The 53,616-nt window shown below is 70.2% G+C and carries 61 protein-coding genes (2 of these 61 cut by a window edge); 24 read left to right on the top strand and 37 right to left on the bottom strand.

Annotated elements, in window-relative coordinates; genetic code table 11:
• A protein-coding gene (locus ACFPCY_RS29895; RefSeq protein WP_378260561.1) for a WS/DGAT/MGAT family O-acyltransferase crosses the window boundary here: on the bottom strand, positions 1-505 show its 5' end (the start). 950 nt of this gene lie to the left of the window's left edge; the window shows 505 of its 1,455 coding nt (coding positions 1-505); it begins with the start codon at positions 503-505; the stop codon falls past the left edge of the window.
• A 277-nt stretch (positions 506-782) separates the two neighbouring features.
• Here ACFPCY_RS29895 and ACFPCY_RS29900 point away from each other — a divergent pair, with 277 nt between their 5' ends.
• Positions 783-1,460 (top strand): uracil-DNA glycosylase, encoded by a 678-nt coding sequence (locus tag ACFPCY_RS29900; RefSeq protein ID WP_378260563.1) that lies wholly within the window; start codon positions 783-785, stop codon positions 1,458-1,460.
• Between the two features lie 158 nt (positions 1,461-1,618).
• Here the strand turns inward: ACFPCY_RS29900 and ACFPCY_RS29905 are convergent, their stop codons facing one another.
• Positions 1,619-2,632 (bottom strand): hypothetical protein, encoded by a 1,014-nt coding sequence (locus tag ACFPCY_RS29905; protein ID WP_378260565.1) that lies wholly within the window; start codon positions 2,630-2,632, stop codon positions 1,619-1,621.
• A gap of 123 nt (positions 2,633-2,755) precedes the next feature.
• Between ACFPCY_RS29905 and ACFPCY_RS29910 the strand changes: the two genes are divergently transcribed.
• Positions 2,756-3,670, top strand: a complete 915-nt coding sequence (locus ACFPCY_RS29910; RefSeq protein ID WP_378260567.1) for a lysophospholipid acyltransferase family protein — start codon at positions 2,756-2,758, stop codon at positions 3,668-3,670.
• 42 nt (positions 3,671-3,712) lie between these two features.
• A complete protein-coding gene (locus ACFPCY_RS29915) occupies positions 3,713-4,885 on the top strand; it encodes a DUF5925 domain-containing protein (RefSeq protein ID WP_378260569.1) in 1,173 nt (390 codons plus the stop codon).
• A gap of 1,042 nt (positions 4,886-5,927) precedes the next feature.
• Here ACFPCY_RS29915 and ACFPCY_RS29920 read toward each other — a convergent pair.
• Complete coding sequence (locus ACFPCY_RS29920; RefSeq protein ID WP_378260571.1) at positions 5,928-6,803, bottom strand: DUF2470 domain-containing protein; 876 nt, start codon at positions 6,801-6,803, stop codon at positions 5,928-5,930.
• Positions 6,804-6,871: 68 nt separating this feature from the next.
• Between ACFPCY_RS29920 and rpsD the strand changes: the two genes are divergently transcribed.
• The 3 genes from rpsD to ACFPCY_RS29935 all read left to right on the top strand — a co-directional run bounded on the left by rpsD (position 6,872) and on the right by ACFPCY_RS29935 (position 9,108).
• Positions 6,872-7,480, top strand: a complete 609-nt coding sequence (gene rpsD, locus ACFPCY_RS29925; RefSeq protein ID WP_378260573.1) for a 30S ribosomal protein S4 — start codon at positions 6,872-6,874, stop codon at positions 7,478-7,480.
• Between the two features lie 190 nt (positions 7,481-7,670).
• Entirely contained in the window at positions 7,671-8,558 is an 888-nt protein-coding gene (locus ACFPCY_RS29930) for a TauD/TfdA dioxygenase family protein (protein WP_378260575.1), read from the top strand.
• A gap of 139 nt (positions 8,559-8,697) precedes the next feature.
• Entirely contained in the window at positions 8,698-9,108 is a 411-nt protein-coding gene (locus ACFPCY_RS29935; RefSeq protein WP_378260577.1) for a hypothetical protein, read from the top strand.
• 46 nt (positions 9,109-9,154) lie between these two features.
• On the opposite strand, the gene ACFPCY_RS29940 is transcribed toward ACFPCY_RS29935, so the two are convergent.
• From ACFPCY_RS29940 to ACFPCY_RS29980, 9 genes are read right to left on the bottom strand one after another with little or no spacing between them, the layout of a single operon-like run.
• Complete coding sequence (locus tag ACFPCY_RS29940; protein WP_378260579.1) at positions 9,155-10,243, bottom strand: hypothetical protein; 1,089 nt, start codon at positions 10,241-10,243, stop codon at positions 9,155-9,157.
• A gap of 30 nt (positions 10,244-10,273) precedes the next feature.
• A complete protein-coding gene (locus ACFPCY_RS29945; RefSeq protein ID WP_378260581.1) occupies positions 10,274-11,587 on the bottom strand; it encodes an MlaD family protein in 1,314 nt (437 codons plus the stop codon).
• The gene (locus tag ACFPCY_RS29950; protein WP_378260583.1) at positions 11,584-12,684 is read right to left on the bottom strand and encodes an MCE family protein; all 1,101 of its coding nucleotides are present in this window, start codon (positions 12,682-12,684) and stop codon (positions 11,584-11,586) included. The genes ACFPCY_RS29945 and ACFPCY_RS29950 overlap by 4 nt, the downstream gene beginning before the upstream one ends.
• Positions 12,684-13,730, bottom strand: coding sequence for an MCE family protein (locus ACFPCY_RS29955; RefSeq protein WP_378260584.1), 1,047 nt, complete (start codon positions 13,728-13,730; stop codon positions 12,684-12,686). The genes ACFPCY_RS29950 and ACFPCY_RS29955 overlap by 1 nt, the downstream gene beginning before the upstream one ends.
• Positions 13,730-14,791 carry an MCE family protein gene (locus tag ACFPCY_RS29960; protein ID WP_378260585.1) on the bottom strand — a complete coding sequence of 354 codons (1,062 nt, stop codon included), beginning with the start codon at positions 14,789-14,791 and terminating at the stop codon, positions 13,730-13,732. The genes ACFPCY_RS29955 and ACFPCY_RS29960 overlap by 1 nt, the downstream gene beginning before the upstream one ends.
• 3 nt (positions 14,792-14,794) lie before the next feature.
• Positions 14,795-15,877: an MCE family protein gene (locus ACFPCY_RS29965; RefSeq protein ID WP_378260587.1), complete on the bottom strand. Its 1,083-nt coding sequence runs from the start codon at positions 15,875-15,877 to the stop codon at positions 14,795-14,797.
• A complete protein-coding gene (locus tag ACFPCY_RS29970; RefSeq protein ID WP_378260589.1) occupies positions 15,874-16,965 on the bottom strand; it encodes an MlaD family protein in 1,092 nt (363 codons plus the stop codon). The genes ACFPCY_RS29965 and ACFPCY_RS29970 overlap by 4 nt, the downstream gene beginning before the upstream one ends.
• Positions 16,962-17,816: an ABC transporter permease gene (locus ACFPCY_RS29975; RefSeq protein WP_378260591.1), complete on the bottom strand. Its 855-nt coding sequence runs from the start codon at positions 17,814-17,816 to the stop codon at positions 16,962-16,964. Before ACFPCY_RS29975 ends, ACFPCY_RS29970 begins: the two co-directional genes overlap by 4 nt.
• A complete protein-coding gene (locus ACFPCY_RS29980) occupies positions 17,817-18,620 on the bottom strand; it encodes an MlaE family ABC transporter permease (protein ID WP_378260593.1) in 804 nt (267 codons plus the stop codon).
• A 294-nt stretch (positions 18,621-18,914) separates the two neighbouring features.
• Between ACFPCY_RS29980 and ACFPCY_RS29985 the strand changes: the two genes are divergently transcribed.
• The 6 genes from ACFPCY_RS29985 to ACFPCY_RS30010 all read left to right on the top strand — a co-directional run bounded on the left by ACFPCY_RS29985 (position 18,915) and on the right by ACFPCY_RS30010 (position 23,185).
• Entirely contained in the window at positions 18,915-19,439 is a 525-nt protein-coding gene (locus tag ACFPCY_RS29985; protein ID WP_378260595.1) for a MarR family winged helix-turn-helix transcriptional regulator, read from the top strand.
• Between the two features lie 126 nt (positions 19,440-19,565).
• Positions 19,566-20,396 (top strand): aggregation-promoting factor C-terminal-like domain-containing protein, encoded by an 831-nt coding sequence (locus tag ACFPCY_RS29990; protein WP_378260597.1) that lies wholly within the window; start codon positions 19,566-19,568, stop codon positions 20,394-20,396.
• 12 nt (positions 20,397-20,408) lie between these two features.
• On the top strand, positions 20,409-21,017 hold the full coding sequence (locus ACFPCY_RS29995) for a TetR/AcrR family transcriptional regulator (protein ID WP_378260599.1): 609 nt from the start codon (positions 20,409-20,411) through the stop codon (positions 21,015-21,017).
• Positions 21,018-21,141: 124 nt separating this feature from the next.
• A complete protein-coding gene (locus tag ACFPCY_RS30000; protein WP_378260601.1) occupies positions 21,142-21,786 on the top strand; it encodes a TetR/AcrR family transcriptional regulator in 645 nt (214 codons plus the stop codon).
• A gap of 72 nt (positions 21,787-21,858) precedes the next feature.
• A complete protein-coding gene (locus tag ACFPCY_RS30005; RefSeq protein WP_378260603.1) occupies positions 21,859-22,827 on the top strand; it encodes a TIGR03557 family F420-dependent LLM class oxidoreductase in 969 nt (322 codons plus the stop codon).
• A 163-nt stretch (positions 22,828-22,990) separates the two neighbouring features.
• Entirely contained in the window at positions 22,991-23,185 is a 195-nt protein-coding gene (locus ACFPCY_RS30010; protein ID WP_378260605.1) for a hypothetical protein, read from the top strand.
• A 36-nt stretch (positions 23,186-23,221) separates the two neighbouring features.
• Here ACFPCY_RS30010 and ACFPCY_RS30015 read toward each other — a convergent pair whose 3' ends face one another.
• Entirely contained in the window at positions 23,222-24,430 is a 1,209-nt protein-coding gene (locus ACFPCY_RS30015; RefSeq protein WP_378260607.1) for an MFS transporter, read from the bottom strand.
• Between the two features lie 81 nt (positions 24,431-24,511).
• On the opposite strand from ACFPCY_RS30015, the gene ACFPCY_RS30020 reads away from it, so the two are divergent.
• Complete coding sequence (locus ACFPCY_RS30020) at positions 24,512-25,384, top strand: LysR family transcriptional regulator (RefSeq protein WP_378260609.1); 873 nt, start codon at positions 24,512-24,514, stop codon at positions 25,382-25,384.
• A gap of 16 nt (positions 25,385-25,400) precedes the next feature.
• Here ACFPCY_RS30020 and ACFPCY_RS30025 read toward each other — a convergent pair whose 3' ends face one another.
• The 3 genes from ACFPCY_RS30025 to ACFPCY_RS30035 all read right to left on the bottom strand — a co-directional run bounded on the left by ACFPCY_RS30025 (position 25,401) and on the right by ACFPCY_RS30035 (position 28,503).
• Positions 25,401-26,570: a serine hydrolase domain-containing protein gene (locus tag ACFPCY_RS30025; RefSeq protein WP_378260611.1), complete on the bottom strand. Its 1,170-nt coding sequence runs from the start codon at positions 26,568-26,570 to the stop codon at positions 25,401-25,403.
• A gap of 176 nt (positions 26,571-26,746) precedes the next feature.
• Complete coding sequence (locus ACFPCY_RS30030) at positions 26,747-27,412, bottom strand: response regulator (protein ID WP_378260613.1); 666 nt, start codon at positions 27,410-27,412, stop codon at positions 26,747-26,749.
• A complete protein-coding gene (locus ACFPCY_RS30035) occupies positions 27,409-28,503 on the bottom strand; it encodes a sensor histidine kinase (protein WP_378260615.1) in 1,095 nt (364 codons plus the stop codon). The genes ACFPCY_RS30030 and ACFPCY_RS30035 overlap by 4 nt, the downstream gene beginning before the upstream one ends.
• Positions 28,504-28,655: 152 nt before the next feature.
• On the opposite strand from ACFPCY_RS30035, the gene ACFPCY_RS30040 reads away from it, so the two are divergent.
• The 3 genes from ACFPCY_RS30040 (at position 28,656) to ACFPCY_RS30050 (ending at position 31,991) form a co-directional block, all read left to right on the top strand.
• A complete protein-coding gene (locus ACFPCY_RS30040) occupies positions 28,656-29,603 on the top strand; it encodes an ABC transporter ATP-binding protein (RefSeq protein ID WP_378260617.1) in 948 nt (315 codons plus the stop codon).
• Complete coding sequence (locus tag ACFPCY_RS30045; protein WP_378260619.1) at positions 29,600-31,126, top strand: hypothetical protein; 1,527 nt, start codon at positions 29,600-29,602, stop codon at positions 31,124-31,126. The genes ACFPCY_RS30040 and ACFPCY_RS30045 overlap by 4 nt, the downstream gene beginning before the upstream one ends.
• A gap of 130 nt (positions 31,127-31,256) precedes the next feature.
• Positions 31,257-31,991: an ABC transporter permease gene (locus tag ACFPCY_RS30050; protein ID WP_378260621.1), complete on the top strand. Its 735-nt coding sequence runs from the start codon at positions 31,257-31,259 to the stop codon at positions 31,989-31,991.
• Positions 31,992-32,062: 71 nt separating this feature from the next.
• Here ACFPCY_RS30050 and ACFPCY_RS30055 read toward each other — a convergent pair whose 3' ends face one another.
• Positions 32,063-32,431, bottom strand: a complete 369-nt coding sequence (locus ACFPCY_RS30055; protein ID WP_378260623.1) for a hypothetical protein — start codon at positions 32,429-32,431, stop codon at positions 32,063-32,065.
• A gap of 130 nt (positions 32,432-32,561) precedes the next feature.
• Between ACFPCY_RS30055 and ACFPCY_RS30060 the strand changes: the two genes are divergently transcribed.
• A complete protein-coding gene (locus ACFPCY_RS30060) occupies positions 32,562-33,509 on the top strand; it encodes a hypothetical protein (RefSeq protein WP_378260625.1) in 948 nt (315 codons plus the stop codon).
• Here ACFPCY_RS30060 and ACFPCY_RS30065 read toward each other — a convergent pair.
• Complete coding sequence (locus tag ACFPCY_RS30065) at positions 33,489-34,412, bottom strand: aminoglycoside phosphotransferase family protein (protein ID WP_378260627.1); 924 nt, start codon at positions 34,410-34,412, stop codon at positions 33,489-33,491. The genes ACFPCY_RS30060 and ACFPCY_RS30065 overlap by 21 nt on opposite strands.
• A gap of 18 nt (positions 34,413-34,430) precedes the next feature.
• Entirely contained in the window at positions 34,431-34,931 is a 501-nt protein-coding gene (locus ACFPCY_RS30070; protein ID WP_378260629.1) for a hypothetical protein, read from the bottom strand.
• Between the two features lie 76 nt (positions 34,932-35,007).
• Between ACFPCY_RS30070 and ACFPCY_RS30075 the strand changes: the two genes are divergently transcribed.
• A complete protein-coding gene (locus tag ACFPCY_RS30075; RefSeq protein ID WP_378260631.1) occupies positions 35,008-35,448 on the top strand; it encodes a hypothetical protein in 441 nt (146 codons plus the stop codon).
• Between the two features lie 44 nt (positions 35,449-35,492).
• On the opposite strand, the gene ACFPCY_RS30080 is transcribed toward ACFPCY_RS30075, so the two are convergent.
• Positions 35,493-35,768 carry a hypothetical protein gene (locus ACFPCY_RS30080; RefSeq protein WP_378260633.1) on the bottom strand — a complete coding sequence of 92 codons (276 nt, stop codon included), beginning with the start codon at positions 35,766-35,768 and terminating at the stop codon, positions 35,493-35,495.
• Complete coding sequence (locus ACFPCY_RS30085; RefSeq protein ID WP_378260635.1) at positions 35,765-36,034, bottom strand: hypothetical protein; 270 nt, start codon at positions 36,032-36,034, stop codon at positions 35,765-35,767. The genes ACFPCY_RS30080 and ACFPCY_RS30085 overlap by 4 nt, the downstream gene beginning before the upstream one ends.
• Before the next feature lie 208 nt (positions 36,035-36,242).
• Between ACFPCY_RS30085 and ACFPCY_RS30090 the strand changes: the two genes are divergently transcribed.
• Both ACFPCY_RS30090 and ACFPCY_RS30095 read left to right on the top strand, forming a co-directional pair.
• Positions 36,243-36,386 (top strand): hypothetical protein, encoded by a 144-nt coding sequence (locus tag ACFPCY_RS30090; protein ID WP_378260637.1) that lies wholly within the window; start codon positions 36,243-36,245, stop codon positions 36,384-36,386.
• A gap of 8 nt (positions 36,387-36,394) precedes the next feature.
• Positions 36,395-36,715 carry a hypothetical protein gene (locus tag ACFPCY_RS30095; RefSeq protein ID WP_378260639.1) on the top strand — a complete coding sequence of 107 codons (321 nt, stop codon included), beginning with the start codon at positions 36,395-36,397 and terminating at the stop codon, positions 36,713-36,715.
• Positions 36,716-36,782: 67 nt separating this feature from the next.
• Here ACFPCY_RS30095 and ACFPCY_RS30100 read toward each other — a convergent pair whose 3' ends face one another.
• Positions 36,783-37,454 (bottom strand): SgcJ/EcaC family oxidoreductase, encoded by a 672-nt coding sequence (locus ACFPCY_RS30100; protein WP_378260641.1) that lies wholly within the window; start codon positions 37,452-37,454, stop codon positions 36,783-36,785.
• A gap of 296 nt (positions 37,455-37,750) precedes the next feature.
• Between ACFPCY_RS30100 and ACFPCY_RS30105 the strand changes: the two genes are divergently transcribed.
• Positions 37,751-38,305: a cysteine hydrolase family protein gene (locus ACFPCY_RS30105; protein ID WP_378260643.1), complete on the top strand. Its 555-nt coding sequence runs from the start codon at positions 37,751-37,753 to the stop codon at positions 38,303-38,305.
• Between the two features lie 387 nt (positions 38,306-38,692).
• Here the strand turns inward: ACFPCY_RS30105 and ACFPCY_RS30110 are convergent, their stop codons facing one another.
• From ACFPCY_RS30110 to ACFPCY_RS30125, 4 genes are all read right to left on the bottom strand, one after another.
• Positions 38,693-39,070 carry a hypothetical protein gene (locus tag ACFPCY_RS30110; RefSeq protein ID WP_378260645.1) on the bottom strand — a complete coding sequence of 126 codons (378 nt, stop codon included), beginning with the start codon at positions 39,068-39,070 and terminating at the stop codon, positions 38,693-38,695.
• A 402-nt stretch (positions 39,071-39,472) separates the two neighbouring features.
• Complete coding sequence (locus ACFPCY_RS30115; protein WP_378260647.1) at positions 39,473-39,652, bottom strand: DUF397 domain-containing protein; 180 nt, start codon at positions 39,650-39,652, stop codon at positions 39,473-39,475.
• Between the two features lie 25 nt (positions 39,653-39,677).
• On the bottom strand, positions 39,678-39,872 hold the full coding sequence (locus ACFPCY_RS30120; RefSeq protein ID WP_378260649.1) for a DUF397 domain-containing protein: 195 nt from the start codon (positions 39,870-39,872) through the stop codon (positions 39,678-39,680).
• Complete coding sequence (locus tag ACFPCY_RS30125) at positions 39,863-40,645, bottom strand: helix-turn-helix domain-containing protein (RefSeq protein ID WP_378260651.1); 783 nt, start codon at positions 40,643-40,645, stop codon at positions 39,863-39,865. The genes ACFPCY_RS30120 and ACFPCY_RS30125 overlap by 10 nt, the downstream gene beginning before the upstream one ends.
• A 147-nt stretch (positions 40,646-40,792) precedes the next feature.
• Between ACFPCY_RS30125 and ACFPCY_RS30130 the strand changes: the two genes are divergently transcribed.
• The 3 genes from ACFPCY_RS30130 to ACFPCY_RS30140 all read left to right on the top strand — a co-directional run bounded on the left by ACFPCY_RS30130 (position 40,793) and on the right by ACFPCY_RS30140 (position 41,876).
• The gene (locus ACFPCY_RS30130; RefSeq protein WP_378260653.1) at positions 40,793-41,221 is read left to right on the top strand and encodes an ATP-binding protein; all 429 of its coding nucleotides are present in this window, start codon (positions 40,793-40,795) and stop codon (positions 41,219-41,221) included.
• Positions 41,218-41,421 (top strand): hypothetical protein, encoded by a 204-nt coding sequence (locus tag ACFPCY_RS30135; RefSeq protein ID WP_378260655.1) that lies wholly within the window; start codon positions 41,218-41,220, stop codon positions 41,419-41,421. Before ACFPCY_RS30130 ends, ACFPCY_RS30135 begins: the two co-directional genes overlap by 4 nt.
• A gap of 98 nt (positions 41,422-41,519) precedes the next feature.
• The gene (locus tag ACFPCY_RS30140) at positions 41,520-41,876 is read left to right on the top strand and encodes a hypothetical protein (RefSeq protein WP_378260657.1); all 357 of its coding nucleotides are present in this window, start codon (positions 41,520-41,522) and stop codon (positions 41,874-41,876) included.
• Between the two features lie 99 nt (positions 41,877-41,975).
• Here ACFPCY_RS30140 and ACFPCY_RS30145 read toward each other — a convergent pair whose 3' ends face one another.
• The 11 genes from ACFPCY_RS30145 to ACFPCY_RS30195 all read right to left on the bottom strand — a co-directional run.
• Entirely contained in the window at positions 41,976-44,015 is a 2,040-nt protein-coding gene (locus ACFPCY_RS30145) for a hypothetical protein (protein ID WP_378260659.1), read from the bottom strand.
• Positions 44,016-44,123: 108 nt separating this feature from the next.
• Positions 44,124-44,891, bottom strand: a complete 768-nt coding sequence (locus tag ACFPCY_RS30150; RefSeq protein ID WP_378260661.1) for a hypothetical protein — start codon at positions 44,889-44,891, stop codon at positions 44,124-44,126.
• 105 nt (positions 44,892-44,996) lie between these two features.
• Complete coding sequence (locus ACFPCY_RS30155) at positions 44,997-45,791, bottom strand: hypothetical protein (RefSeq protein WP_378260663.1); 795 nt, start codon at positions 45,789-45,791, stop codon at positions 44,997-44,999.
• A gap of 263 nt (positions 45,792-46,054) precedes the next feature.
• Positions 46,055-46,846: a hypothetical protein gene (locus ACFPCY_RS30160; protein WP_378260665.1), complete on the bottom strand. Its 792-nt coding sequence runs from the start codon at positions 46,844-46,846 to the stop codon at positions 46,055-46,057.
• A gap of 79 nt (positions 46,847-46,925) precedes the next feature.
• Entirely contained in the window at positions 46,926-48,956 is a 2,031-nt protein-coding gene (locus ACFPCY_RS30165; protein ID WP_378260667.1) for a DUF6801 domain-containing protein, read from the bottom strand.
• Between the two features lie 179 nt (positions 48,957-49,135).
• Positions 49,136-49,774, bottom strand: coding sequence for a hypothetical protein (locus tag ACFPCY_RS30170; RefSeq protein ID WP_378260669.1), 639 nt, complete (start codon positions 49,772-49,774; stop codon positions 49,136-49,138).
• Between the two features lie 326 nt (positions 49,775-50,100).
• A complete protein-coding gene (locus tag ACFPCY_RS30175; RefSeq protein ID WP_378260671.1) occupies positions 50,101-50,571 on the bottom strand; it encodes a hypothetical protein in 471 nt (156 codons plus the stop codon).
• A gap of 68 nt (positions 50,572-50,639) precedes the next feature.
• Positions 50,640-51,371, bottom strand: a complete 732-nt coding sequence (locus ACFPCY_RS30180) for a hypothetical protein (protein ID WP_378260673.1) — start codon at positions 51,369-51,371, stop codon at positions 50,640-50,642.
• A 19-nt stretch (positions 51,372-51,390) separates the two neighbouring features.
• Positions 51,391-51,960: a hypothetical protein gene (locus ACFPCY_RS30185; RefSeq protein WP_378260675.1), complete on the bottom strand. Its 570-nt coding sequence runs from the start codon at positions 51,958-51,960 to the stop codon at positions 51,391-51,393.
• Complete coding sequence (locus tag ACFPCY_RS30190; protein ID WP_378260677.1) at positions 51,957-52,466, bottom strand: hypothetical protein; 510 nt, start codon at positions 52,464-52,466, stop codon at positions 51,957-51,959. Before ACFPCY_RS30190 ends, ACFPCY_RS30185 begins: the two co-directional genes overlap by 4 nt.
• Positions 52,463-53,616 carry the 3' portion of an MlaD family protein gene (locus ACFPCY_RS30195; protein ID WP_378260679.1) on the bottom strand. Its footprint extends 94 nt past the window's final position, so the window shows 1,154 of its 1,248 coding nt (coding positions 95-1,248); the start codon falls outside the window, past its right edge; its stop codon occupies positions 52,463-52,465. The genes ACFPCY_RS30190 and ACFPCY_RS30195 overlap by 4 nt, the downstream gene beginning before the upstream one ends.

The raw sequence follows: 53,616 nt of genomic DNA on the forward strand, positions 1-53,616 counted from the left end.
CGGCGGGCAGCTCGCGCGGCTCGGGCGACAGGTCCAGCAGGGCGGCGAGCGTCTCGGCGGCCATCACGCCGTCGATCGCGGCGTGGTGCGCCTTGACGTACACCGCCGCCCGGCCGCCCGACAGCCCGTGGACGACCGCGATCTCCCAGAGCGGGCGGGACCGGTCGAGCGGACGCTCGTGCAGCGCGGCGACGGCCTCGGCGAGCTGCTCGTCGGTGCCGGGGGCGGGCAGCGTCACCTCCGAGACGTGCCGCACCGGGTCGAAGTCCGGGTCGTCCTCCCAGTAGGGGCGGTCGAGACCGAAGGGGACCTCGACCAGCCGCTGCCGCAGCGGCCTGGCGGCCAGGTGCGCGCGCTCGCGGATGAGTTCCGCGACCGCCGCCACCGTGAGCCGGCCACCCGGCAGGCCGCTCGGGTCGAGGATGCCCAGTCCCGCGATGTGCGCTTGCGTGCTGCCGCTCTCGGCGTGGAGGAAGGTGGCGTCCAGGGTGGTCAGCTGAGTCATCTGAGTGGTGTCCCGCTCTCGTCGCTGGATCGTGCGTTCGCTGGATCGTGCGCCGGGCCCGGCTGAGGTGGTTCGGGCCGCCCGTCGGCGGATGCCCTGTCTCAAGGAGTTATGCGGTACGGCACGGTAGGTCAATGCGGGTGGTCAATAAGTAACACCGACTTAACGGGACGTTTCCCCCATTTCACTTGGGCGGCTCCCGATGGACCGTTGGAAAGTTACCGATTTCTGTCGTCCGCATGTGGTCACTTTTCCCCACTCGCTAGGCTGGGGCGCCATGACCGCACGACCACTCGCGGAGATCGTCGAGGCGGGCTGGGCCGAGGCCCTCGCACCCGTCGCCCCCCGCATCGCCGCCATGGGCGAGTTCCTGCGCGCCGAGGTCGCGGCGGGCCGCCGCTACCTGCCCGCCGGGAACCACATCCTGCGCGCCTTCCAGCAGCCCTTCGCCGAGGTGCGGGTGCTGATCGTCGGGCAGGACCCGTACCCCACGCCGGGGCACCCGGTCGGCCTGTCCTTCTCGGTCGCCCCGGACGTCCGGCCGCTGCCCGGCTCGCTCGTCAACATCTACCGCGAGCTCGGCAACGACCTCGGGCTGCCGCCCCCGTCCACCGGCGACCTCACGCCCTGGACGCACCAGGGCGTCCTCCTCCTCAACCGGGCCCTCACCGTGATGCCGGGCAAGCCCGCCTCGCACCGCGGCAAGGGCTGGGAGGAGGTGACCGAGCAGGCCATCCGCGCGCTCGCCGCCCGCGGCCGGCCGCTGGTCGCCATCCTCTGGGGGCGGGACGCGCGCAACCTGCGTCCGCTGCTGGGCGGCGTGCCCTGCATCGAGTCGGCGCACCCGTCCCCCATGTCCGCCGACCGCGGGTTCTTCGGCTCCCGGCCGTTCAGCCGCGCCAACCAGCTCCTCGCCGAGCAGGGCGCCTCCCCCGTCGACTGGAAGCTTCCGTAGCGCGACCACGCCTCTGAAGGCCTCAGAGACCCTGAAGCCCTCGGAGACCCTGAAGCCTTCGGAGACCCTGAAGCCTCGGAGCCCTCGGAGACCCGCGGTCACCTCCTACCCGTTCGGGTGACACTTCAGTCACCCACGGTGGGCGAGGGCTCCGTCCCTCACTCCTCCGGGAGGCGGCTCAGCAGATCGCCGAACTCGGCGTTGACCGGGCCGCCGGGCGCGTGCATGACGGGCGTCAGGCGGCGTTCGCCGTGCGACCAGTAGACGCCGGGCGCGCAGGGGTCGTCGGCGTTCGCGTGCATCTCGGCGACGACGTCCGCGAAGACGGGGATGACCTCCTCGACCGCGCGGTCGGCGATCGGGTAGAGGAGCAGCGTGCTGTGGCTCGGCGCGCCGACCAGCGCGCCGTGCTCGTTCGGGGACGGCAGGAACTGGTGCACCTCGGACAGCAGCGCCGAGACGTACGGGCTGCCGGGCTTGGTGATGACGCGGACGTCGCGGCCCGGCAGCAGCGGCTGGTCGCGGACCTCCACGTCGGCCAGCTCCCGGTCGTGGGTGTTCGTCATCACGTAGCCGAGGCGGCGCAGGCCGAGCAGCCCGGCCCGGTCGCGGGTCAGCGGCCCGCCGTAGCGCGGGTGGTCGATCACGACGACGGCGTCGAAGTGGTCGCCCGCCGGGACGACGACGAGCCCCTCGCGGTCGCGCGGCGCGAGCTTCGGGACGATCCGCAGCCGCAGCCGCTCCCGGACGTCGCCGAACAGCTCCATCTCGCCGACGGCGCGGAAGGCGCGGTCGCCGACCTCGCGGACCCACTCGTCCACCAGCCGGGGCCAGCGGGTGCGGGGCTGGTCGGCGCAGCGCTCCAGGACGGTCGCGGTCGAGGCGCGCGCCTGCGAGTGCCCGATCGGCAGGACCATCTCGGAGGTCGCGGCGTCCAGCCAGGCGCTGGGCGCGAGCACCGGAAGCAGGTCGCGGATCAGGGCGTGCACGTCGGACGCCGCGTCCAGCGATCCGCCACTCTGCCGTCCGCCCGCCGGCAGTCCGCCGTCCTGGCGCGCGCCGTCCCGGCGTCCACCGCTCTGAGGTCCGCCGCTCTGACGTCCGCCGTCCTGACGCCCGTCCACCGGCCGTCCACCGCGCTGCCGTCCGCCGCCACTCGCCTCTGGTTCCATTCCGCAACCTCCCTTCACCGGAGCCCGTCGCTGTCCCGGACAGCTTCTCAGAGTCGGCCCCTCCCGCGCGATCCATCCGGCAGGCCGGTCGCTGATCTTGGTCCGCGCAGGTAGGTTGCAAGCATGTCGGAATACGTGTACCCGCCGGTGATCAAGACGGCGCTCGGCCTGTTCAGAGCGCTGAACCTGAAGATCCGTCTTGAGGGGACCGAGCACATCCCGCCCACCGGGGGCGCGGTTCTGGTCAGCAACCACATCAGCTACCTCGACTTCATCTTCGCGGGTCTCGCGGTCCACCCGGCCGGGCGACTCGCCCGGTTCATGGCGAAAAGCGAGATTTTCGAGAACCGGATCGCCGGGCCGCTCATGCGCGGCATGCACCACATCCCCGTCGACCGGGAGGCGGGCGCCGCGTCCTTCAAGGCCGCGCTCACCGCGCTCAAGAGCGGCGAGATCGTCGGCGTGTTCGCCGAGGCGACCATCAGCCGCTCGTTCACCGTCAAGGACATCAAGAGCGGCGCGGTGCGGATGGCCGTCGCCGGCAAGGTGCCGCTGATCCCGATCGCGATCTGGGGCCCGCAGCGGATGTGGACCAAGGGCCGCAAGCGGCGGCTGTTCCAGCGCAACATCCCGGTCACCGTCCTCATCGGCGAGCCGATGTACCCCAAGCGCGGCGACGACTACGACCAGGTCACCAAGGACCTGCGCGCCCGCATGTCCGAGCTGCTGGAGAAGGCGCAGCGCGAGTACCCCGACATCCCGGCCAAGGGCGAGTCCTGGTGGCAGCCCGCCTACCTCGGCGGCTCCGCGCCGACGCCCGAGGAGGCCGAGGCCCTGGACGCCAAGGAGGCCGAGGAGCGCCGCGCCCGCCGCGAGGCCCGCGCCGCCGCCGCTGCCGCCGCGTCCGAGACCCCCGCCGCGTCCGAGCCCCCCGCCGCGTCCGAGACCCCCGCCGCGTCGCGGAACGCCGCCACTGCCGGGACCACCGAGGCCACCGAGTCGGTGAAGCCCTCCGATGACACGGCGGAAGGGAAGTAATTCGCTGGACGTGGACGGCCTCCGCTACCGATCATCGAAGACATGACGGCGTCACGAGAGGGAGGCGGGGAGTTCCTGCATCTGGTCGAGGCCCCGGAGGTCGCCACGGCCTCCGGTGACGACCTCACGCTGCCCGTGGTGCTCAACCTGAGCGACAGCAACTCGCCCGCCGACGTGATGGACGTGCTGTCCCTGCGTCCGTTCGCGTCCGGGGAGCAGCCGTGGTCGCGGTCGACGCGGCTGGACGACGTCCGCAAGGACGCGCCGCTGCTGCCGGCGGGCGCGCGGCTGCTGCGGGTGGCGAACGAGAAGGACAAGAAGTCCGTCCTCGCCGAGGGCGACGGCTGGACGCTGCTGGTGAACCGGTGGTCGCACGGCACCGCGTACGTCGCGGTGTCGGCGGTGAGCGAGGAGCTCGCCGGGACCGTCCTGGACGAGACCGTCAAGGACGCGACCGAGCCGCCGAAGCCGGTGGAGACGCACGTCGAGATGGGGTTCTGGCACCACGGCCGGCACGGGCCGCAGCGCACCGAGCGGTCGATCACCGCCGACCCGTGGTCGGAGGTCCGGCGCAACTACAGCGAGGGCGTGGCGACCGCGCTCGACCGGGTGATGGCCCTCACGCCGGGCGAGGTGGACGGCCGGATCCTGCTGCTGCACGGTCCGCCGGGCACCGGCAAGACGACCGCGCTGCGGGCGCTGGCCCGCGCGTGGAAGCAGTGGTGCCGGTCGGACTGCGTCCTCGACCCCGAGGCGCTGTTCGGCTCGCCGAGCTACCTGATCCAGGCGACGATGGGCGAGGAGGACGACGAGGAGCGCGACTGGCGGCTGCTCATCCTGGAGGACTGCGACGAGCTGATCCGCGGCGAGGCCAAGCAGTCGGCCGGGCAGGGCCTGTCCCGGCTGCTGAACCTCACCGACGGGATGCTCGGCCAGGGCCGGGACGTGCTGGTCGCGATCACCACCAACGAGGACCTGGCGCGGCTGCACCCGGCGGTCGTCCGGCCGGGGCGCTGCCTGGCGCAGATCGAGGTCGGACGGCTCGGCCGCGCGGAGGCGCTCGCCTGGCTCGGCGACGACGCCGACGACGCGGCGCGCGCGGCGGTCGGCCCGGACGGGGCGACGCTGGCGGAGCTGGCGGCTCTCCGCAAGGGAGAGCCGCGCCCCGCCGACGGCCCGGATGCCCCCGGCACCGCGACCGGCTTCTACCTCTGACGACCCGGCGGGGGAACCGGACCGGGGACGCCCCGACAGGGACGTCCCTCGGGAAGGGGCCCTCGCCGGGCCGCCTCGCGGCGGCTCGCCGGCCCGCCTCCCGGCAGAAGGCTTCGGCAGGACCGCCCTCGGAACGTGGGGCCGCACCGTAGGACCGCCGCCGCGCGGCTCCGGGACTCCCCACCCTTCGCCGCGCCCCCCGTGCGGCACCCGGCCGCGACCCGCCGGACGCAACGCCCGCCGCACCGCACCCGAGTGCCCCGCGCCCCGGAGCCCCCCGGCCCCGGCACGCAGCCTCGAACCCCCGCACCGGACCGGCACGCGAGCGACCCGCGCACCTCTCAGCGCGCGAGCGACCCGCGCACCTCTCGGCGCGCGGACGTGAAGACGCGCCGCTCCGGAGGTCCGGTGCGGCGCTCGACCGCGGGTCGGCGCACCCGGTCCCCCGGCCGGGTGCGTCCGTTCCCGCGCCGGTTCCGGATCCCCCGATCCGGAGCTCGGCTCCCCCGTCCGTGCCGGTCCCCCGACCGGCACGAGGCGTGCGGGGCGTCCCGGTCCCCACCGGGACGCCTCCCCCGCGAACGCCCCGGCCCCCGACCGGCGCGCTCTCTCCGCCCGACGCCCCGCCTCCCCCGAAGCGGCGCGTCAGTAGGTGGGACGCCCCGAACCCCCGATCGGTTCGTCCCGATTTCGCCGCACCGGAACCCCCGTTCCCGGTGCGGCGGCAACCCCGCCGGGATGCGACCGCCGAACCCCACTCGTCGGCGGCCGCACGTCCGGTCGGGATCGCCCGTCGTACGGCCGGCCGGAGCGCCCGCCCGTCCGGGGAGGAGGAGAGGGTCCGCCCGCCGGAACTCCCACCCCGCGAAGGAGCTCCGGCGACCGGGGCCTGTTCCGCCCGGTTGGGCGGGGCGCTCTCGGCCGGTGAAAGAACTATCGCGCGTCCCGGGTCATACCTACATCCGGGATTCCACGGTCATCGGACACGTATCCCTGCGCGGCACCACTACGTACCGATGCCGCGGCGACGGCACGTAGGTGGTCACGCGCCCCTGACGCGTCCGGACGCCGCCGCCGCGAACAGCCGCCGGTACGCGCAGCGCAGACCGTGGACATCCCTGACCGGAGCGCCGAAGCCGACGCGGAGGTCGCCGTCCGGGGTGCGCAGCCACAGGCCGTGCCGGTCCAGCGCCAGCGGACGGACCTCCCCGGGCCCCGCGCCGGGGACGAGCCGGGCCAGCTCGGCGCGGTGCGCGCCGTCCAGGTGGCCCAGCATGGACGGCTCGACCGCGACGAACGGGTCGGGCCGGGCGTCCCGGTACTCCTCGGGTTCGAGGTCGGCGGTGCCCCAGGAGTCGGAGATCTCGATCTCGGCGAGGTCCATGGTCAGGATCGTCCAGGCGCCGGCGGCCGGGCCGTCCTCGGCGGCGAGGTCGAGCAGTTCGGGACGGGGGTGCAGGCGGGCGAGGCGGTCGGCCGCGTCGCGCCGCCGGTCGGACGGCAGTTCCGACACCCAGCCGTGCAGCCAGGCGCGTCCGCGCACCCGGTCGGGGAACGGGACGGGCGCGACGTCGCTGATCCGGAGCGTCGCGGGCAGGTCGGGGACGCCCGCGAGGGCCACCACGACCGGGGACTGCCGGGGCATGAGCAGGAGCGGGGCGCCGTCCTCGTGGGTGGTGTGCGCGGGCACGGGGTCGTACGGGACGCCCGGGGCGACCAGCACTCCGCCCGCGATGCCGTAGGCCGCCGTCCGGGCCCGTTCGGCGGCCTCCGGCCCGCCGCCCCACGCCAGGTCGTCGCGCGCCGCCCGGTCGCGCTGCGCGGCGGCACGCGGCCGGCCGTCGTGCGCGGCCCCGTCGCGCCGGGCGGCGTCATGCGTCGGGCCGTCGTACGGGGCGCCGGTGCTCGGCTCGTGCATCCCAGCCTCCTTGACTATGTAGGTTAGGCTTACCTAAGTAAGCACGCCGCACGTCAGGAGGTCAATCCGTGAACAACACCGGGCCGAAGGTCCGTCTGTCCCGCGCCCTCGGCCTGCCGCTCACGCCGAAGGCCGTGAAGTACTTCGAGGCGCGCCCGTACCCGCCCGGTGAGCACGGACGGTCGCGCAAGAACGAGTCCGACTACAAGGTCCGGCTGCGCGAGAAGCAGCGGCTGCGCGCGCAGTACAACATCCGCGAGACCCAGCTCCGCAACGCCTTCGCCAAGGCGGCCAGGGTCAAGGACGCCAAGACCGGCGAGGCCCTGATCGTCGACCTGGAGCGCCGGCTGGACGCGCTGGTCCTGCGCGCCGGCTTCGCCCGGACGATCTACCAGGCCCGGCAGTTCGTCGTGCACCGGCACGTGCTGGTGAACGGCCGCCGGGTGGACCGGCCGTCGTTCCGGGTGCGTCCCGGCGACGTGATCCAGATCGCCGAGCGCAGCCGCTCGATGGAGCCGTTCCAGGTCGCGGCGGCGGGCGCGCACGCCGAGAACGTCCCGCCCTACCTGGAGGTCCTGACCGACGCGCTGACGGCGCGGCTGTCCCGCCTCCCCGAGCGCCGCGAGATCCCGATCGTTTGCGACGAGCAGCTCGTCGTGGAGCACTACTCGCGCTGACGTGGAGCACTCCCCACGCCGACGCGGAGCACTTCTCGCGCTGACGCGGGATCGTTCCTCGCGCCGACGCGCCCGCTTCCCCCTGGACAGGTGTCCGCCTCCATCGGTTAGAGTCAACCTAGCGATTGCTTGGCACGCGCGCCGCCGCCACACCGGCCGCCGTCCCCACCCCCGATGGAGGCACCAGGACATGATCGAGTTCCAGCCCGTGACCGCGAACATCGGCGCCGAGGTGACCGGCGTCGACATCGGAAAGCCCCTGGACCCCGAGCAGGTCCAGACCCTGCGGGACGGCCTGCTCAAGCACATGGTGCTGTTCTTCCGCGAGCAGCACATCACCGACGACGAGCACGTCGCGTTCGCCAAGCAGTTCGGCACCGCGAACCTCCCGCCCATGGACACCTCGGGCAGCGCCGTCCACGTGCTGGACCAGACCGACCCCAAGGGCGAGGGCGGCGACTCCTGGCACAGCGACAACACGTTCATGAAGACCCCGCCGATGGGGTCGCTGCTGCGCGCGGTGATCCTGCCCGAGGTCGGCGGGGACACCCTGTGGGCGAACATGTACATGGCCTACGACTCGCTCGCGCCGTGGCTTCAGCGCCTGTGCGACGACCTGTACGCCGAGCACGACCTCACGATGTCGGTCACCAAGGCCATCGACAAGGGCCACCGCATGGACCTGCGCGCCATGCAGGAGAAGAACCCGCCGGTCGTCCACCCGGTCGTGCGCGTCCACCCGGAGACCGGGCGCAAGGCCCTGTACGTCAACCGGTCGTCGGTGACCCGCCTGATCGGGCTGTCCCGGCGGGAGAACGAGGCGCTGCTGCCGCTGCTGTTCGACGCCGTCCGGGACCCGCAGTTCCAGGTCCGGCTGAAGTGGCGGGTCGGCACGCTCGCGTTCTGGGACAACCGGCCCACCCAGCACTACGCGGTCGCCGACTACACCCAGCGGCGCAAGATGCACCGCGTCACGATCAACTGCCCCGAGGGCATCGACGACGGCGTCCCGAAGGGCCCGAACGGCGTCACCGGCGCGGACGCCCCGGCCGAGAAGGCCGCCGCCCGCTACCTCTGACCGAACGCGCGCGATCGGACAGGTGGCCTCGCCGCCACCTGTCCGATTCGCACAGGTTTTGGACGGACGTCTTGATCGGCCCGCTCGGGGCTCCCTAGGCTCGTGCTCCCCGTAGTCCGCCAACCAGTCCGGGAGCACCATGCGCGCCTGGGGTAAGCCCGCCGTCCTCGCCCTGGCCGCCGCCGCGTCGGTCGGGCTCTCCGCCTCGCCGGCCTCGGCCGCCGCCAAGGTCAGCAGTTTCAGCGTCCCGTACGGCACGTCGTCGGTGAAGGGCACCGTCACCTGGTACGCCGACCGCGCGGTGTTCGCGTCCACGGAGGTGGCCGGGGACGGCTGCCACGTGTTCGCCTACGTCGTCGGCGGCTCGTCGCCGGAGCAGACCGTCCGGAACATCTCCTGCAACTCGACCACCAAGCGGTCCATCACCGTGAAGGTGACCTCGCCGAACGTCGCGCTCGTCGAACTGTTCAGCTTCGACCTGAGCGGGGTCAGCTCGTCCTGCTACCCGAGCCGGACGGCCTGCGACAAGCCCGTCGTCGTCAAGCCGTGACGAGTGCGGGCCCGGTGCGCGCCGGGCCCGCGTCCGCCGGTCCCGGTCAGTTGCTCGGCTTCGCCGAGGGCGTGCCGGACGGCTTGCCCCCGTTGCCGGTCTGACCGTTCTGGCCGTTCTGGCCGTTCGGGCTGACCGGGATCGAGCTGGAGCCGGAGCAGTCGGTGCTCTGCTGGCTCACCCCGGACGGGAACTGCTGCGTCACCTTCCACGAGCCGCCGCTCTTCGCCAGCGACAGCCGGATCAGGCTCGCGGGCGCGGCGGTCGAGCCCTGGCTGCTCTGCACGGTGATGTCGGTCGCGATCGTCGCGGTCGCGAACTTCCCGTCCACGTCGCCGACGAACACCTTGCTCGTCTGCGACTTCAGCGACAGCCCCGGGTTGGTCTTGAAGTTGTCGCCCAGGTTCGGCACAGTGCAGCGCTTGTACAGCTCCAGCAGGTCGCCCGCGAGCATCCCCTGGACCTTGTTCATCTGCTGCTGGTAGTTGGACGCGTTGTAGTTGAACACCGCGTCCCCGTACGCGGTGGCGACCTTCTCCACCGCGTCCCGGTCGTGCTCCTTGCCCGAGAGCTTCGAGGCGGACGTCCACTGCCAGATGCCGAGGGACGCCAGCAGCGCGACGACCACCACGGTCGCGATCGCGGCGTTGCGGCTCATCGAGAACCCGCCGGGGCCGGAGCGCGAGTCGAGGTTCACCGCCCCGCCGCCGTCCCCGGACGCCCGCCTGGTCTCCGCCTTCTCGGGAGCACCGTCCTCTTCGGCCTCGTCTTCCGCCTCGGCCTCGTCCTCGACGATGGTCGGCTTGGCCTTCTTCGCAGCGGGTGCGGCCGTCTTCGCGGCTGGCGCGGCCTTCTTCGCGGCGGGTGCGGGCTTCTTCGCGGCCGGCTTCGGGGCGGGTTCCGCTTCCTCGGCCTCTTCCGCTTCGAGGGCCTCCAGGACGTCGTCGAGGTCGTCGTCGTCCTCGATGACCTCGATGACGCGGACGCGGCGCTTGCGCTTCGCCGGAGCCTTCGGGGCCGCGCGCTCGGCGGTCTCCTCCGGCTGCTCCTCGGCGGCCACCTCCGCGGATCCGGACTCGGCCGCCTCCTCCGCGGCCTCGTCCTTGCCGGCGTTCCTGGTGGTCTTCGCAGTCACTTCGGGCACTCCTCGCGGGGGCTATGACTCTCACTCCCTGCGGCGGCGGCGCGGCCGGGGCAGGCGGGACAGGCGGGACATCACGGGCACCGAGCCCATCATCACCCTGATCAGTACCATCAGGGCGACTACCGGGGGGACGTACACTAGCCAAGCGGGCGGCCCGGATGAAGAGTCGCCACTGTTCCCGGCGGCATTCCTCGCGTTGATATTGGACGGCTTGTCCAGCGCCGGATCGTGCGTCGGGATCGTGTCCCCGGTGCTCTTGCCCTTGTAGGGCTTCTGCGGGACGGCTCCCGGCACCCGTCCGCCCGGGCAGGTCGGCGGCGTCGTCACCTTCGGCTGCGGCAGCGGGTACTTGTACTCCAGCGCGGCCTGCGTCTTGAGCGTGAACATGAACGCCACGTTCAGCACCGTCTGGCCCTGGTTCTGGCCGATGACGCCGTTCAGCACGTTCCGCAGGGCGGGCGCCTTCGCGAAGACCTGCCCCAGGTGCGTGAGGATCGCCGGGTCGTACTGCTTGAGGTGCAGCGTCCCGAGGTTGTCCACCATGCAGTCGAAGTCGTCGCCGCTCTTGTCGAGCAGCGTGTTGAACGAGGTGAGCAGTCCCGGCCCGCGGTCGCGCAGCTCGGCGAGCTGGCCGCGCATCTGGCTGAGCGCGCCGGTCAGCGTCGCGAGGTTGTCGACGCCCTCGCCGAGCGCGCTCCGGTTCTGGTTGAGCACGGTCGAGATGCGGCTCAGGTCCTTGACGAGGCCGTCGAGCAGCTCGGTGTTCTGCGCGAACGTCGTGGTGAGCTGGTCGCCGCCCTGGATGATCTGGCGCAGCGAGTCCTGCCGTCCGGACCAGCCCGCCGCCAGCTCGTGCGTGATGATCTTCGCGTCCGCGGGCTTGATCGCCTTGAGCGTGCTCAGCACGGCGGCGAACAGGTCCCCGTACTTGGGCGGGACGCTGGTCTTCTCCTTCGGGATCACCGTGCCCGGACGCATCGGCGGCGCGTGCCCACCGCCCGGCGCGGGCGTCAGCTCGACCACCGGCTCGCCGACCGCCGACTTGCGCGCCGCCGCCGCCGTCGAGCCCTGCGGGATCTTCACCCCGCGGTCGATGCCGAGCCGCACCACGACCCGGTCCTTCGCGAGCTTCACCTGCTGGATGTGCCCGACCCGGACGCCGAGGTAGTCCACCTCGAAGTTCGGGTGCAGGCCGGGCGACGACTCGAACTCGACGGTCAGGTGGTACGGCCGCTCGATCGCGTCGAACCGGACGACGTTGGTGAACGCCCAGACCGTCATGACCACCGCGAGGCCGGCGAACACCCCGAGGTTGATCGCGATTCGCCTGTTCATCGCGGCCGCTCCAGGAGGGAGTCGAGGTTGGGGAAGGCGTCGCGGACCTTGGGCGGCAGGGCGTCGGTGGCCTTCGAGCCCTTCTTCCCGCCCGTCCCGCCGCCTGAGCCGGAGCCGGACCCGGAGCCGCCCAGACCGGGGATGACGGGCGTGCCGTCCGGCCAGACGAGGCGGAGCACCGGATACATCATCAGCGCGCCGTCGTAGCTGGCCAGAGGCAGTTTCTGCTCGAAGGCGACCAGCCCGTCGACCAGGTTCGTGAGCCGCGTCCGGTCGTTGCCGAGCTCGGCGATGATCGGGTCGACGTCGTTCAGCAGGCGCCGGAAGGTCGCCACGCGGCCCGCGAGGACCTTGTCGTTGAGCTCGGCGGCGGCGTAGGTCAGCCGGTCGATCGTCTTGAGGATCTTGTCCTTGTCCTCGTTGAGCAGGTCGGTCGTCTTCGCGATCTCGCCGGGCGCCCGGCTCAGCTCGTCCTTGCCGTTGGCGAGCGAGCGGCCGAGGCGGGCGAACTCGTCGATCGACTCGCCGAGCTCCTCGCGCTGGTCGGCGAACAGCTTCACCAGGTCGGACGTCTGCCGGACGGTCTTGTTGAGCTTGTGGCCCTGGCCGTCCAGCGCCTGCGCGCCCGCGTTGACGATCGTCGCGACGTCGTTGCCCGCCAGCGACTTCAGCAGCGGGCCGGTCTGCCCGACGACCTGCTCGAACGCGGGCTGGACGGTCGCGTCCTCGATGCGCGCGCCGTTGGCGAGGTACGGGCCGTGGTCCATGCTGCCGCCGGGCGGCAGGATCATGTCCACGTAGTTCTCGCCGAGCAGCGAGGTCACCTTGATCTCGGCGCGGGTGCCCTGCGGCAGGTGGTACTTGTCGAGGATGGCCATGGTGACCTTGGCCTTGTAGCCGTCGCGCTTGACCGACAGCACCGTGCCGATCTTCACGTCCGACATCTGCACGCTGTGCCCGGCGACCAGGCCCTGCGCGTCGTCGAACACCGCGACCAGGTGCACCTTGCCCTTGGGCGCGCCGAACGTCTGGAAGGAGCAGCCGGTCAGCGCCAGCGTCAGGGCCAGCAGCAGCGCCGCCGTCGACCGTCCGCGCATCAGTGGCCTCCGGTGATGTCGCCCGAGCCCGGCCACGGGCAGTTCGAGTTCGGTTTCGGCAGCGGGCAGCCGACGTTGTCGTCCCGGAGGATGGACTTCAGCCAGGTCCGCAGGAACGCGTCGGTCGCCACCCGGATCTGCAGCGACTTGTTCTTCGGGTTGTAGCCGTTGATGAGCGCGCCACTCAGCGCGGGCAGCGCCTTGACGAGCTGCGCGAGCCGGGCCGCGTTGCCCTTGAGGATCAGCGCGACGCGGGTGAGGACGGCCAGGTCGGACGGCAGCTGCCCCTGGTACTTGTCCAGCAGCCTCTTGCCGTTGCGCGACAGCTCGACCAGGCCGTCCACGAGGTCCTGGATCTCGCCGCGCTCCCCGGCGAGGACGCGGCTGGCGGTGCTGAAGTCCTGGATCATCTCGCCGAGCACCTGCTCGCGGCCCCGCACGACCCCGGCGAGCCGGTGCAGGTTGGTCGCGACGGCGATGAGGTTCTTGTCCTGCCCGGCGACGTTCTGGACGAGCCGGGCGCTCTCCTCCAGCGTCGCGTTGAACGTCCTGCCGTTGCCGTTGAAGGAGTTCGCGGCCTGGTCGAGCGCGGGCTGCACCTTGGTCGGGTCCAGCGCCTTGGCGAGGTTGGTGAAGGAGTTCAGCGCGTCGTCCACCTCGACCGGGACGCTCGTCCGCTCGATCGGGATGACGTCGGAGGTCTCCTTCGGCTCGCCCGGCTTCCACGCGGGGTGCAGCACGAGGTTGCGCTCCCCGACCAGGTTCAGCGGGACGATCGACGCCTGCACGCCCTGCGGCAGCGGGACGTCCCGGGCGATGTGGAAGCGGACCCTGATGCGGTCCCCCTCGGACTCGACCGAGTCGACCGACCCGACGTCCGCGCCCATGACCTTGACCTTGGACTGCTTGTAGAACGAGCGGGCCTTCGGCAGGTAGACGGTCATCTCGCGGTTTCCACCGCCCCCGGTCGGGGACAGCGAGCAGCCGCCGAGGACGGCCACGAGCGTCACCGTGAGCCCGATCAGTGCGCGCCTGCCGCGGGTCATCAGTTGCCCCCCTGCGCGCCGGTGCGGTCGGCGGTCCCGCCGCCGGGCGGTGTGATCCTGGTGGAGATCGGGCCGTCCGGCTGGAGCGGGCCGAGACCGGTCAGCACGCCCTCGATCCACTTGCCGTTGCCCTGCACGTTCGCGACGCCCGCGAAGGTCGGCCCGAGCAGCGAGAAGTCGGTGTTCAGGACGTCCATGTTCGGCGCGAGCCGGGTCGTCAGCAGGTGCAGGTTGTCCAGCAGCGTGTCGAGCTGCCGCTGGTTGCGGGAGATCGTGTTCGACAGCGTCCGGACGGTCCGGCTGCCCTGCCCGATCGTCGAGGCGAGCTGGTCGCGGCGCTCGACGAGGACGCGCAGCAGGATCCGGCTGTTGTCGATGATCTCCTTGAGCTGCCCCTCCTTCGCGGCGAGCGTCGCGGTGATCGTCTTGGAGCCCTCGATCAGCTTCTCGACCTCGGGATAGGAGTCGTTCAGCGCCCGGGAGAGCGACTGGACGTTGCGCAGCATCTCGTTCAGCTTCGCCGCGTTCGGCGAGTGGATCTTCGACATCTCGACCAGGAGCTTGTCGATGGACTTCTGGTCGAGCTTGCCGATGATGTTCTGCGCGCCCTGCAGGGCGTCCGGGACGGTGAAGGGCACCTGGGTGCGTTCCAGCGGGATGCGCCGCCGCGACTCCGGCAGGCTCGCCAGGTAGGGGTGCGCGACCGGGCCGCTGAGGCGCAGGTACCGGCCGCCGAGCAGGGTCGTCGTCTCGATCGCGGCGCGGGTGTCCGGTCCGAGGTCGATCCCCTTGTTGACGTGCCAGGTGATGACGACGGTCCCGTTGTGGAAGTTCGGCCGGACGCCGGTGACGCGCCCGGCCTTGACGCCCGCGACCCGGACGTCCTGCCCCTTCTTGATCCCGGCGGTGTCGGAGAACACGCCGCTCATCGTGTAGCCCTGGTCGAACAGGTGGAGCTGGCCGACCGCGAACGCGAACACGCAGCCCGCGCCGATCACGGCGAGCGTGCCGACGGCGACGAGCTTCTGGTTGACATCGCGCAGCGAGGGGAACAGCGGCATCGGTCACCGCCCCCCGTTGAGGATCGACTTGAGCTTGGCGAGGTCCTGCTGGGACGGCCCGGTGTTGCCCGGTTCGTTCGGCAGCCGCATCGGGAACGGGCACGGCCCCTCGACGAGGTTCAGGCACATGACGTTCGTGCGGAGGAAGTGGCCGCCGTTGGTGGAGGCGAACAGCTGCCGCAGCGGGATCGGCAGGTTCCGGACCATCTTCTCCAGGTTGTCGACGTTGATCCGGAACGTGTCGCTGAACTTGCCGAGGTTGTCGATGATCCGCGCGAGTTGCGCGTCGTTGCCGCCGAGCACCGCGTTGAGGTTGGTGGTCACCCCGGACACCTGGACGACCGCGTTGTCGAGCACCTGCTTGTTGTCGGCGAAGACCTTGGCGAGGTCGCGCAGGTTGTCCACGCTCGTCGCGATCTGCCGGTCCCGGACGGCCACCGCGTCGGTGACGGCCGAGTAGTCCTTGATCATCTGCTGGATGGTCTGCTTGCGCGTGCCGAACGTCCGCAGCAGGCCGTCCAGGTTGGTGATCATCGTGTTGATCGCGGTCTCGTTGCCGTCGAGGGCCTGCGACAGCGCGAACAGGATCCGGTTCAGCTGGTTCGGGTCGAGGTTGTTGGTGAGCGGCTGGAGCGCGTTGACGATCTCGCCGAGGTCCACCACCGAGCGGGTGTGCGGGACGCGCGCGCCGCCGCGCAGCATCGTGCGGCTCTGCCCCGGCTCCAGGTACACCACCCGCTGGCCGAGGACGTTGCGCCAGCGGATCGCGGCGGTCGAGTCGTCGGGGAGCCTGACGTCCTTGTCGACCGCCATCCCCACCACGGCCCGGCCCTGCACGACCCTGATGCTCCTGACCTGGCCGACCGGCGTGCCCGCGATCTTCACCTGGTCGCCGGTGAGCAGGCCGGTGACGTCGTCGAACTGCGCGGTCAGCTTGTAGCGGTCGTTGAAGCTGGTGCCGAGGATCTGCTGCCCGATGAAGAAGGTCAGCAGCCCGGTCACCACGACGAACGCCAGGAACTTCGCGGTGGTCACGTAGTCGGGGCCGCGGGCGGCCTTGCGGCGGGGGCTCTGCCGAGGACTCACTGTCGCATCACCCGCTCGAGCCCGTCGTTCGGCTGGTTCACGTTGGCCTTCTGGTCGAACATCGTGGTCTTCGGCGGGGACGGGCAGACGTCCACGAACAGCTTGCACAGGTCGAGCGGCAGCGGCCCGACCACGTTGGCGATCATCGTCCCGTGCGGGCCGGGCACCTTGATGACCTTCACCAGCAGGGTGAAGAAGCCGTTCAGGTCGTCCAGCAGGACGGGGAGGTTCCGCTGCTGCCCGTGCACGACGCGGGCGGCGTCGCCCGCGCCGTCCACGAAGTTGCCGATGTTGCCGCCGTGGTCGCGCAGCGAGTTCCCGACGCGGTCGGTGAGCCTGCTCGCGCCGTCGAGGATCTGGTCAATCTTGTCGGGCTTGTCGTAGATGACCGGGGAGATCCGGTTCACGTCGCCGACGATCTGGTTCACCGTCCCGCCGCGCGAGGCGAGCGTGGGGGCGAGCCCGGCGACGTTGTCCATGATGCTCTCGAGCTGCGCCTGGTCCTGGTGGGTCGCGTCGATGACCTTCGCGCCGTTGGACAGCGCGCGGCGCAGCGCCGGGCCCTGGCCGTCCAGCCCGGCGGAGAAGGTGTGCAGGATCGTGGCCAGCTCGTCGGGGTTGATGGCCTTGGTGAGGTTGTAGGTCGGCCACGCCGTCTCCGACAGCTCGACCGGGTCCTTGCCCTCGCCGAGGTCGCTGTTGTTCTTCAGGTACGGGCCGGTGGTCTCCTTCGCGCCGAGGTCCAGGATGAGGTCCTTCGGCCCGAACACCGACACCGGCTCGATCCGCGCCGTCGTCGTCTGCGCGAGCTTCACGCCCTTGTCGACGCGCACCCGGACGGTCACCCGCCCGTCCTTGCCGAGCTTCACCTTCTGGACGGTCCCGACCGTGATCCCGCGGATCTTCACGTCCGACTTGCCCGGGTCGAGGCCCTGGCCCGCGCGGTGGAACTCCGCGGTGTAGTAGGTCGAGCCGCCATTGGACGGCGTCGCGCCCAGCACGAGCGCGGCGACCGCGGCGGCGAGCGCGCCGGCCCCCGCGACGCCGAACAGCGTCCGGGTCCGGCCGGAGAGGGTCTCCTCGCTCATCCGGTCAGCCTCACCGTGCCGCCGTGGCCCCAGAAGATGTAGCTGAGCACGAGGTTCATCAGGATCATCAGGATCGTCGACTCCCGGATCGCGCGGCCCGCCGCGACGCCCACGCCCACCGGTCCGCCGGCCGCGTAGTAGCCGCGGTAGCAGTGGACGAACATCACGATGAACGCGAAGATCGCCACCTTGATCACGCTGTACAGCACGTCGATCGGCGGCAGGTACAGGTGGAAGTAGTAGTCGTAGATGCCGGGCGACAGGCCGTACACCGACACCGAGATGAACCGCGTCGCCCAGAACGCCATGAACAGCGACACCAGGTAGAGCGGGACGAGGGCGATGACGCCGGCCGCGACGCGCGTGCACACGAGGTAGACCAGCGAGTTGATGCCCATGACCTCCAGCGCGTCGATCTCCTCGGAGATCCGCATCGCGCCGATCTCGGCGGTGAAGCTCGTCCCGACCTGCGCGACGAGCGCGACCCCCGCGATGATCGGGGTGACCTCGCGGACGTTGGAGTAGGAGGCGACCAGGCCGGTGAACGCCTCGGCGCCGATGCGTTCCAGGCCGGGATAGCCCTGCTGGCCGACGATCGCGCCGGTGGCCAGCGACATGGTGGCGATCACGAAGATCATGCCGCCGCCGATCACCAGCGCGCCGACGCCGACCGTGATGTCGCTGACCTGCTTGGCCAGCGTCCGGCCGTACTTGCGCCGCAGGACGATGTCGAACAGCAGCCCGTACAGCACCCGGCCGAGGAAGATCGGCAGGTTGAACGAGGCGGCCATGCCCGCCGTCCGGCCGCGCACCGCGCGGCCGATCCGCCGGACCGGGGAGATGGCGACCATTCAGAACCTCGGGGGGAAGAGGACCTGGTAGATCGTGGTCAGGACGTAGTTGGAGGCGAACACCACGATCGAGGTGACCACCACCGCCCGGTTCACCGCCCGGCCGACGCCGACCGGCCCGTAGTCGCAGTTCATGCCCATGTAGCAGGCGACCGCGGCGGCGATGAAACCGAACACCCACGCCTTGAACAGAGTGATCAACAGGTCCGGGAACTGGAGCAGCGTCGTCGCGCCGTCGAAGAAGGCGCCGGGGCTGACGCCCTGCTGGATGACGTTGAAGTAGTAGCCGCCCAGCGTCCCGGCGAGGATCACCACCGAGGCGAGCAGGAGGGAGACCGTGCTGGCGGCCCACAGCCGGGGGGTGACCAGGCGGTGGATCGGGTTGATGCCCATGACCTCCATGGCCGCGAGCTCGTCGCGGATGTTGCGCGCGCCCATGTCGGAGGTGATGGCGGAGCCGCCGACGCCGGAGACCAGCAGCGCCGCGGCGAGCGGCGCGACCTGCTGGACCATCGCGGCGATCAGCAGCGCCCCGGTCGCGGACGCCGCGCCGAGCTGGCGGGCGATGTCCCCGACCTGGAGCGAGATCGTCGCGCCGAGCGGGATGGCGATGAGCATGACGGGGACGGAGGTGACGCGGGCGAGGAACCAGCACTGCTCGATGAACTCGCCCCACCACTGCCGCACGTCCCAGGTGCGGCGGAGGCCTTCGAGGAACGTGACGCACAGCAGGCCGGTCTCGTCGAGCGCGCGGGAGGCGCGGCGGCGGGCGAGGTCCGGCACGGCGGTGAGGCTCAGGGCCATCTCGCCCCCGGGGGTTCGGGGCGGCGGAGCATTCGTGCCTCCTGGGGTGTTCGGATGTCGGCGCCCATCCGATGGAGCACAGGCGTGTTCCGGTCGTACTCGGTGTCGCGGTCGTACTCGGTGTCGCGGTCTTACTCGGTGTCGCGGTCGTTCTCGGTGGTCCGGTCGTCCTCACAGGTGGCAGCAGCATCACACGCACACACCGGCACCGCCTGTGATCTGGAGCACTCTATTAGAAGAAGGTCTAAGAAGCGAGTACTTACATCCGGGTTTGTCCGCGGTTAGGATCTGCGGGTGCACCCAGATCTCGACGGCTCCGCCGGTCAGCCGGCCGACCCGCTCGTGACCGGAATCCACGACCGCTGGGACGGCCAGGGACTCCCCGGTCAGCCCTGGCCGTTCATGGCCATCTGCTCGGTCGGCCGCCTCTACCAGCTGATCAAGAAGGCGCTGGACGGCGAGCTGGAGCGGTGCGGGCTGAGCCGCACGGGCTTCTTCCTGCTGACCACGCTGGCGCTGTCGTCCGGCGGACGGGCGCGCCTCAGCACCCTCGGCCGGATCCTCATGCTGCACCCGACGTCGGTGAAGCTGACCGTCGACCAGCTCGAGGCGGACGGCCTGGTCTCCCGGTCCCCGCATCCGCGGGACCGGCGCGCCACGCTCGTCCTCATCACCCGGGCCGGACGCGACCTCGCCGGGCGCGTGAACCTGGCGCTGGAGTCGCCGGACGGCCCGCTCGGCGAACTCGCCGCGCTGTACCGTCCGCTGTTCGAGTCGCTCCAGCCCGCGCGCCTCGCGGCGGGCGACCTGGACTTCTGAACCTTCCGCCGGAGCGGGTGCCGGCGCCCGCTTTCCTAGATCCCTTCGCGTGAACGCACCAACACTGAGTGTCGTACCAGGGGATTGACGGACGACCCGCTCCGACCTTGAGGCAAGGTATTGGGCATGGCACGGACCCGAACGAGACCCCCGTCGTCCCCGTCACGTCCCCCGCGGCGCGGGGGGCGTCGCTCGTCCGGACGCGTCTCCCAGCGCGCGCGGGGACGCGCCGAGGGCCATTCGCCGGAGTATGCGGAGCTGCCGGAGACGCTGGAGGACAACCCCTGGGAACGTCCGCCCGGCAAGGTCCGCAGAGTCTGGCGGTTCCTCACCCACAACGTCACCATCACGGTGGTGGGCATCGCGGCGATCCTCGTCGCGATGGTGTTCGTCATCCCCGAATGGATGGGGCCGGGCGAGCCGCCGAAGGCCGCCGACGGCGGCGCGTTCTCCACGAACGACATGCTCGCGCGGCTCTCCTCGTCCAGCATGGACCCGGTCGCGGCCGGGGTCATCGCGCAGGCGAAGAAGAACGCCTACGAGGAGCAGCAGCGCCAGCTCCGCCTGCTGAAGGAGAAGGCGAAGCGGGACGCCAAGGCGCGCGCGCAGCTGAAGTTGCAGCAGGAGCGCGAGCGGCTCGCCAAGTCGAACCCGAGCGCGGCCCAGAACAAGGCGTGGGGCAAGCGGATGAACGCGCTGAAGGGCTGGGGCGGCTGCTGGGACTCGCTCGAAACCCTGTGGGAGCACGAGTCGAGCTGGGACGAGCACGCGACCAACCCGTCCAGCGGCGCGTACGGCATCCCGCAGGCGCTGCCCCCGGACAAGCTCGCCGACGCCGGTCCCGACTGGAAGACGAGCTCGCCCACGCAGATCGCCTGGGGTCTCGCCTACATCAAGGCCCGGTATCACGACCCCTGCGGGGCCTGGTCGTGGTGGTCCGCGCACCACTGGTACTGAGAAACTCGGACGATGCAGAACGGTGGGGCCTCGGCGTCCCGGCAGTGGGCGCGCGCGGACGCCACCCGGCGCGCGCTTCTGGACGCCGCGCAGGCGGTGTTCGCCGACCGCGGCTACGCGGACGCGGGCATCGCCGAGATCGTGGAGCGCTCCGGCATCAGCGTCGGCAGCCTGTACCACCACTACGGCGGCAAGGCCGGGCTGTACCTGGCGCTGTGGGAGGAGCTGACCGGCGAGCAGGAGGCCCGCGCCGCCGAGGCCGTCTCCGCCGCGCGCTCGTCCGGCGAGGAGGACCCGATCGCGCAGTTCGTCGCGGGTGCGCGCGCGTACCTGGAGACGTGCTGGGAGCGGCGGGAGGCGGCCCGGCTCTTCCACGCCGGTGAGGGCCCGTCCGGGTTCTCGCTGATGCGGCGCGGACGCGCGCAGCGCTGGATCGAGCGCAACACGCGCCTGCTGCTGCGCCGCCGCGACGGCGGCGACCGCGCGACGTCCGTGCTGAGCATGGTGCTGACGACGGTGATCGGCGAGGCGGGCCGCGAGATCGCGCTGGCGGACTCGGCGTCCGACGCGTCGGAGATCATCGAGGAGGTGCTGCGCATCCTGATCCGGCTGGCGGGCTGAGCCCCCGCACCCGGCCCGGGGAAGATCGGCGATCGGGTGTCGCGGACGTGTCGGGCCGGTTACGCTGACCGTCGCGTCACCGTGATCTGACACCCCCAGTGATCATTCGGAGAGCCGACGGCCGATGCCGACTTCCACGTGGTTCCGCCTGAACGTCGCCAAGCGCGAACGCGTGCTGGAGGCGGCGATGCGCGAGTTCGGCGAGCACGGCTACTCGACCGGCAGCCTCAACACGATCGCGCGCGAGGCGGGCATCGCGAAAGGCTCGCTGTTCCAGTACTTCCGCGACAAGCTGGAGTTCTTCGCGTTCGTGTGCGACGAGACGTCCCGGCGCGTCCGCGAGGAGATGGAGCGCCGCATCGCCCGGCTCGACTTCGACCAGCCCTTCGACGGCTGGCTCTTCGACGTCCTGTGCGAGTGGACGGAGTACTACGCCGACCACCCGCTGGAGCGCGGCGTCACGGCGGCGACGAACTTCGAGCTCGACAACGGCGTCCGGTCGGTGATCCGCGAGACCGCGAACCAGCACTACCTCCAGGTCATCCACCCGGTGCTGCGGCTGTGGAAGGAGCGCGGCGACATCCGCCCGGACGCCGACCTCGACGTCCTCGCCACCTTCCTGCTGATGACGCTGCCGTTCCTCGCGCTCTCCCCGTACTACGACGGCATCGACCCCGTCCTCGACCTGCGCGGCCGGTCCCCCGCCGAGCAGCGCCCGATGATCCGCCAGATCGTCGCCGGCATCCGCCCCATGTTCGCCCCCGCCTAGCCCGCGCTCTTCGTCGGTCAAACTATGACAACGGCGTGTATGGCCCGGCGGGGGTCGGGTAGGCGGCCCCATATGAAGATTGGTTACAAGCTCGCGGCCGAGGCGTTCGGCCCGAAGGAACTGGTGGCGCAGGCCGAGCGGGCCGAGCAGGCCGGGTTCGACTTCGTCGAGATCAGCGACCACTACCACCCGTGGGTCGAGGAGCAGGGCCACTCGCCGTTCGCGTGGCCGGTGCTGGGCGCGATCGCGGCCCGGACCACCACGCTCGAACTGGCCACCGGCGTCACGTGTCCCACCGTCCGCTACCACCCCGCGATCATCGCCCAGGCCGCCGCGACCCTGGCGGTCATGTCGGACGGCCGGTTCACCCTCGGCGTCGGCGCGGGTGAGCGGTTGAACGAGCACGTCGTCGGCCTCGGTTTCGCCGAGTCGGTCGTCGTCCGGCACGACATGCTCCGCGAGGCGCTGGAGATCATGCGGCTGCTGTGGAAGGGCGGCTACCAGTCCTACCAGGGCAAGCACTTCCAGCTCGACGCGGCCCGCGTCTGGGACCTGCCCGAACGTCCGCCGCTGGTCGCGGTCGCGGCGGGCGGACCGCGCGCCGCGCGGCTGGCCGCCGAGCACGGCGACGGCATGTTCGCCACCGAGCCCGACCCGTCCCTGGACGAGGCGTACCGCAAGCACGGCGGCGACGGCCCGCACTACGCGGAGATGCCGCTGTCCTGGGCCACCGACGAGCAGACCGCCGTCAAGGCCGCCCACAAGCTGGCCCGCTGGTCCACCGGCGGCTGGCCGGTCATGGCCGAACTGCCCAACCCGCCGAGCTTCGACGCCGCCTCGCAGACGGTCACCGAGGACGACATCCGCCAGTCCATGCCGACCGGCCCCGACGCGTCGGGCATCCTGTCCAACGCGCAGACCTACGCGGACGCGGGCACCGACCACCTCGTCCTGCAGAACTGGGGCCCGGACATCGAAGGCTTCATGGACTTCTACCGCAGCGAACTCGACGGCCCGCTGCGCGCCCTGTCCCCGTCCTGACCGCGCTCCTCACAAGGTCGACCCGCTTCGACTTCACTCCCGAACGCCCGCCGCGCAGGGGATGGCGCGCCCGCCGCCAATCGGCTTTCCTGGTCATGTGGAGCCGTCGCGGCGAACGGTGTGACGGCTTCGTCCGATCACCCCGTCCCAAGGAGGACGACGCATGAAAGCGAAGCGGGCCGCAGCCGCCCTGGCCGTGGCGACCCCCCTGGTCCTCGCCACCCTCATAGCCGCCCCCGCCGCCAACGCGGCCCCCTCCCCCACCGCCCCCCACACCATCCCCCTCACCCCACCCACCCCCGACGGCATCCAGGGCAGCGGCCACAGCCTCAACGGCATCGAAGGAACCGGCGCCTGAGCTCCACCCGACCGGAGCGCTAGAGGGCGGCCGGGGTCACCGGGTGGTGAGGCGTTCTAGGGTCCAGGTGATGAGCATGGCTGCTGAGAGGGTGGCGCCTAGGAGGGCTACGGACGGCCAGCCGCCGTGGGTCCAGGCTATGGCGGCGAGGGCGGAGCCAAGTGCGCCGCCGACGAAGTTGCCGGTCATGAAGGCGGAGTTGATGCGGTTGCGGGCTTCGGGCTGGAGCGCGTAGACGACGTGCTGGTTGCTGATCAGGATGGCCTGCTGGGCGAGGTCCAGGAGGACGATGCCAGCGATCAGCCAGGCCAGGGAGTGGCCGCCGAGCGCTAGTGGCAGCCAGGACGCCAGGTACAGGACGGTCGCGACGCCGGTGACGTGGTGGACGCGGCCCCGGTCGGCTAGGCGTCCGGCGATGTTGGCGACGACGGATCCGGCCGCGCCGAACAGGCCCATCAGGCCGATCGCGCCTTCGCTCCAGTGGTAGGGGCCGCCGGAGAGCAGGAAGGTCAGGGACGTCCAGAGGGCGGAGAAGGCGGCGAAGGACAGTGCGCCGACGGCCATCCGCCAGCGGAGGACGGGTTCCTCGCGGATGAGCGTCGCGATCGAGCCGAGCAGCTTCGGGTAGCGCATGCCGGCCGGGGTGTGCAGGACCGGCAGGGCGCGGCGAAGCAGGACGGCCATGAGCAGCATGAGCGCGGCCTGCACCCAGTAGACCGTCCGCCAGCCGCCGAGTTCGGCGAGCGCGCCGGAGACGGTGCGGGCGAGCAGGACGCCGAGGAGCAGCCCCATCATGACGGTGCCGACGACGCGTCCGCGCTCGGCGGGGGCGGCGAGGGACGCGGCGAACGGCACGACGACCTGGGCGGCGACCGAGGTCAGCGCGGTCAGGGCCGTCCCGAGGAGGAGCACCGCGCCGTTCGGGGCGACCGCGGAGATGAGCAGGAACGCGGCGGTGAGCAGGTAGAGGGAGACGGCGAGCCGGCGGCGTTCGAGCAGGTCGCCGAGTGGGACGAGCAGGAACAGGCCGACGCCGTAGCCGACCTGCGCGGCGGTGACGATCAGCCCGGCCATGCCGGTGCCGAGGCCGAGGGAGCCGCCGATGAGGTGGAGCAGGGGTTGCGGGAGGTAGTTGGACGCGACGGACAGTCCGGTCGCGACCGCCATCAGCGGGAGGAGGCCGCGCCGGAGTCCGGTGCCCTCCCGCGCCGCCGCCTGGCCGGGCCGCTGAGTCATGATCGCCATGCCGCCCAGGATGCGCCGTCACCCATTGATGAGTCCAACGCATTCTTTTCATCCGATCCATCGCGCTTGTAGATTGATCCGATGGATCTGCAGCAGATGCGCTACGTCGTCGCGGTCGCCGAGGAGGGCGGCTTCACGCGGGCGGCGCAGCGCTGCCGGGTCGTCCAGTCGGCGCTGTCGCACCAGGTCGCACGGTTGGAGCGGGAGCTCGGCGCGCGGCTGTTCGAGCGGACGAGCCGCCGCGTGCGGCTGACGCCCGCTGGGGAGGCGTTCCTGCCCGCGGCGCGGCAGGCCCTGGACGCGGCGGAGCGGGCCCGCGCCGAGGTCGCGGCGGCGTCCGGGGAGATCCGGGGACGGCTCGCGATCGGCGCGATCACGACCGTGACGGCCGTGGACCTGCCGTCCGTCCTGAAGCGGTACCGGGAACGGTATCCGCAGGTCAGGATCACGCTGCGGGCGGGCATCAGCGAGGAGCTGATCGAGCAGGTGCGGGACGGCTCGCTCGACATCGGCTTCCTCGGGCTGCTGCCCGGCACGGTCCCGAAGGGCGTCAGCGACCGCGAGCTGCTGCGCGGCAACCTCGTCGCGGTCGTCCCGCCCGACCACCGGCTCGCGGACGAGACGGAGACCGACCTCGCGTCCCTGGCGAACGAGACGTTCGTCGACTTCGCGGCGGGGACGATCGGCCGGTCCCAGTCCGACCAGGCGTTCGCGGCGGCCGACGTCCAGCGGGACGTCGCGTTCGAGGTCACCTCGTCGGAGTTCATCGCCGAGATCATCCGGCAGGGCCTCGCGGTCGGGATGCTCCCCGCCTCGTACGCGCACCGCCTCGCCGGGGTGCGGGCGCTGTGCGTCCGGGACGCGCCGGGCCGGGTCGAGCGCCTGATCTGGTCCCGGCACCGCCCCAGCCCGCCCGCCGCCGCGTTCCTGAAGTTCCTCGACGTCCGGCTCTAGTGCCGCGCGGCGCCGGCTAGCGCTTGGCGCAGAGGGCGTGGTCGACGAGGTTCGCCGCCGCGTTCTCCTGCTGGATGGCGTGCTTGTCGGTGTCCTCCAGCATCGTGGACATGGAGACGACGACGCTGCGGCGTCCGTCCGCGGTCACGCCGTTGCGGGTCTTGTAGCCGAGGATGTCGCCGCCGTGGAAGTAGTACCGTCCGCCGCAGGAGAGCGGGCGGGAGAACAGGCCGAGGCCGTCCTTCGCGCCGGGCCAGATGTCGGCGAGCTCGCCCTGCACCGGGATGCCGTTCCGCATCTCCTTGAGCTGCGCGGGGCGCAGGATCCGTCCCGAGTCGAGGGCGCGGAAGAAGCGGCTCAGGTCGGCGGTGGTGCTGATCAGGCCGCCCGCGGGCCCGGCCCACGAGCCGTCGCGGTTCTCGGTGGCGTCGATGAGCCCGCCGGTCTGGAACAGGTGGTAGCCCTTGGCGTGCGGGCCGCGGATGCCGGTCGCCTCGCCGGGGTAGTAGGTGTCCTTCATGCCGAGCGGGCGCAGGATGCGGTCGCGCACCTGCACGTGCCACGGGTTCCCGGTGATCTTCTGGACGACCATGCCGAGCAGCAGGTATCCGGTGTTGCAGTAGGCCCACTTCGTGCCGGGCGCGAAGTCCGGCCTGTGCTTCATCGCGCGGGCGACCAGATCCTCGGGCGTGTGCCGCTCGAAGCGCTTCCGGTAGTAGTCCGCGGGCGAGGTGAAGCCGGGGAGGTCGTCGTGCAGCCCGCTCTGGTGCTGGAGCAGGTGCCGGATGGTGATCTTCCGGCCGTCGTTGCCGTTGCCCTTCACGACGCCGGGCAGGACGTGCTCGACGGTGTCGTCCAGCGAGAGGCGTCCTTCGCCGACGAGCTGGAGGACGGCGGTCGCGGTGAACGTCTTGGTGACGCTCGCGATCCGGAACCGTCCGTCCCGCGGCACGGGCCGCTTCGTCCGGACGTCGGCGACGCCGCTGGTGACGACCGTGCTGCGGCCGTCCGGACCGGTGACGCGGGCCTGGACGCCGGTGACGCCGAGGTCGCGGATGGCGTCCGCGTCGCGCTGCAAGGTGGAGGTGGGACGCGAACCGGTCACGGACGCGGCCGAGGCCGGGACGGCGGTCGCCACCATGGTGGACGCGGCGGCGGTGAGTGCGGCGACTGCGGTCAAGCGCATGGAAAACTCCCAGGTGAGAGTGGCGGTGATCAGCACTCTCGACGCTAGGTTCCGGCGTTCTCCGGCACGACCGAGCCACCACCCAGATCCATGGTGGTGCCCGCTACACCACCGCCCGCGTCACCGGCGACGCCGAGCGGGCCAGCGCGGGGTTCGCCGAAGCGCGGGGTCATGTGTCACGCTCCGCCACCCGGCACGACGAGGCCCGACTCGTAGGCGGCGATCACCGCCTGCGTCCGGTCGCGCAGGCCGAGCTTGCCGAGGACGCGGCTGACGTGCGTCTTCACCGTCTCCTCGCTGACCACGAGGAGCGCGGCGATCTCGGGGTTCGACAGGCCCTCGGCCATCGCGCGCAGCACCTCGGTCTCGCGGGGCGTGAGCGCGGCGAGCGCGGACGGCGTCGTCCGCGGACGGCGGCGGCTGCGCGCGAACTCCTCGATCAGGCGGCGCGTGACGCCGGGCGCGAGCAGCGCGTCCCCGGCGGCGACGATGCGGACGGCCTCGAAGAGCCGTTCGGCCGTGACGTCCTTGAGCAGGAAGCCGCTGGCTCCGGCGGCGAGCGCGTCGTAGACGTACTCGTCCAGCTCGAAGGTGGTGAGGATGAGGACGCGCGGGGTGTGCTCGGCGGCGCGGAGTCGCTCGGTCGCCTCGATGCCGTCCGTTCCGGGCATGCGGACGTCCATCAGGACGACGTCCGGAACCAGCTCCGCGCAGAGCCGGACGGCCTCCGCGCCGTCCGCGGCGGTGCCGACGACGGTGAAGTCGGGCTGCGTCCCGAGGAGCGCGGCGTACCCGGACCGGACGATCTCGTGGTCGTCGGCGACGACGATCGTGACGCTCATGCGGGCCGTCCGGGGAGGGTGGCCTCGATGAGGAATCCGCCGCCGGGAGCCGGGCCGGTGCGGAGCTCGCCGCCGACGGTCGCGGCGCGTTCGCGCATGCCGAGCAGGCCGTGCGCGTCGGGACGGACGTCGTCGCGCGGGCCGGGGCCGAGATCGCGGACGCGCAGGCTCAGGCCGTCCGCCGTGTAGTGGAGTTCGACGTCCACGGCGGTGCCGGGGGCGTGGCGGCGGGCGTTCGTGAGCGCCTCCTGGACGATCCGGTACGCGGTGAGTTCGACGCCGGGATCCAGCTCGGCGACCGGTCCGCTGACGATGAGCCGGACGGTCGAGCCGGTCGTCTCGCGCGTCTCGGCCACGAGATCGACGAGCTGGGCGAGGCCGGGCTGCGGCTTGCGGGCCTGCCGCGTCTCCCCCGCGTCCTCGCGCAGGACGCCGAGCAGGCGGCGCATCTCGGTGAGCGCGGTCCGCGCGGTGTCACCGATGCCGAGCAGGCGCTTCGCGCCGTCGGCGGGCATGCCGGGGGTCGCGAGCCGCGCGGTCTCGGCCTGGACGGCGATCATCGAGATGTGGTGCGCGACGACGTCGTGCAGCTCGCGCGCGATGCGGGCGCGCTCGCTCTTGGCGGTGTTCTCCAGCAGCGTCGCGCCGGCGGCCTGCTCGGCGGCGCTCTGGCGTTCGGCCTGCGTCCGCGCCCACCGGACGATCCCCGTCCCGGCGGCGACGGGCGCGAGAACCGCCGCGACCCGCGCGATGACACCGGGGTTCGGGAGCAGGGCGACGACGGCGAACGGCGTGATGAGGACGCCCGCGAGTGCGTACGCTCCGTCGCGTCCGACCAGGTAGAGCGCGACGAGCAGGGCCGCGCAGGCCGCCGCCGTGAATCCGCCGATCGCCGCGAGAGAGGTCAGGCACGCGGCGGCGACGGCCACTGCCGCGAGCCCGACGTGCGGCACGAGCAGCGGCAGCGTCGTGAACAGGCAGAGCAGCAGCCCGTAGGGCAGCAGCGCGCCCGCGTCCCGGACGGACTGCTCGGCGACGGCGCATACCGCCAGCGCCACCCCTATCCCGACACGTTCCCGCACGTCGGCCATCTTCCCGAGCTTTCGGACATCCCGCCATCGCTCGCACGAGGGACCCGTGATCACATCCCTCGCGTGGGGGACGCGGGGCTCGCGTCGGGGAGGCCGAAGACCGCTCACGTGAGGGACGCGCCGCGGCGGGCCGCCGCCCTAGCGTCCTCGGCATGGAAATAGAAGTCGACGGCCTGTCCAAACGGTACGGGCAGGTCAGCGCGCTGGACGGCGTGTCGTTCACGGTGCGGCCCGGCATGGTCACCGGGTTCGTCGGGCCGAACGGCGCGGGCAAGTCCACGACGATGCGGGTGATCCTCGGCCTGGACGCGGCGGACGGCGGCCGGGCGCTCGTCGGGGGCCGCCCGTACCGGACGCTCCGCGATCCGCTGCGCGCGGTCGGCGCGATGCTGGACGCGTCGGCCGTCCACCCCGGACGGCGCGGACGCGACCACCTGCGCTGGATCGCGCACTCCGCCGGGCTCCCCAAACGCCGCCTGAACGAGGTGTTGTCGCAGGTCGGACTGTCCGAGAGCGCCGCGCGGCGGCGCGTCGGCGGGTACTCGCTCGGCATGCGCCAGCGCCTCGGCATCGCGGCGGCGCTGCTCGGCGACCCGCGCGTCCTGATGCTGGACGAGCCGGTCAACGGCCTCGACCCGGAGGGCATCGTCTGGATCCGCGGCCTGCTGCGCTCGCTCGCCGCCGAGGGCCGCGCGGTGCTCGTGTCGAGCCACCTGATGGGCGAGCTGGAGGGCACCGCGGACCGGCTCGTCGTGATCGGCCGGGGCCGGATCATCGCGGACGCGAGCGTCCCGGAGCTGCTGGCGGCGGCGTCCGGCGGACGCGTCGCCCTGCGCACGAGCGCGCCCGCCGAGGCGATGGCCGTCCTCAGCCGCGCGGGCGGCACGGTCGCGTCGGTCGGCACGGACGCCCTCACGGTCAGCGGCCTGGACGCCGAGACGACGGTCGCGGCGCTCAACGCGTCGCGCGTCCCGTTCGCCGAGGTCACCGCGCACCGCGCGACGCTGGAGGAGGCGTACATGGAGCTGACCCGCGACGCGACCGAGTACCACGCGCAGCCCAGGTCGGGAAATCGGACGCAGGCGGGGGGCCGGGCATGAGCGCCGTGGTGTTCCGGCAGGTCAGGGCCGAATGGACGAAGCTGCGGACCGTCCGCCGCTGGACGCTGACGCTGCTCGCGGCGGCGGTCGTGACCGTGGTGGTGTCGCTGCTCGGCGCGTCCGGCGCGCAGGTGAGCCACATCGGCGGCAAGGACGACCTGCCGCCGACGGGGCCTGACGGGAGGGGCGTCCGCGACGCCTTCCAGTTCGTCCATCAGGAGATGCGGGGCGACGGGACGCTCACGGCGCACGTGGCGTCGCTGACCAGCCGCGTCGAGGACCCGCGTCCGGGCGGCGCGTCGGAGCCGTGGGGCAAGGCCGGGATCATGGTGAAGGCGAGCACGAAGCCCGGCGCGTCCTATGTCGCGCTGGTCGCGACGGCCGGGCACGGCGTCCGGTTGCAGCACGACTTCTTCCACGACAAGGGATTGCGGTCGGCGTCGTGGCTGCGGCTGACCCGGTCCGGCTCGCGGTTCACCGCCTACCTCTCCGACGACGGGACGAACTGGAAGAAGGCCGGCAGCGTGCAGCCGCGCGGCATCCCGGAGACCGCGCAGGTCGGCGTCTTCGCCACGTCCCCGATGCACACCGAGATGCAGCGGCAGTTCGGATCGACGAGCATCAGCGACGTGCCCGCGCACGCGGTCGGCGTCTTCGACAACGTGACCGTCGCGCCCGCGAACCCGAGCGCGCGCCCTGGTCAAGGCGCGAACTCCGGGACCTGGACGGGTTCGGCGATCGGAGCCGCCCGGACCGGGCCGCCTGGTGAAGCGCCGCCGTCCACCGTGAAGGACGGGTCGTCCGTCGCGAACGGCACGATCACCGTGACCGGCTCGGGCGAGATCGGCCCGCTGCCGCGCGGCACCGACCTGGTGCAGCGCGCGCTGCAAGGCGTGCTGGTCGGGCTGCTGGTGACGGTCGCCGTGGGCGCGCTGTACATGACGTCCGAGTTCCGGCACGGGCTCGTCCGGACGACGTTCACGGCCGCGCCGCGACGCGGCGGGATGCTCGCGGCGAAGTCGGTCGTGCTCGGCGCGACGGTGTTCCTGCTGTCGTTGGTCGCGCTGCTCATCGGCTTCCCGCTGGCGCAGTCGCGGATCCGCTCGTCCGGGTTCAAGCCGCCGGGCTTCCCGACGTGGAGCGTCACCGATCCGGCGGCGCTCCGGGCGATCGTCGGCTCGGCTCTGCTGGTCGCGCTGGTCACCGTCCTCGCGCTCGCGTGCGGCGCGATCTTCCGGCACAGCGCGGCGGCGATCGCGCTCGTCCTGGTCGTCGTCCTGATCCCGCAGATCCTTGCGCCCGCGCTGCCGCTCGGCGCGGCCCGCCTCCTGCTGAGCGTCACGCCCGCCGCTGGCTTCGCCGTCCAGCAGAGCGCGCCGCACTACTCGTTCACCCCGGAACCGTGCCTTCCGGACGAGGGCTGCTACCCGCTCTCGCCGTGGGTCGGGTTGGCCGTCCCGTGCCTGTACGTCGCGGTCGCGCTGCTCCTCGCCTGGTGGCTGCTGCGCCGGAGGGACGCGTGAGGGGCCGTCGCGCATTGCTCGGGAGCCGCGTGAGGGACCGTCGCGCGCTGCTCGAAAGACGCGTGAGGGGCAGTCGCGCATTGCTCGGAAGACGCGTGAGGGACCGTCGCGCGCTGCTCAGGAGGGACGCGTGAGACGCGAGTTGCACGCGGAGTGGACGAAGCTCCGCACGCTACCGAGCACCGTGTGGCTGCTGCTCGCGACGTGCGCGCTGACCGTGCTGGTCGGCGCGCTCGTCACGGCGAGCTTCCGCCCCGAGGACGGCCCGCAGGACGGGCCGAAATCGGCGCTCGGCGGCGTCCAGTACGGGCAGGCGACCATGGTCGTCCTCGCCTGCCTGGCGATCGGGGCCGAATACGGGACGCGGACGATCGTCCCGACGCTGACCGTGATGCCGCGCCGCCTCCGCGTGTTCGCCGCGAAGTCGCTGGTCGTGACCGGTTTCGCGGCCGTGGTCGGGACGCTCGGAACGGTCGCCTCGCTCTTCGCCGGACGCCTCGCCATGCCGCTGTCCCTCACGGACGGCGCGACGTTGCGCGCCGCCGCCGGGACCGTCCTCTACCTGATGCTCGTCGCACTGCTGAGCCTCGGGCTGGCGACGGCGCTGCGCGATTCGGGCGTCGCGATCATCACCGTGCTGAGCGTCCTCTACGCGGTGCCGATCCTGACGCGGCTGGTGTCGTCCGACACCTGGAAGCGGCGGCTGGAGAAGTACGCGCCGATGAAGGCGGGCCTGTCCGTCCAGGTGACGAAGAACCTTTCGGCGCTGCCGCTCTCCCCCTGGCACGGCCTCGGCGTCCTGGCCCTCTACGCCGCCGCGTGCCTGCTGCTCGGCGCAACCCTGTTCCGCCTCCGCGACGCGTAGGCCCGCGCGACGCGTAGGCCCGCGCGACGCGTAGGGCGACGCGACGCGTAGGGCGACGCGACGCGTAAGGGTTACGCGTCGCCCGCCAGGGCTCGGGCGGCGGCGAGTTCGTCGTCGTCCCAGCCCATGTGGCCGGGTTCGGGGCGTTTGGCCTGGTCGTCGATCCAGCGCTGGTGCGCCTCCCAGGCGGCCTGCTTGGTCGTCCCGAGCGCGCCGCCGATCTGGGACCAGGACGCGCCCGCCCGCCGGGCCGTCCGGACGGTGAGCTGCCGCCCGTATCCCGCCTTGCGGGCGATGACCTCGCCGAGCGCGAGCAGCTCCAGGGCCTCGCTCCTGCCGAGGCCGCCGTCCGCGACGGCCTCGCGCGTGCGCAGCTCGTCGAACCGCCTGACCGCCGCGAGCAACGTGTACTGCCGTTCGAGCTCGTCCACAGTTCCCATGCCACCGAGCATGGACGTCAGGCCACCTTGACGTCAAGTCACCCTGACGTTTCTGCCGTTCTTCCTTCACGAAGCGCTACGCACCGCTACTGTGTCGCCCTTCCAAGCTCCCCGATAATTGGACGAAACGATGCTTCACACCGTGGACGGCGGCCGGTACTGGTGCGCTCTCGTCGTCAAGCTCGAAGCCGGCGTGGACGACGCGCTCCTCGCCGCGATCGCCGACGCGACGTCCCTGACCTTCGAGTACTTCGGCACGGGCGGCTTCGGCGGCGAGACGCTCGCCGAGGTCTGGAAGGCCGGCGACAACCTCCTCATGGAGGTCCTGTGCGACGAGGTGGGGGTGAAGGCCCTGTTCGTCCGCGCCGACTCCGCCGAGCGCGCGATCACGATCCGCTCCACGATCGGCGAGACGATGCCGGCGTGGAGTGAGCAGATGCTCCGCGCCCAGCTCGCGGACGCCTTCACCGAGTCCCCGCAGGCCCTCGTCGCCCTGCTCATGGCGACGGGCGGCGCGCGTCCCGACGACGAGACGCTCGACCTGCTGCAACGCGCCCTCGACCACGACGACGACGAAGTCCGCCACTTCGCCGACTACGCCGGGCAGGTAGCCGCCGAACTCGCCCACCCGCCGGTCGTCATGCACGAGGACGAGTCGGAACGGCCTCTGGAAGAGGCGCTGCGCCCGGCCGGCCCCGTGAGCGGCGAGCAGCGCTGGGTGACAGTCCGCCCCGGCGTCCCGGGCCGCGCCGTCCCAAGGCCGGTGACCTGGCTGAAGACCCCGCTGGACCACCCCGACAAGATCATCCCCTGGACGATGGACCACGACTGGGGCTTCGCGGTCCTCCACGACCTGAACGACCCGGCGTGGCACGAGGACATCTACACCGGCCGCGAAGACCGCACGGCGCTGCACGTCGTCCAGCACGAGGCTCTGGGCTCGTCCGTCTACCTGGCCGTCCACGGCGACGACACCGAGGAGGCCGTGGCGAGCCTCACCGACTTCTGCAACGCCGAAATCCTCCCGGACGCTCCTTCGGGGCTGGCGGAAACGGCGTCAGGAGAGGCGGGGGTGTAGGAGGCGGGCGACGTCGTAGGCGCGGCTCAGAGGGGACCAGGTGTCGCCGGGATTCCAGTCTTCGGCGGTCCAGACGTCCGACATGACGGCTTTGACGAAGCCCCAGGCGATCACGCGGTCGAGGGGCATGGCGAGTTCGTCCGCGAGCTGCTCGACGCGGGCCGGGACGAGGGCGGTGAGCGCCTCGTCCCGGTCGTCCGGTTCGGGGTCGTAGAGCAGGGTGGACGCGTCGTAACCGGGGTCGCCGACCAGCCCGTGCGGATCGATGGCGAGCCAGGGTTCGCGCGTCGCGCGCAGGACGTTGTCATGGTGCAGGTCGCCGTGCAGGACGACCCGTTCGGGCGCGGACGCGCACAGCTCGCGCATGAGGCCGCCCGCGCGAACGACGAAATCGAGCGGGATCGGTCCGCTGTCCCCGAGCCTGGACGCGTAGTCGTCGAACGCCTTGACTTGAGTAATCGCATCCGGGAGGGGGCAGTCGTCGGGCGGCGGCACGTGCAGGCGCTTCATCACCGAGACGAGCGCCGACGTCGCCTCGGCGTCGCGGTCGGGGACCAGCTCGCGAAGGCGCGTCCCGGGCGTGGCACGTTCAAGCAGGATCGCGCCGCGGGCGAGGTCCGCGCGCAGCACGCGGACGGCGCCGCGCCCGTCGAACGCCTTTAGAGCGGGCAGCTCGTTGGTGATCGACTCTGCGTGGGGTAGGCCGAGCTTGAGCACGCCGGGCGTGCCGTCCGCGCAGGTCACGCGGGTGACGTAGTGGTAGGAGAGCTCGTACGGCTCGTCCACTGCGAGTTCCCAGTCGCGCGCGACGGCCTCCAGAATGCGCGGAAGCTCCCTGAGCCACCGCTTCCCGTCCGCGCCCCAGACTTCGACGACGTTCTCGGCCAGCTCCCCCGTGATCATGCTTCGGACGATAACCGCTCAGGACGCGGGGCTGAGCTTCTGCAGCGCGTAGCGGCGGGCGTCGAACTCGGCCAGGTCGCGGGCCGGGTCGTCCGATTCCTTCCAGATGCGGTCGGCGGGCAGCTTGCCCTGGGCCTGAAGCGCCAGCTCCAGCAGCCGGTAGTTGTCGACCTGCTCGTCGAAGTCGCTGAGCGCCCGTTGCGCCGCCTTCTGTGCCTTCTTCCACTTGCCCCGGGCCAGCCAGGCGACGGCCTCGACCTCGCACGCCTGCCACGAAACGGCCCCGCCGTAACCCGGCCCGCCGGACGCCGCCATCGCCGCGCTCCGCGCCCGGTCCCCGGCCTCGGCGGCCTGGAGGGCGTCGTCGTACCGTCCGTCCGCGATGTGAAGCCACGCGGCCCGCAGATGCAGGTTCATCCGCCGCAGGTGCGACTGGAGATCCGGCTCGGGCGTGGACTCCTCCTCGGACAGCTCGCCCAGCACCCGCTCCAGCTCGTCCCGCACGTCCGTGGCGTCCACGCGTCCTCCTCAGCTCGCCTAAGCGCGATCTTCCGCCAGACCTTCGGGGCTGATCAACTCCTGCGACAATCCCGCCATGCCCCTCGCGTCGATCACCCTCAACTCGGGACGCCTGATCACCCTGACCGACCTGAAGATCTCCACGACCTACGGCGGCCTGCTGGAGGGCTATCCCAACGCGCGCCTCAACGACCGGCTGCTCGCAGGCCTGGCGAAGCGCCGAGAGTCGCCGTACCAGACGTCCCCCGTGCACCTGATCGACCCGCCGCGCCGCCGCCCTGTCCACGGCTCGGACCGCCGCCTGCCGTTCGGCCCGGTCGAGGAGCTGCCCGCCGTCCACTGCCGCGGCTCGTTCACGTCCGAACGCATCGACGAGAACCTGGACAAGGTGCTGCACCGCTCGTGGCTGGAGGTCGTCTGGTTCCAGGACGACCTGACCACCCCGGTAGCCGACTTCGTCACGGCCGCAGTAGCCGACCTGGACTGGAACACCCTGGCCGAAGACCACGAGCTCTGATCTGTGGCGGACGGCCCAGCGGGCACGTGCCGCCCGCACCCGGTTCAGGCGAACAGATCCTCGGCGCGCTCGACGGTGAGCGCGTTCACCAGCCACCGTTCGATGCGCTTCGGCTCCGGGCAGCCGAAGAGGATCTCATAGATCAGTCCTGAGGCTTTGAGACCCCGGGTTTGAAGGACCCAGAGCACCGCAAGCGCCAGCGCCGATCCGTAGCCCTTCGCTTCGGCGACGGCCGCGCCGTCCGCCTTCAACGCCTCGTAGAAAGCGCTGCCTTCCTCGAAGTCGAGTTCGAGGCCCTTCATCCACGGGTCGTCGTTCATCTGAGGATGTCCTCGGCACGCTCGGCCGTGACCGCTGCCATGTACCAGTGATACATCTGGTGCCAGTCGTCACAGTTCGCCACCGCCGCGCGGACCTCGCTGTTGGCGGTCAATCCGCGCGCCTCCAGGATCAGGAACAGAGCCCTGGTGAATCCAAGCAGCCTGCCTCGGGCGTCCCCCTCGGCCTCGCCCTCCTCACGCACGCTCTCCACGAAATCTCCGTGAGCAAGGTGTTCCAGGACGTAGACGGTTCGTTCGTTGAACACCGCACCACTCCGCTTCATCTAGGCAGCACAACGGCCGAGGGGGTGCCGTCGCATCGTCGTCCGGGCATGTCACGGGACGCTATCGAACGTCACTGACAGTGGCCAACGAATGGTCAAGGAACTCGGGGGGCTTTGTCGGGGAGGGTGGGATATGGAAGGCCATCGGTGGCCACATCCGGCCATCGATGGCCCGCCTACGATCAGGTGTATGGCACTGCGGCTTGTCCAGGTGAACTTCAACGCCGGGGACGACGCGGAGCTTGGAGGGTTCTGGACGGACGCGGGCGGTGGGGGCCTCGACAGCGAGGCGCCGGACATCACCGACCTCCAACCGGTCAGGTTCGAGGCGTAGGAGTTTCCGTGACCGATCGCTTCACCGCTCTAGTCGCCACCTACCGGAAGACGTGCAATGCCTTCCCCGCCCAGTACGAGGGAGAACTCCGCGACGGCCGCATCTGGTACTTCCGCTACCGCCACGGCGAAGCAGAGCTCGGCATCGGACCCGACCTCGACGCGGCCATCGACGACAGCATGAACCCTGACCACAGCGTCCGCTATGGCCTGGAGAGTGGCGGGGAGATCGACAGCGAGGCGGAATTCCGCGCTCTCTTCGTGCGGCTCGTTGAGCGGCGTCCCGGCCTGCTCACCATTGGCGACCAACCTGGGCGGGAGGACCGTTGACCGACTCGACGCCAAGGCGGCGCCGTGGCCTTCTGAATCGTGGTGGCCCGGCTGGTGGCGCGGGCGGTCACTTCTCGGCGGCGGGCCTGGTGTCGGGGGCGAACAGGAACGAGATGCGCTCCATGACCCGCTGCCGCTTGGTGTTGTGGAAGGCCGCGATGCGCCACTGCCCGTCGTCCTCGCGGATCAGCGTGTAGGTCTGGGTCTTGGACAGCTCACCGGGCTTCTTGGGCTTGCCCTCGTAGGTGTCGCCGCGGGTGGTGACGATCGCGACGGTGGGGCCGTAGAAGCGGATGCCGAGGTAGGAGTCGGTCAGCTTGGTGCCTTTGAGGAAGCCGCCGAACAGGGCGCGGTGGCCTTCGGTGATGTCGCGACGGCCCTGGTAGTGGCTGCCTACGTAGGTGGTGTAGGTGGCGTCCCGGGTGAACGCCTTGCCGTAGGCGTCGGCGTCGCCGCGTCCCCAGGCGTCGGTCATCGCGCGCAGCGACGCGCAGACCTGCTGGTGGGCCTCGGCGGTGGGGGCGCCGGTCGGGGTGACGGAGGCGCAGTCGGGGTTTCCGGTGTTGTGCACGTCCGAGGTGCTGTCGAGCCACAGGTAGGCGCCTCCGGCGGCCAGCCCGAGCGTCAGGGTTCCCACGCCGAGGATCTGCTTGATCCGGCGTGCCCGCGGCCGCTTGCGGGCCGCGGGGGCACCGGTGGCGTCGGTGACCTGCTCGGTGCCGGTGGTGGTGGCGCTCATGGCGGAATCCTCCCATGGTGACTTCGTAGACGAAGTTTCTTCGGTGAAGATTTCTCTTCGTTGAAGAAGAGACTAGGGAGGAGGTGATCTCGTGTCAACATCGGGCGCGCGTACCCGGTTGGTCTCGGCCAGGGGGACGTGCCGTGGAGCGTCCTCGCGGACCCGGCGGGCAACGAGTTCTGCATCCTCCGGCGGGCCGACCCGGAGTCATAGGCAGGTCCGGCGCGTTAGCCCTGTGTGAATCGGTGTTCCGCTACGCGCGGGGCACCGTCCTTATGGGGTGACAGGAGAGAGTTGTGACCACCGCGCTCATCATCGGGGACGTCCAGCAGGGCATCACGGGCAGCTACCCGTTCGCCAAGGCCGTCGTGCCTCCGCTCACCGAGTTGCTGCCGCGCGCCCGTGCGGGCGGTGCGCTGGTCGTGTTCGTGCATTTCGGGTTCCGTCCGAACGGGGCCGACCTGCCGCCGGACAACGAGCTGTTCCGGTCGTTCTTCGAGGCCGGGGACGCTTTCCATGAAGGGTCGTCCGGGACCGAGATCGACCTTCCGGTGGCGGACGAGGACGTCGTCGTGATGAAGCGCCGCGCCAGCGCGTTCGCCGGCACGGACCTCGATCTCGTACTGCGGGCACGCGGCGTTGACACCGTGGTTGTCGCAGGTGTCGCAACGAGCGCGATGGTGGCCGCGACCTGCTACGACGCGGCCGACCGCGGCTATCACGTCGAGGTGCTGCGCGACGGTTGCGGCGACGGCGACCAGGCGATCCACGACTTCTTCATGGACGCCGTGTTCCCCGCCCGGGGCTTCAAGGTCACCACCTGCGCCGCCTGGCCCGAAGACCCCCGCTGACCCCGTCGTCCCCAGGTGGACGGCGGACAACCGCCGTCATCCGCGAGGCCACGCCCGACGACGGTGCTCGGCCCAGCGCTGGGAGATGGCCACGTACTTGGGCGTCCCGGACGCGCGCCGAGCGAGAGCGTGCCTTCGCCAGCGTTCGGCCGAAAGCGTCGCGTGCAGAGTGATGGCGGCGGGGTCGGCGTCGGGTTCAGGTCAGTGTGGAGCAGCGCGTCCCCGGCGAGGCTTGATACATCGTCGGCGAAGGCGGCCCAACGACGTTCGACCTTCATCGTCACCGCGTCCGGACAGGCTGGTCCCTTCGGGACGGGCGGCCTTGACGAACATCTGTCCGGACGCGGCGTCGCGATCGACGCGAACGCCGCGTTGCCGCTCGCCCTCTCAGCGGTCGGCCACCCAGTGCACATCCGGTGGCCAGGAGCCGGTGCGGATGATGTGCGCCACGATTCTGAACGCCTGGTCGATCGGCACCGTGTACTCGTTGAGGTACTCGTCAACCTGCCCATTGGACAGGACGAATCCCTTACTCGTCCCCGGAGCTCCCGGATCCACAGCGCGCTCGCCGGGGTCGCCGTCTCCCTCGCAGAGCATCACCAGCGCACGTTCGGTGTTGGTCACCACCGCCATGGACCGTCCCGTTGAGCCGATCAGCCACGTCTCCAGCCGCCCGCTGCCGATCCTTTCCCGAAGAGTCTCCAGCGCCTCGTCAGCGGAGACCACCACGGCCGTGTCACCCTCGATCGTCCAAGTCTCGGTCACGCGCTTGATGATCTCACCGAGGAATCTCGGCGACAGCCGCTCGGCCAGGCAGCCGCTACCGGCACCAGTCCTTCAGGGGCGTGGCCTGAGCAGCCGAGGTGTTGACGATGGCTGCGGGCGAGTCGCGCGGCGGTCGAGGGCGGAGGGGGCCACGGGGTGACGTTGCGGCAGGTGGGGGCCTCTGGGGGACGACGGCGATGGAGGCGTATTCCTCTCGGACACGTGATCTCAGGGGCCGTGCGCGGCCCGTCCCCGATCATGGAGAGAGAAGCGTCCGGAGAACGAGTCGCGTGACTCAACCCGCCGCGGCCCCGTCGCCCGGCCCAACGCAACGGAGACCGCCTCGAACGAGGCGGTCTCCGCACTTCCATGCCTCATCAGCACGCTGGCACCCGGGCGGTACTAGTCACCTCGGATCCGAGTCACAGCCACACGGAACGCGTCACGCGACAGCAGCAGATGACCAGCCTCTGGCCGCTTGCTGTCTCGGACAACGACACCGTCGAGCAACCCGCGAAGCTCGACACAGTCGTCTCCTTTGTCGCTGCTGCGGGACGCCTTCCGCCATCTGGTTTCAGTCATGTCTGTCACCAAGTAAGCCCCTGAACTATTGCCGCTTCAGAGACTTGATCTGTTCCAGAACCACACAGAAGGCAGCGCGCTCAACCGTAACATGGCCGCCATCGGGGTTCTTGCTGTCTCGAATTGCCACACCTGTGGAAGCATCCGCAAGCTCCACACAGTGATCACCGTCATCGTGACTGCGAGAAGACTTGCGCCACTGAAGGGTCGTCACGTCCATTTCTCCTCAAGTACGTTTCTGATGTAGTTCCGCGTGTCCGCCACGTTTTTCGCCTGGGCCTGGAGCAAAGTGAACATCTCGTTGACACGTGCCAAGTGTCCAGCCTCCTCAGAGGTCTCACCTCCGAACGACGACGACGCGTATGCGGCCTCATCTCGGTCGTCCTGTGTAGCAATGACGAACGACCCTTTGACACCGCGATAGTAAATGAGGGGAACGACCTGAAGATAGACCTTCTCCCAGGACGAAACCTCCAACAGGTGCCTGAGCTGCTCGTTCATGATTTCGGGCGAACCGACCTGCCGGTGCAGCACGGACTCGTCCATGAGGAAGCAGGCCATCGGCGCGGGATCGCGCCGCAGAATCTCCTGAAGCTTCATGCGGTTCATCAGGTCTTCCTCACTGGCGAGGATGCAGCGCGCATACGACTCGACCTGGAGCAGGCCATCCACGATGTCCGAGGAGTACGTGCGGAGCATGGTGGCCGTTGATTCCTTGGTGGCGAAGTCGACGTAGTACTGGGGGTACTTGGCGCTGCGGACGAGGTCGTCCCAGGCCTCGGCGACGTCCTGGCTCCGGTTGAGGGCCGCCCCGAGCCGCTCGGAGAAGTCCTTCCGGCAGCGCGTGCGGCCGATCTCGATGAGCGCGATGTAGCTGCGCGTGACGTTCACGAGCTTGGCCAGGTCGGACTGGCTGAGCCCGGCTTCCTCGCGGAACCGCTTGATCTTCGCACCGAACGTGCGCAGGTGCGGGTCGCTCTTCTTCGCCGGCATGAGAACCCCGATCCGGCCCGGCACCACCCGTCAGCCGTTGCTAGTGACTCGCGACTGCTCCCCAGCTCTCGGCTCAACGTACGCCGGAGAGTGGCTGGATGGTGACTGAACGCGAAAACTCCGGGACCCACTTTCGAGGCGCACGTGATGATCACAAGATCCGAACTCCGGCCGACGCCGCCGCCGACCGGCGTGGCCGAGCTGGAGGTCAAGTCGGAGCCCGAATCCATCAAGGCCGCACGCGACTTCGTGGCCGACTGGTTCAACGACGGCGCGTTCGATGACGACCTCGTCTACGTCGCTCGAACGGTCGTCACCGAACTCGCCACGAACGCCCATCGCCACGGCTCGGCCGAAGGCGACCCCATCACCACACGGGTCTTCCATACGGACGCGGGTCCCGTCATAGAGGTACTGGACGCAAGCGCCGAACTCCCCGTTCCGAAGCCCCTCACTCTCGACGGCCTAACGGGACGTGGCCTCGCCCTAGTGGACCTGATGGTTCCGCTATGGGGATACGCCCGTCTGCCAGGCGGGGGCAAAGTCGTATGGGCGCTCCTACACGCGCGCGCATGAGCGCTCGCAAGCTTCTAACGGCCGTCCTACGCGACCTCTACCCGCACTGGGACGTCTTCGTGGACGACCGAGGCATCTGGCGAGCCGCCGGAGCGATCCTCATCAGCGCCTCGTCCGTCGAAGCGCTCCTGGACGCCCTGACCGCCGCCGACCCCGACGCCACCGCGAAGGCGGGACAGCGCCTCCCGGCCATGGAATGATCTCCAGCCGTGTCCCCCGGATTCGAAGATCCCTCAAGGCACGACTTCGCGTCCGCGGTCCCATCCCCCAGAGATCTGGTCACGACCAGGAGGATCACGTGAAGCTCCACACCAAGGCCGCCGTTCTGGCCTCCGCCGGCTCCCTCGCCCTCGGCGGCCTCGCCCTGCCCGCGCAGGCCGGGACGGTCCACGCCCAGACCGTCCGCGGCAGCTTCCCCTGCAAGGACGGCTCCGGCAAGTCCTTCAGCTACTCCTACGCACGCGGCATCGTCACGGTGACGGTGTACTTCAACAACCACTGCAGGACGTCCAAGGGCCTCGTCGGCCTGGCCCAGCACCGCAACAAGATCGAGCGCATCGGCTGCGTCCCCGTGAAGGCCCACAAGAAGGGCAGCCACAAGTTCCGCGTCAACGGCCCCGACTTCTCCGGCCTGGGCTTGGACAAGCACTGCTGACCACCCAGCGACCAGGTGGGCGCCCCCAGCACGAAACAGCGCAGAAGCGGGGCACCCACCTGTGGCCCACCATCCCCATCACGGACTGGCGTTCGGTTTTCAGGGGATGGTGATCTGTTGGGGCGGTGTGAAGGTCAGCGCGGGGACAGTTGCCGTGACATTAGCGCCCGGTGACATCGTTGGCGCTGCTTCGCAAGCCGTCTTGCTGCCGAAGGTTTCGGGAATCGGACCCACCGGAGTAAGCGAGTGCGTCTTGTTGTCATAGCTTCCCGGCAGCGTAAAAGCCAAGTCGTCGCCCGTCACGATCTGGATCGTGCACGGTTGACCGCCGATCTTTGTGGACATGATCGGCGCGAGACCTCCGATGGTCATTCCCACCGTGCCGTCGGGATTCGCGGTCGTGGCATTCAGGACGACCGTCCCGGAGTTCGTCAGATGAACCGGAACAACGGTGTCGCCGACACTGAGTCTGCAACCCTTGTAGTCGACGACTCCGGATTTGCCGAGCAAGAACCTTTGCTGCCAGGCGCCGGCGCGCAGCGTCATGCGAACCCTCATGGCATCGCAGGTGATTCCGTTGCCACCGGAGTCGTCCATGAAGGTTATGGCACCCGCGGCGATCGTGGTGTGCCCGCCCGGCCTCACGGTGACGGTGCTCGGCTCGGTCGTGGAGCCGCAGACGCTCGGATCGTCGAGGACCCTGCACCAGGGGCCGGACTCGAACTGCACGTAGTTGCCCGGCCCGGAAACGCTTGCCGTCAGGAGGGGGCTGAGATCTTCGGACGTCCCACAACCGGAGAACGCCGGGATGTTCACATGTCCAGTAAAAGTCGAACCCGTTTGGATGGGCGTTCGTCCGGTCCTGTCGTTTCCAGTGAATGAATAGGCGTCGAGCAGAGTCGGCTTCGTCCGGCACCCCTGTCCGACCGAGAGGGGCACGCCGTTGACCGCTACGTCATGAACTCGGATTCCGATGAGTGCGCGGACGTAAGTACCGTCATCAGTGAGCCCTTTGAGACCGGGATTGGGCGCGAGATTCGTCCTGAGGTTCCCGGTGACCGGATACGGCTTTCCGGCGGCATCTTTGCCGGCCGGCGCCACCTGCTCCATGTCGGTTACGGAGGTGGTCGGCATGAATCCGAGGCTGAGCTGAGACGAGCGCGACGGCATCGTCTCGTTGAGAACATACCCCCATTGCTCCCGATAGTTCTGGAAGCTGCCATCCTCACCACTCAGGACGCCGCCCTTGACGGCGCGGCGCAGGAGCGTGAGCGCCGCTACGGGGGCGGCGCCGCCCAGCTTCCGGATATTGCTGAAACCTGCGGCTCGGACGCAGTAGGCGAGGCTGCGCGGCGCGTCGGTAACCGTGAAGACCCCTGGAGGCCTCCCCGGTTCCTTGAAGACCCGGTCGAGAGCCGGATAGCTGTTGAAGCCGTACCGCGGGTCGACACCGGGCGCCGGAATCTCCTTGCATTCAGGCGTGCTGCCGGCCTCCTCCGCGCCGGTTCCAGGTCTCTGACCTCCTGGCATGCTCGGCGTCGTGCTGGGGGCACGCGTCCCGCTGGGAAGGTCGATGGTCGCGAGCGGACGCTTGTCGGTGGGCACGCAGGAGACGGACGACCGACTCCCCGTCGCCTCCTTGTCGATGACCAGGATCAGGCCGGTGGCCCGGAGAGTGATCCGTCCGGCTCCCCCGGCCAGGGCCGGGACGGCCCCCGTGCCGGTGAGCGTGGATCCGGTTCCGGTCAGCGCGAAGGTCGGCCATTGGGCATCGACGGAGGCGCCGTCCGCCTCCGCGCTCACGAGCAACCGGACGGCTCCGGACGTCGGCGTGTTCGGGGTTTCGGTGCCGCTCTTTCCAAGGTCGCCTCCACGCATCGCGTTCAGATCCTCAGCGGACGCCTTGACGCTGACTTTCATCTCTCCGAAAGCGATCGCCCTCGTTCCGCGTCCAGGCGTGCTCACCGCTCCGTCGACTTCGGCCTTCACGGGCCAGGTGCCCGCCTTTCCCGTGCACAGGAAAGACAGTTGCGCTCCGACGTCCGCGAGCGCGGGACTCGTGCCGGCGGCGAGGGCGGCCATCGAGAACGCGGCGGTCAGTCCTGCCAGGGTCGCGGTGCTGGATCTGCTCAACTGCATCGGGAAGGCCTCGTAGTAGGCATCGGTGGGAGGTGGGACTCTTCTCGTCACAGGGACGCGTGAAAACGGCGGTAACCCCTCAGAGAACCCGAGGGGTTACCGCACGGATCATGCAGGCTGCGTGTACGAACGGTGGCCGACGTAGACGTTCAGCCTGATCGCGCTCGCTCCCGCCGGCGCCGGTAGGCCGCCGAGAGTGTTCAGGTACGTGTTGCCGTCACCCGCGCAACCGGTCGCCGCCGGAACGGCGAACGTGTTGTCCACGAGAGTGCCCAGGTGGACGCCTCGTGCCGTGGGCACGAGCTGCCACGGCGTTCCCGTGATCGGCTGGTAGGGCGGTGGCGGCGCCGTCGTCCCGGTGATCAGGTGAGTGACGATCGGGTCGGCGTCCGAACCGACCGTGCAGGTGTCGCCGAGGCCGCCACCCGTGAATCTGATCTTGAAGCCCAGGGTGATCTGGGCGTTCTCGGTGGCGAACGGACCCGTGTACACAGGCTGTGCATAGACCGGCTGGCCGTTCCGCCGGCCGATCTCGAACCTGTCCGCCCGCAAGCCTCCGAAGACGTTCTCGAACCCATTCGGATAGCTCTCGGAAGAGAACGAACCGAAGTCCACCTTCAACGGCTCGTCCGCCGTGATCGTGTGCGTGACGTTTCCGATCGTCACGCTCCCGCCGGTGGCGACCTCCTCAAAGCAGAAGGAGCCGAACGGTTCGGCTTCGGACGGAAGGGGCGGGCAGCCGGCGTAGTCGAAGGCGGGTACCTGATCCGTCGGCGTGGTCTGACGCGCTTCGGCCGGTGCGGCCGCCAGCCCCAGCGAAGCGACGGCCGTCGCGGCGGCGAGGAGCGCTCGGCGCACTGACTTCCTCGAACTCATCGTTCTCCTTACGCGGGGCAGGCGGCGGGACGAGCGTGCCCGACGCGAGGGAGGTCGGCTCGTCGGGCACGCGTCCTTGTTCGTCGGTGCCTAGGGCGTCGGTGCCTAGGGCAGGGCGGTGTACGCCTTCTGCCCGATGTACTCGTTGAAGATCATCTGGTTCTTGCCGGCGGCGGAGGGGATGCCCGCCTGGGCGTTGACGATCGTGTTGACCAGACCGAAGTCCAGGGCGCATCCGTTGGCGCCGGGCACGGCGAACGTGTTGTCGACGTGGGTGGCCTTGCGGATGACGAACGGGGTGCGCTGGACGATCGTGGCGGGCGAGCCGGTGATGGGGGCCGTGCCGGCGGGCGGGGTCGTGGTCCCGGTGGTCAGGTGCAGCGTGATCGGGTTGCCGGTGTCGCCGATCAGGCAGGTGCCTCCGAGGAAGGGGTTGGTCAGGCGGACCCGCATTCCCAGGGTGATGTGGAAGTCGGGGCCGGTGGGCTGGTCGAAGACGCCCGCGTACTCCGGCTTGGCGTAGACCGCGCTGACGATCGGGTCGCCGAAGATGCCCGGCTGGACCAGCATCTTGTCCGCCTGCATCTTCCCGAAGATCGGCGTGTAGGTCTGCGTGTCGGGGTTCAACGCACTCGCGAACGTCATCTTGATCGGCGAAGTGATCGTCTGGTTGAACTTGCCCAGCTGGAACGTCCCGCTGGTGACGATCGCCTCCATACAGATCGACCCCTGCGCCGTGTACGGCGCCGGCAACGCCGGACAATCCGCGAAGTCGAACGTCGGAATCGGATCGTCCGCATGAGCAGCCGTCCCCGACATGAGCCCGGCGGTGGCCGCGAACGCGGCGGCTCCCGCCGCCAGACGGCGCTTGCCCGTTCCGGCGAACGTGAACTTCCTCATGGCCATTCCTTTCGTCCTTGCCAGCCCCACCGATCGGGGCTGGAGCCGATAGAGAAACAGCCCCCGATGTCCTCCACTCATCACGACGTGCGCATCACTCGGCGGCTCTCACATGAACTGCTCGCAGGTGATGCAGCCGTGTCCCCGGATGACTGATCAGCTGAATCACTGGTTCTCCGCTCCCTGGCACGGGAGCGCTGGGACGGGCCGTGCCCGGCGCTGGGGTGGTGGTCGCGCGGGGCACGGCCCGGGTCTGGCGGGCACTACGGCAGGGCGGTGTACGCCTTCTGCCCGATGTACTCGTTGAAGATCATCTGGTTCTTGCCGGCGGCGGACGGGATGCCCGCCTGGGCGTTGACGACCGCGTTCACCAGGCCCAGGCCGAGCGCGCAGCCCTTGGCCCCCGGGACGCTGAAGGTGTTGTCCACGTGGGTGGCCTGCCGGATCACGAACGGCGTGCGCTGGACGATCGTCGCGGCCTTGCCCGTGATCGGGGCGGTCCCGGCGGGCGGCGCCGTGGTGCCCGTGGTCAGGTTCAGCTTGATCGCGTTGCCGGTGTCACCGATCAGGCACGTGCCGCCCAGGAACGGGTTCGTCAGACGAACCCGCAGCCCGAGGGTGATGTGGAAGTCGGGGCCGGTCGGCTGGTCGAACACGCCCGCGTACTCCGGCTTGGCGTAGACCGCCGTCACGATCGGGTCGCCGAAGATGCCCGGCTGGACCAGCATCTTGTCCGCCTGCATCTTCCCGAAGATCGGCGTGTAGGTCTGCGTGTCGGGGTTCAACGCACTCGCGAACGTCATCTTGATCGGCGAAGTGATCGTCTGGTTGAACTTGCCCAGCTGGAACGTCCCGCTGGTGACGATCGCCTCCATACAGATCGACCCCTGCGCCGTGTACGGCGCCGGCAACGCCGGACAATCCGCGAAGTCGAACGTCGGAATCGGATCGTCCGCATGAGCAGCCGTCCCCGACATCAATCCGGCGGTGGCCGCGAACGCGGCCGCCCCCGCCGCGAGCCGCCTTCTCCGCTGAACGAACGATTCTTTCTTCACAGCCGTTCCTTTCACCTCTACCGACCCCACGCCGGGGCCGGAGCCGATAGGGAGCCGTCTCCTCGCGCCGATCGCGTGATCAGGGCGTGGTAATGCGCTGGTGTGGCTTGTACGAGAACGTTCCGGCGAGGCGCCAGGCCGCGCCGGCACTGTAATCGCTGTTCGAGCTGTCACATTGGCTCTTGGTACTGACCGTCAGGGCCGACGTGAGGTCCGTGGTGAGAGTGTCGTGCTTGGCGTCCAGCGCGTAGTCACTCAGGATTCCCGGCATGTCCGAGCCGTCGAATCCCGTCTTGTTGAAGTAGAGCCGGCAGCCGTCGGTACCGGATGCGGTGAGGTACACGCCCGCCAGTCTCATCAGGTACACGTCCGGAGTTGAATTGTCCGCCGGGGCGTCCATGCTCCACGGCAGGGCACTGGCCTTGAGCGTGGTGGGGACGTTGTCCGGGTAACGGACGCACTTGTTGAAACGCGCGCCCGTGATGCTCGCGATCCGGTACATGGAAAGGTAGTGCCCGCGCTTGAAGCTGATCTTCCAGCTCGCGGACTCGCATTGGATCTTGCCCGTGTCCGGGTTGTTCAGGTCGCCCGCCATGACGAACGGCTTCATGGTCGCGACCACCGAGCCGCCCGGATTCACCGTGAAGGTCCTGGGCTCCCGTTCTCCCTCGTCGACACACGAGTGCACCTCCCCCGGAAGCGGATTGCACCAGACCGAGGACTCCAGTCGCAGGGAGTTGTCCGGGCCCGAACTCGTGGCGTCGATGATGGGAGTCAGGTCCTCCCCCGCGCCGCATCCACGGAAACCGGGAATATTGATCTTTCCGGTGTACGTACCGCCGAATTGCAGGCTGGACCTGCCGACCTGGTCGTTTCCGAAATTGTTCTTCAGGTCCAGGGGCAGCGGATCGGTCTGGCAGCGGTCGCCGACGTTGACGTCGACACCGTTCACGGCGATACCGCTGACCTTGAGCTGAACGAAGGACCGGATGTAACCCCAGGTGTCCCAGGGCGAGGGAAGGCTCTCGTCCTTCGGGAAGTCCGAGTAGATGTTCGCGACATCAGAGGTTCCGCCAGGGGGCGCGACCTGGCTGGTCAGGACCGTCGCCCTGGTCGGCATGAAACCGAATCCGAGAGCCGTGCCCGTCGCCGGCGAGGGATCGGTGTGCCCGTAGGTGTACGACCTGCGGAAATTGTTCTGAAGGTCGATCTGCGCGCCCACGTTCAAGCGCAGGCGGGCCTGCGCCCCGACGGGTATGGCCGCACCGAGCTTTCCCAGAGTTCCGAAGCCCGACGCCTTGGCACACTCGGGTGTGCCCGGGCGAAGCACTCTGAGGGGCGTCAGGTTGATCCCGTCCGGCGTGGAGGGGGGAGCGAGCCGGGGATCGCGGTTGATGTCCCCGACCGGCTCTTCCGAGCAGCCGGTGCCGGCGGCACGAGCGGTCGAGGAGTCCGGGCTCGTCGGCGGCCGGGAGGACCGAGGTGACCGCGATGCGGGCGCGCCCACGCCCACCCGGATCTGCCCGAGCGTCGTCCCCGAGGTCGCGGTACATGTCAACGGCGCCGGGCCGCTCGCCGCATTTCCCGCGGCCAGCTTGAGGTACATCGAATCGGCCTTCCAGACGACCGTTCCCGCACCATCGGTGACCAGCCCCGGAACAGCAGCCGAGCCCCGCAGCACGACGGGTCGCCCTCCTCCGGCCGCCGCCCCGCTCGAAGCCAGGGAAAAGGTCGGCCAGGCCGCGTCGACGGTCTGCCCGTGCTCCGACATCGTCGTAGCGAACCTCACGGCCCCGGTCGTCCCGCCGGAAAGGGGATCGTCGGCCCGGGAGCCCGGGCTTCGGGTCAGCGCGGCGCGCAACGTCCCCGGAACCTCGAGCGTCACGCTGACGTCGCCCAGGCGCACCGCCTGGCCGGCTTTCGCCACGGTCGGCATCGTGGCCGAGAACCCCGCGACGACCTTGTACGTGGCGTCCGGAGTCGAGCACAGGTACGTGACCCGCGCTCCCATGTCGGCGGACGCCTCACCCCCGACTCCGAGCACGCCGGCCGAAACGATCACCGTGGTGACCGCGGCGTTGCGGGCCAGCGTGCGGGGGTTTGAGCGCATAGGAATCCTCTTGTTCGGGTTCTGGAGGCCGCTGCGGTCCGACCTCGCCGACTCGTCAGCCGGCTTCTGGTCCGCGGCGCCGTCACCGGGGGCCTTCCGCGGGTCCGGTGAGTCGGGCGGGCCGCCCGCAGCACGAGCTGCGAGCGGCCCTGGGCTCACCCTTGTCGCCGGTCAGGCCGTCAGGGGGAGGTGATGTGCAGCACCGGGCTGATCGTGTAGGAGCCCTGGAGGGCGATCGAGTCGCCCGGGTTGATCAGCGTCGGGTCGCAGTTGGCGTCGACCGTCTTGACGGTCAGGTTGCCGCCGCTGACGGAGAGCGAGCCGCTGTTGTTGTAGGAACCGTTGATGGTGCCCGTGCCGCCGCCGGGCCCGGTCACCGAGGCGTGGCAGCCGTCGCTGCCCACGATGGTCGCGGTCACGCCGGTGAGCGTGCCGGTCGCACCGGTGGAGGTCGGGGTCACGGCGTTGAACGACCAGGGCAGGGTGCCCGGGGTGACCTGGACCGTGATGCCCGCGGGGCCGGAGCACCAGCCGCCGGGGTTGGCCGGGCTGGAGAAGCTCACGGCCGTGAGGCTCGCGATGCCGGTGCCCGACAGGCCCGTGCCGTTCTTGGCGGTGCCGCTCGCCGAGGACTTGGTGCAGCTGATCGCCGCGCCGGTGGTGACGTCCTTGGCGACGAGGGTGGTCGAGTTGGTGCCGGTGATGGAGGTGCCGCCGGTCACCGTCCAGGTGGCGGCGGAGGCCGGAATGGCGGTGAGGCCGAGGGCGGCCACGGCGGCCGCGCCGGCAATCATGCTGTTGCGAGTGAGCTTGCGCATGTCAGTCTTTGTTCCCTTCAGTGGGGTGGTGTGAGTTCTCGTAGGGACACTGACCGCTCGTTCTTATGGGCATCTCCTCTGCGAGCCGAGAATGGACGGGACCTGACCTGCGGAGGCGAATCCCTTCTCCTCCGCCAGGCGGCGGGACCTCCCTGTCCCGTCCGTCTGCCTGCTCAGACCATAAGTGCGGCTCACCGGGAATTCAATAGGTGATTTGGAACTTTTTCGGCTTATCACGAAGTGACAAACGGCCGTTGTACGCGAAATTCCCTTGGACTTAGTTTTCGATCTCGCGGTTTTGTCACCGGGTGATGATCCGTGTGACGTCAGGGGCCGAAGGTGTCGATGGTGCTGATCTTCCAGATCCCGTCCGCCCGGGTCGCCGTCACGGCGAACACGGCCGCGGAGTAGCTCGTCTGGTTCTTGTCGGTGCGGGTGTTGCGCTGGTCGGCGAAGATCAGCAGGCGCGCCTTGTCGCTGGTCAGGGACTTGACCGCCGTGTCTGTGACCGTCGTGGTGAGGATCTGCTTCTGCTGGGGGGCCTGCTGGCGCACGGTCGCGAACATGCTGTCGTACTGGCGCACCGCGTCCCCCGTGAGCAGCTTCTTGGCGGCCTGCTCGGTCTTGGCCGTGTCCGCGTAGTTGTACGAGAACACCGTGTTCAACGCCGTGGTCACCTCGCCCTTCACTTCGCTCGTACGAGCGTTGTCAGTGAGTGCGCCGTTCCGCGCCGCCGCGTTGCCCGTCAGCGCGTCCGCCTTGTTCTCCGCCCACACCGCAGTCGTCCCGAAACCCACCGTGAGGATTCCCAGAAGCGTGACTATTCGCGTACGGGTCGTGCCGGGAATTCTGTTCTTTTTCTTCATCAGTTACCAGACGACGTGGGGGCCTGACCGAGTGCGGACAGTTTCCACCCTGCGGACGTTCTCGTGAGCTGACCGGAGAGGCGGCGAATACTCGCCGACGATTTCCCGTCGGGCGTGGCGACGGTTACCCGGACCGCCACCATGACGCCCGCCTTGCCGGCGTCGGAGTCGAGCTCGGTGATCCCCGATTCGAGGATCTTGGCCGTGGAGACGGTCTTCGCCTTCGTGACGGACGTGGCGAGCTGCTGGCGCCCCTGCACGATCTGGTCGTACAGCTCCGCGGTCGTCGAGTCCTGCCAGAGCGACAGCCCCTGGTCGATGCGGCTGTAGTCGAGCGTGTTGAGGTTGACCACCTCTTGCTCGGCCGTCCGCAGGACCTGATCGCGTAGATGTGCCTGGCTGATGCTCTTGTCGCCGGACGCCGAGTGGTAGCTCCAGCCGAACCAGGCCGCCGCCACAGCCGAGGCCGCAGTGACCGCCAGAGCCACGAGGATCAGCGGATCGCGATGCCAGCTCCGCTTCGCCTTCGGCTCCTCGGACGGAGTTTCTTCATCCTCCGCCTTGGCTTCGGGCTCCTCGGCTTCCTCCGACTCCTGTTCGGCCTCCGCCTCGTCCTCTGGCTTCGGGGAGGGACGCTTGGTCACGTCCCTCGTCCTCACCTTGGACTTCGGCTTCGCTTCCTCCTCGGCCTGTGGCGTCGTCTCTTCCTCGACGTCTTCCTTGGTGTCCACCTGAATTCCACCCCTTCCTTCAGGCGGCCCGCAGTTCAGTGATGCGCCACGTCCCACCGGACCGGTGAGCCGTGACGACGAGTTGCGCGGCGACGGGAGCGCCCGTGGGCTTCCCTGCGCGCGTCGACTGCTGATCGAGGAACACCACGACCACAGCCGTCCCATCGCGGTCGAGGCGAACGACCCCGGCGCGAGAGACCTTGGTGGTGAGCGCCAGTTGCTGGCGCGGAGCCTCCTGGCGCACCTGGCCGAAGAGGGACTGGTACTGGGACGCCGCCTTGCCGGTGAGCAGAGCGGACGCCGCTCGGGACGTCGAATCCGGGTCCGTGTACGAGTACGTGAAGACGCGCTCCACCGCCTGGGTGACGTGTGAGAGCGCGTCCGACGTCGCGGCCTTGTCCAGCAGGACACGGTTGGCGGCCGGGCCGCCCGACGCCCTGTCGGACGCCCAGGTGTTGAGCGCGAACGCTCCCGCGGCGACGATCACCGCAACCAGATACGGCCACCAGCGCTTCAGGAAGGCCCGGGACCGCTTGTCCGGCGCGCGCTTCTTCTTGGGCCGCGCCCTGATCTCGACTTCGACGCTCACAGGTGCCCTCCCGGGGAGACCGGGGTCAGGGACTCGACCTTCCACAGGCCGTCCGAGATCCGCTTCATGCCGACCTCGAACCGCTTCCGCTGTTCAGACGACGGCGCGCCGTCCGAGTCCGCGCCAAGGAACACCCGGACGGACGCGAGCACCGTCGCCTTCCCCGCGTTCTTGTCGAACGAGGTGACCGCGGCCGCGGTCACCTCACCGCGAGTCGGCACCTGCTGCTTCGCGAACCGCGCCTGCGCGGCGGGCAGGTCGCGTTGCAGCGCCTCTCGGAGCGTCCCGGTCGAGATGTCGAGCCAGTGCTCCATGTCGAGCTGCGCCCGGGACGGGTCGACGCTGTTCAGCATCACCATGTCCCGGACGGCCGTGTCCCTCATGTCGTCCCGCTGCGCGGCGTACGTCCGGTCCTCGTTCCAGACCGTCCCGGCCCACCGCCACCCCGCGAACCCGAGGAACGCGAGGGAGGCGGCGACCAGGACCAGCCCGACGATCCGGGTCATCGGCCGATCCCCAGCAGCTCCTGAAGGGACGTTCCGCTCTCGCGGCCGAGAGCCGGAAGCCCCACGGAGGAGAAGAACGGCTGCGCCGCCGTCAGGTTGGCGCTGTCCACGCCGGGGATGGCCGCAGGCGGCACGCCATAGTGCGGCGCGTTCTGGGCGCCGCGGACGTTGATCCCGCTCCCGGCGGGCTCGGAGCACTGCGCGTTGCCGTTGAACTTGACCGGCTTGAGGTCGGTCGTTCCGTTCCGGTACTGCGTACCGCCGTAGCCGCGCGTACACGGCTGCGGGTTGAAGAACGTGTTGATGAGGCCGAGGCGAAGCTTGCCGTCCTGGACGATGGACGGCCCGATCGCCGAGACCTTCGGCAGGTTCGCGAGTGTCGTCTCCAGGCCGGGCAGGCGCGCATCGGTCAGGCGCGACGTCGTGAGGAGGTTCGCCAGCAGGATCGGCAGACCGGGCTGGAGCTCCTTGAGCAGGCGGGACGTCTCGCGCATCGCGGGCGGGCCCTTGACGAAGATCGTCCGTAGGTCCACATCCGACGCGCGGAGCTGCTGCGCGAGCAGGTGCGAACTCGAAGCGAAGTCCTTGAACGCCTGGGCCTCGTCGTTCTGCGTCTTCAGGACGACGTTGCCGTTCTTGATCAGCGAGTCCGTCTGCGGGAACGCGGCGTCCGAGGCGGCGACGAACTCGCCGCTGGTGTCGAGCAGCTTCTGGAGGTGCGGGCCCTGGCCGGCGAACGCCTGGCCCAGCTCGTCCACCACGACCCTCAGATCGTTGAGCGGCAGCGACCCGGTCAGGTCGTTCATGCTCTTCAGCGTCTCCGCGACCGGAACGGGCGTCGCCGTCGCGCTGCGCGGGATCACCGCGCCCTGCGCGAGGTACGGCCCGCCGTCCCGCTCCGGCTCCAGCTCGACGTACTGCTCACCCACGGCCGACCGGTTCGCCACGATGGCCTTGAGGTCGCGCGGGATGTTCGGGGCGCTGTCGTCGATGTGCAGCTCGGCCATCACGCCGTCCGGCGTGAGCTTCAGGTCGCCGACCTTCCCGACCGAGATCCCCCGGTAGGAGACGGCCGACCCCTTGAAGAGGCCGCCGGTGGTGCCCATGTCCATCTTGACGACGTAGTAGCCGCGCAGCCCGACGTACTTCC

The organism is Actinomadura gamaensis, assembly GCF_042652125.1.
GTDB classification, from domain to species: domain Bacteria; phylum Actinomycetota; class Actinomycetes; order Streptosporangiales; family Streptosporangiaceae; genus Spirillospora; species Spirillospora gamaensis.

Coding starts and splice junctions, on each gene's coding strand:
- ACFPCY_RS29900 (WP_378260563.1), top strand. CDS start 783: ATGACCGCACGACCACTCGCGGAGATCGTCGAGGCGGGCTGGGCCGAG.
- ACFPCY_RS29905 (WP_378260565.1), bottom strand. CDS start 2,632: ATGGAACCAGAGGCGAGTGGCGGCGGACGGCAGCGCGGTGGACGGCCG.
- ACFPCY_RS29910 (WP_378260567.1), top strand. CDS start 2,756: ATGTCGGAATACGTGTACCCGCCGGTGATCAAGACGGCGCTCGGCCTG.
- ACFPCY_RS29915 (WP_378260569.1), top strand. CDS start 3,713: ATGACGGCGTCACGAGAGGGAGGCGGGGAGTTCCTGCATCTGGTCGAG.
- ACFPCY_RS29920 (WP_378260571.1), bottom strand. CDS start 6,803: ATGCACGAGCCGAGCACCGGCGCCCCGTACGACGGCCCGACGCATGAC.
- ACFPCY_RS29930 (WP_378260575.1), top strand. CDS start 7,671: ATGATCGAGTTCCAGCCCGTGACCGCGAACATCGGCGCCGAGGTGACC.
- ACFPCY_RS29935 (WP_378260577.1), top strand. CDS start 8,698: ATGCGCGCCTGGGGTAAGCCCGCCGTCCTCGCCCTGGCCGCCGCCGCG.
- ACFPCY_RS29945 (WP_378260581.1), bottom strand. CDS start 11,587: ATGAACAGGCGAATCGCGATCAACCTCGGGGTGTTCGCCGGCCTCGCG.
- ACFPCY_RS29950 (WP_378260583.1), bottom strand. CDS start 12,684: ATGCGCGGACGGTCGACGGCGGCGCTGCTGCTGGCCCTGACGCTGGCG.
- ACFPCY_RS29955 (WP_378260584.1), bottom strand. CDS start 13,730: ATGACCCGCGGCAGGCGCGCACTGATCGGGCTCACGGTGACGCTCGTG.
- ACFPCY_RS29960 (WP_378260585.1), bottom strand. CDS start 14,791: ATGCCGCTGTTCCCCTCGCTGCGCGATGTCAACCAGAAGCTCGTCGCC.
- ACFPCY_RS29970 (WP_378260589.1), bottom strand. CDS start 16,965: ATGAGCGAGGAGACCCTCTCCGGCCGGACCCGGACGCTGTTCGGCGTC.
- ACFPCY_RS29975 (WP_378260591.1), bottom strand. CDS start 17,816: ATGGTCGCCATCTCCCCGGTCCGGCGGATCGGCCGCGCGGTGCGCGGC.
- ACFPCY_RS29980 (WP_378260593.1), bottom strand. CDS start 18,620: ATGGCCCTGAGCCTCACCGCCGTGCCGGACCTCGCCCGCCGCCGCGCC.
- ACFPCY_RS29990 (WP_378260597.1), top strand. CDS start 19,566: ATGGCACGGACCCGAACGAGACCCCCGTCGTCCCCGTCACGTCCCCCG.
- ACFPCY_RS29995 (WP_378260599.1), top strand. CDS start 20,409: ATGCAGAACGGTGGGGCCTCGGCGTCCCGGCAGTGGGCGCGCGCGGAC.
- ACFPCY_RS30000 (WP_378260601.1), top strand. CDS start 21,142: ATGCCGACTTCCACGTGGTTCCGCCTGAACGTCGCCAAGCGCGAACGC.
- ACFPCY_RS30005 (WP_378260603.1), top strand. CDS start 21,859: ATGAAGATTGGTTACAAGCTCGCGGCCGAGGCGTTCGGCCCGAAGGAA.
- ACFPCY_RS30010 (WP_378260605.1), top strand. CDS start 22,991: ATGAAAGCGAAGCGGGCCGCAGCCGCCCTGGCCGTGGCGACCCCCCTG.
- ACFPCY_RS30015 (WP_378260607.1), bottom strand. CDS start 24,430: ATGGCGATCATGACTCAGCGGCCCGGCCAGGCGGCGGCGCGGGAGGGC.
- ACFPCY_RS30020 (WP_378260609.1), top strand. CDS start 24,512: ATGGATCTGCAGCAGATGCGCTACGTCGTCGCGGTCGCCGAGGAGGGC.
- ACFPCY_RS30025 (WP_378260611.1), bottom strand. CDS start 26,570: ATGCGCTTGACCGCAGTCGCCGCACTCACCGCCGCCGCGTCCACCATG.
- ACFPCY_RS30030 (WP_378260613.1), bottom strand. CDS start 27,412: ATGAGCGTCACGATCGTCGTCGCCGACGACCACGAGATCGTCCGGTCC.
- ACFPCY_RS30035 (WP_378260615.1), bottom strand. CDS start 28,503: ATGGCCGACGTGCGGGAACGTGTCGGGATAGGGGTGGCGCTGGCGGTA.
- ACFPCY_RS30040 (WP_378260617.1), top strand. CDS start 28,656: ATGGAAATAGAAGTCGACGGCCTGTCCAAACGGTACGGGCAGGTCAGC.
- ACFPCY_RS30045 (WP_378260619.1), top strand. CDS start 29,600: ATGAGCGCCGTGGTGTTCCGGCAGGTCAGGGCCGAATGGACGAAGCTG.
- ACFPCY_RS30055 (WP_378260623.1), bottom strand. CDS start 32,431: ATGGGAACTGTGGACGAGCTCGAACGGCAGTACACGTTGCTCGCGGCG.
- ACFPCY_RS30060 (WP_378260625.1), top strand. CDS start 32,562: ATGCTTCACACCGTGGACGGCGGCCGGTACTGGTGCGCTCTCGTCGTC.
- ACFPCY_RS30065 (WP_378260627.1), bottom strand. CDS start 34,412: ATGATCACGGGGGAGCTGGCCGAGAACGTCGTCGAAGTCTGGGGCGCG.
- ACFPCY_RS30075 (WP_378260631.1), top strand. CDS start 35,008: ATGCCCCTCGCGTCGATCACCCTCAACTCGGGACGCCTGATCACCCTG.
- ACFPCY_RS30080 (WP_378260633.1), bottom strand. CDS start 35,768: ATGAACGACGACCCGTGGATGAAGGGCCTCGAACTCGACTTCGAGGAA.
- ACFPCY_RS30090 (WP_378260637.1), top strand. CDS start 36,243: ATGGCACTGCGGCTTGTCCAGGTGAACTTCAACGCCGGGGACGACGCG.
- ACFPCY_RS30100 (WP_378260641.1), bottom strand. CDS start 37,454: ATGAGCGCCACCACCACCGGCACCGAGCAGGTCACCGACGCCACCGGT.
- ACFPCY_RS30115 (WP_378260647.1), bottom strand. CDS start 39,652: ATGACTGAAACCAGATGGCGGAAGGCGTCCCGCAGCAGCGACAAAGGA.
- ACFPCY_RS30120 (WP_378260649.1), bottom strand. CDS start 39,872: ATGGACGTGACGACCCTTCAGTGGCGCAAGTCTTCTCGCAGTCACGAT.
- ACFPCY_RS30125 (WP_378260651.1), bottom strand. CDS start 40,645: ATGCCGGCGAAGAAGAGCGACCCGCACCTGCGCACGTTCGGTGCGAAG.
- ACFPCY_RS30130 (WP_378260653.1), top strand. CDS start 40,793: ATGATCACAAGATCCGAACTCCGGCCGACGCCGCCGCCGACCGGCGTG.
- ACFPCY_RS30135 (WP_378260655.1), top strand. CDS start 41,218: ATGAGCGCTCGCAAGCTTCTAACGGCCGTCCTACGCGACCTCTACCCG.
- ACFPCY_RS30145 (WP_378260659.1), bottom strand. CDS start 44,015: ATGCAGTTGAGCAGATCCAGCACCGCGACCCTGGCAGGACTGACCGCC.
- ACFPCY_RS30150 (WP_378260661.1), bottom strand. CDS start 44,891: ATGAGTTCGAGGAAGTCAGTGCGCCGAGCGCTCCTCGCCGCCGCGACG.
- ACFPCY_RS30155 (WP_378260663.1), bottom strand. CDS start 45,791: ATGAGGAAGTTCACGTTCGCCGGAACGGGCAAGCGCCGTCTGGCGGCG.
- ACFPCY_RS30165 (WP_378260667.1), bottom strand. CDS start 48,956: ATGCGCTCAAACCCCCGCACGCTGGCCCGCAACGCCGCGGTCACCACG.
- ACFPCY_RS30170 (WP_378260669.1), bottom strand. CDS start 49,774: ATGCGCAAGCTCACTCGCAACAGCATGATTGCCGGCGCGGCCGCCGTG.
- ACFPCY_RS30190 (WP_378260677.1), bottom strand. CDS start 52,466: ATGACCCGGATCGTCGGGCTGGTCCTGGTCGCCGCCTCCCTCGCGTTC.